We start from the raw sequence: 57,671 nt of genomic DNA, 5'->3' as shown, positions 1-57,671 counted from the left end.
CAGGGCAGCGTGGCGTCGTAGGAAGCCAGTCCGGTCAGCGCGGTGGTCTTGTTGTCCTTCTGGGACGAACCCTGGAAGTCGGCTTCGACGCCGTACACGATGTTGCCGGCCTGCCAGTTGTAGCCGATCTGACCGCCGCCGATGATGCCGTCGGGCGACAGGTTGAACTGCTCGTTGACTCCCGCAACTGAGGTCAGTGAGCTGCGATCGCGGCCGGTGCCCGAACCGACGTTGCCGCCGAGGTAGAGGCCGGTCCAGTTCGCCGCAACGACCGGAGCGTACGCCGGGTTGCCGTTGATGCGGTAGTTCAGGCCGACGCGGAAGATGTTTTCGCGGATCTCGGTGCTGAAGGTCTGCGGCACGACGGCGGTGAAGGCGTCGGTCTTGTTGCCGAGGTTCAAGTAGAGATATTCGATCTTGCCGGTCCAGTTGCCGCCCAGCGCTGCTTCAACACCGGAGCCGACGGTCCAGCCGCCCTGCATGCGATCGTTCGAGAATGCGGCCACGCCGCCTTCGGTGATCGAGGTCTTGACGTTGCCGTAAGCGTAACCGCCGGTGAAGTAGCTGAGAACCGGGCCCTGCGAGAGACCGATGCGGCCGCGAACGGTGCCGAACCAGTCAACCTTGGAGCTGTAGGCGGTGCGCAGGCCGCCTGCGCCGGTGACGTTGGTGCGGCCGTCGCTCATGTCGGCGCCCTGGATGTCGGCTTCGATGCCGTACACGATCGGGCCGAGCAGCGAGTCGCCCTGCCAGTTGTAGCCGATCTGGCCGCCGCCGAGGACGCCCTGCGGGGCGAGGAACAGCGAATCGCCGGTGAAGCTGTGGCCGGTGCGGTCGCGGCCGATGCCGACGCCGGCGTTGACGCCCATGTAAAAGCCGGTCCAGTTGTACACGGCCAGCACGGGTGCCTTCAGGTAGCGGGCCTTGGCGGCCATGTCAGCGGCTTGTGCGCTCACAGCGGTCGCAACAAGCATCGCTCCAGTGGCAATCATACGTTTCATGGTCGACCTCAGTTCAAATTGAACCGTTAACTTACGGGAGTCGGAGGCTGCTGGCTGTATCTAGGGGGACACAGTGACGGACATTGCGCGCCCGGGAAAGCGACGAAATTATACCTTTTTCCGCATTCAAACGCCCGCCGGCATGTTCGGAACCGTGCGCCCTTCCATGCGGCCAGAACGATGAGGCTTCGCCCCCGGACCATTGCCAAGATCCCCTGGTCCGCACAGGATGCCGGCCGGCCAGACCGCGATCAACGCGGCGGCTTTGAAGCGGCCCGCCCCGGCGGGTCAGCCCCAGGGAGAAACCTCGATGCTTTCGCGTCACCCGTCCGTCCTGTGCAGCGCGGCCGTTGCCGCTGCCCTCGTTTTCGCATCCACCGCCTTCGCCGCCGACAAGAAATATGATCCCGGCGCCTCCGACACGGAGATCAAGCTCGGCCAGACCATTCCCCACAGCGGCCCGGGTTCCCTGTACGGCGTGATCGGGCGGACCCAGGCGGCCTATTTCCAGATGCTGAACGAACAAGGCGGCATCAACGGCCGCAAGATCACGTTCCTGTCGCAGGACGACGCCTACAGCGCGCCGAAGACGGTGGAGGCGACCCGCCGCCTCGTCGAGCAGGACGAGGTGCTGGCGCTGTTCGGATCATTGGGCACCGCGCCGCAATCGGCCGTGCAGAAATATCTCAACAGCAAGAAGGTCCCGCAACTGCTGCTGAACACCGGCGCGTCGCGTTGGAACAACCCGAAAGAGTTCAAGTGGACCATGCCGGGGCTGCCGATCTATTCGACCGAGGGTCGCATTATCGCGCGCTACCTGCTGCAGAAGAACCCGAACGCCAAGGTGGCGGTGCTGTTCCAGAACGACGAATTCGGCCGCGATTACATGAATGCGTTCAAGGAGGTGCTGGTCGAGGCCGGCGGCACGGCGAAGATCGTGGCAGAAGCTTCCTACGACCTCACCGATCCGACCATCGATTCGCAGCTGATCAACCTGGCCAAGTCCGGCGCCGACACGTTCTTCAACATCTCGACCGGCAAGGCGACGTCGCAGACCATCCGCAAGGTGGCGGAACTCGGCTGGAAGCCGCTGCATCTCCTGGTTTCGACCTCGAGCGGCCGCTCGATCATCAATTCCGCCGGCGCCGAGAATGCCAAGGGGATCGTCGCGATGAGCTACACCAAGGAAGTCGGGAGCGAGAAATGGAAGAACGATGCCGACGTGCAGGCCTTCCAGGAACTGCGCAAGAAGTATCTGCCGAACGTCGATCCCGACAACACCATCGCGTTCCAGGGCTATTCGCAGGGCGTGACGATGGCCGAGATCCTGCGCCGTTGCGGCGATGAACTGACCCGCGAGAACGTGCTCAAGCACGCCACCAGCCTCAGCGGCTACCGCGCACCGGTGTTCCTGCCCGGCATCACCTACGGCTTCACGCCGACCGACTACACCACCGTCAGCGCGCTCTATGTAGGCACCTTCAACGGCAGCGACTGGGATCTGTCGGACAAACCGGTCAGCCAGTAGACCGCGCCAGCGCCGTCATTGCGACGTCTCTCGCAATGACGGCGCGCGATGACTAACTGTTTCCGGTGGCCACGAAAAAGAAAAATCCCCCGTCCGATTTGCCCGAGATCTTCACGCGCTGGTTCGCCGCGCGGGGCTGGTCGCCGCGCGACCATCAATTGGCGCTGCTGCAAAAGGCCCGTGAAAACCGTTCGGCATTGCTGATCGCACCGACCGGCGCCGGCAAGACGCTGGCGGGATTTCTGCCGACGTTGGTGGAGCTGAGCGGGGCTGACGTTTCTGCACCAATCGCTGCGCTCAGTGCCCCCTACCCCCTTGCGGGGGAGGGCCGGGGAGGGGGGGCCACAAGCGCCGTCGCCCGCGGCACCCCAACCGCCGACCCCTCGCCGCCGAGCGAAGCTTCGCTTCGCACGGGGGGAGGGGAGCAGATCGCCGTCGCTCTAACGAAGCAAAGCAAGTCCCTCGTCTCGACCGGGCGTGGCGTCACGTCGAGCCGCGGGCTGCACACGCTGTACATCTCGCCGCTGAAGGCACTGGCCGTCGATATTGCGCGCAATCTGGAGGCGCCGATCGCGCAAATGGGGTTGCCGATCCGGGTCGAGACCCGCACCGGCGACACCCCGGTGTCGCGCCGCGCCCGGCAGCGCAAATATCCGCCGGACATTCTGCTCACCACGCCGGAACAGCTCGCGCTGCTGCTATCGTCCGACGATGCGCCGTTCCTGTTCGGCTCGCTGAAGCGCGTCGTGCTCGACGAGTTGCACGCGCTGGTGACCTCGAAACGCGGCGACCTCTTGTCGCTCGGGCTGTCGCGGCTGTGGAAGCTGGCGCCCGACATGCGTATCATCGGCCTGTCGGCCACCGTCGCCGAACCGGAATCGCTGGCGCGCTTCCTGGTGCCGCAAACGGACGGCGAAGTGCTGTCCGCGGACATCGTCACGGCCGGCGGTGCCGCGGCGCCGGTGGTCGAGATGCTCGACACCAAGGAGCGGCTGCCCTGGGCCGGCCATTCCGCGCGCCATGCGCTCGGCGAGATTTACGACCTCGTGAAGGCCAACAGGACCACGCTCGTCTTCGTCAACACGCGCAGCCAGGCCGAGATGCTGTTCCAGGACCTGTGGCGGATGAACGACGACAACCTTGCGATCGCGCTGCATCACGGCTCGCTCGATGTCGGCCAGCGCCGCCGCGTCGAGGACGCGATGGCCGCGGGAAAACTGCAGGGCGTGGTCTGCACCTCCTCGCTCGATCTCGGCGTCGACTGGGGCGATGTCGACCTGGTCATCAATGTCGGGGCGCCCAAGGGCGCCTCGCGGCTGATGCAGCGCATCGGCCGTGCCAATCATCGCCTCAACGAAGCCTCGCGGGCGGTGCTGGTGCCGGCCAATCGTTTCGAAGTGCTGGAATGCGCCGTGGCCATCGATGCCGTAGCCGAGAATGCGCAGGACACACCGCCGTTGCGGACCGGCGCGCTCGACGTTCTGGCGCAGCACATTCTGGGCTGTGCCTGCGGCGCGCCGTTTCTCGCCGATGACCTGTTCGACGAAGTCCGAACCGCTGCGCCTTACACAGAGATGACCCGCGCCAATTTCGATGACACGCTCGATTTCGTCGCCTCGGGTGGCTATGCGCTGAAGAGCTATGAGCGCTTCGCGCGCATCAAACAGGACAAGCAGGGAAGGTGGCGCGTCACCAATCCCAAGGTGCGGCAGATGTACCGCATGAATGTCGGCACCATCGTCGAGGATACCATGCTGCGGGTGCGGCTGGTGCGCGGCGGCAACGGCAAAGGCAAGCGGGCCACCGGCGCGCTGGCGCGCGGCGGGCGCATGCTCGGCCAGATCGAGGAGTACTTCGTCGAGAATCTCGTGGTCGGCGACACCTTCGTGTTCGGCGGCGAGGTGGTGCGCTACGAATCGCTGGTCGAGGACCAAGTCTACGTCTCGCGGGCCAATGACAAGGATGCCCGCGTGCCGTCCTATATGGGCGGCAAGTTTCCGCTCTCTACCTATCTCGCCGAGCGCGTCCGCAAATTGCTCGACAGCGAGCAGGCATGGAAGGGGCTGCCCGACCAGGTCGCCGAATGGCTGTCGCTGCAGGCGCATGTGTCGCATGTGCCGGGCGTGCGCGAACTGGTCGTCGAGACCTTTCCGCGCGCCGACAAATTCTATCTTGTTTGCTATCCGTTCGAAGGCCGCCTCGCGCACCAGACGCTCGGCATGCTGCTGACGCGGCGGCTGGAGCGCGGGCGGGCGCGTCCGCTTGGATTTGTCGCCAATGAATATGCGCTGGCGGTGTGGGGCCTCGGCGACATGTCGCACATGATCTGCCACGGCCGCCTCGACCTCGACGCGTTGTTCGACCCCGACATGCTGGGCGACGATCTCGAAGCGTGGCTCGCCGAATCGGCGCTGATGAAGCGCACCTTCCGCACCTGTGCGGTGATCTCCGGCCTGATCCACACCCGCTTTACCGGCGCCGAAAAGACCAAGCGCCAGGTGCTGTTCTCCACCGACCTGATCTACGACGTGCTGCGCAAGCACCAGCCCGATCATGTGCTGCTGCGCGCCGCGCGTGCGGACGCCGCGACGGGATTGCTGGATATCCGCCGCCTCAGCGACATGCTGGTGCGGATCCAGGGCCGCATCGTCCACAAGGAACTCGATCGCGTCTCGCCTCTGGCGGTGCCGGTGATGCTGGAAATCGGCCGCGAACAGGTGTACGGCGAAGCCTCCGACGAGTTGCTGGCGGAAGCCGCCGAGGAACTCGTCAACGAGGCGATGCGATAATTGTAATTGATGCGCAGACCGTGCGCTCCCTCCCCCCCTTGCGGGGGAGGGTCGGGGAGGGGGGTAGATGCGGAGCTCTGATGATATGACGGCGCTCCGTGCAACCCCCACCCCCGACCCCTCCCCGCAAGGGGGAGGGGAGTCGACCGTCAGCATCGCCGGCGTCACGCTGCATGCCGATCTCTCCGGTGCGTTGTATTGGGAAGAGCAGCGGCTGCTCGTGGTCTCCGACCTGCATCTCGAGAAAGGTTCGAGCTACGCGATGCGCGGCGTGCTGCTGCCGCCGTACGATACCATTGCCACACTCGGCCGGCTCGGCGCGGTGATCGCGCGGCACGATCCACGCACGGTGATCGCGCTCGGTGACAGTTTTCATGACCGCCATGCCCACGACCGGCTGACGCTGGCGAATCGCGAGGTCGTCGCCGCATTGCAGAAGGGGCGCGACTGGGTCTGGATCGCCGGCAACCACGATCCCGCATTGTCGTCGGACATCGGCGGCATCGTCACCGACGAAGTCGCAATCGGGCCGATCACCTTTCGCCACGAGCCGACCGGCGCACAGGGCGAGATCGCCGGCCATCTGCATCCCAAGGCGCGCGTCACGACGCGCGGCCGCTCGATGGAGCGGCGCTGCTTTGCCAGCGACGGCCTGCGCGCCGTCATGCCGGCGTTCGGCGCCTACACCGGTGGGCTCAATATTCGCGACGCCGCCTTTGCAAAAATCTTCCAGACGCTCGGCTTCGTCGCCCATGTGCTCGGTGACAGACGTCTGTATGCGATTGCGGCATCGCGCTGCTGCTGAAATAGCGGTTGCCTGTTCGTATCGCAGAACGCTACCCTTGACGATGCGTTGCCGCATTTGGCGGAGAGGGGCTGGAAATGCCGGACGAAGCAGACACGATCAAAGCGAACCTCGACGCGCAGCGTCCGGAAACATTTCGCTTCAAGGGTTTCGTCAAGTCGCTCGGTCCCGGCCTGATCACCGGCGCCTCCGACGACGATCCCTCCGGCATCGGCACCTACAGCCAGGCCGGCGCGCAGCTCGGCTACGGCATCGGCTGGACCATGCTGCTGACCTTCCCGCTGATGGCCGCGATCCAGGAAATCTCCGGCCGGGTCGGCCGCGTCACCGGGCGCGGCATTGCCGGAAATGTCTGCCGGCATTATTCGTCGCTGCTGCTGAATTTCATCGTCCTGCTGCTGTTCGTCGCCAATGTCATCAATATCGCCGCCGATCTCGGCGCGATGGCCGATGCGACCAAGCTCCTGATCGGCGGCCCGGGTATCGTCTACGTCGTGGCGTTCGGCGTGCTGTCTGTCGCCGCACAGATCTTCTTCGACTACAGGCGCTACGTTTCGGTTCTGAAGTGGCTGACGCTGTGTCTGTTCGCCTATGTCGGCGCGCTCGCCGTATCCAAGGTGCACTGGGGCGAAGCCCTGTCCGGCATACTCGTGCCGCGCATCACCTGGAGCGAGGATTATCTGACCACGGTGGTCGCGATTCTCGGCACCACGATCTCGCCCTACCTGTTCTTCTGGCAGGCCTCGCAGGAGACCGAGGACGAGCGCATCGACCCCGACAAGAAGCCGCTGATCAAGGCGCCGCTCCAGGCAGCCATGGAATTTTCGCGCATTCGCGCCGACACTATCATCGGCATGGCGTTTTCCAACCTGATCGCGCTGTCGATCATCATCACCGCCGCCGCAACCCTGCATGCCACCGGCAAGACCGACATCCAGTCTTCCGCGCAGGCCGCCGAAGCGCTGCGTCCCGTCGCCGGCGCGTTCGCTGAAATCATCTTCGCGCTCGGCATCGTCGGCACCGGCCTCCTGGCAATACCGGTTCTCGCCGGCTCGACCGCCTACGCGGTGGGCGAAGGCCGCCGCTGGCGTGTCGGCCTCGACCGCAAGCCGCGCGAGGCGGTGGCGTTCTATTCGGTGCTGGCACTGGCCGCTGCGATCGGCATCGGGCTGAACTTCACCCCAATCAACCCCATCTCGGCACTGTACTGGAGCGCTGTGATCAATGGCGTGCTCGCGGTACCCGTGATGATCCTGCTGATGGTCATGTCGCGCCGCAGGGCGGTGATGGGCCAGTTCACCATCAAGGGGCCGCTGTACTGGCTCGGCTGGCTCTCCACCGCCGCCATGACGCTGAGCGTGATCGCGATGGGCGTCGGGTTCTTCCTGTAGCGACCCTCGCTAATCTCTTCGGAACACGACGGACGCCATCCAGCCGGTCATCAGCGCCATCAGCGCCGTCACCAGGCCGTAGAACAGACCGTGGTTGCGCGCGGCATTGGCAACGAACTGCTCGAAGCCGACCTTGACGATGTCGAAGGCGGTGTCGGCCTTCGAGATCAGCGCGCCATTGGCAAACAGCTTGATCTCGATGTCATAGGTGCCGATCGGCACTTCCGCGGGCAGCGGGATGCCGGTGCGAAACAAGGTCGGCGTCAGGAATGTGACCGCAGAGGTCGCTTCGCGATACAGGCCGTGCTCGCTGCGCAACCGAACGAAAGCACTGCGGAAAGCGTCGGTCGCCACCACATCGGCATAGTCGGTGCCGACCCGCTGCGTCAGCAGCACGTTGGACAGGCCAAGCTGCTGGCGGCGTTGCACGTCAGGCGGCGCGATCGCGTCGATCGGTCGGTTGGCGAACACCGAGAGATAGGATGGCACCTTCAGGAACTGGCGGGAGTCGGTGTTGATCCAGATCCCGAAGCGGCGTTCCTTGCGCCGCGTGACGAGGTCGGCGCGCGGGCCCGAGACGGTGACGACGAGATCGTAATTGCCGGTGACCGCCGGCGTCTTGTCGTCCTTCTCGACCGAGCCGAACAGCACCAGCTCCTCGCCGGCATAATTCGGCGTCACGGTGACGCGGTGGTTCGACACCGAGACGATCAGCCGCTCGGCCTGCGCGGGCGCGGCGAAGGCCATCGTCAGCAGGATCGCGGCGAGCGCCCTCATCCCGCACCTCCGGTCTCGCGGATGGTGAACAGGTCGGCCGGCTGGATCACCAGCTCGATGGCAAAGCGGATGCCGACCGCCAGGATCAGCAGGCCGAGCAGCAGCCGCAATTGTTCGCCGCGGATCTTCTGCCCGGCGCGGGCGCCGAACTGCGCGCCGGTGACGCCGCCGACCATCAGGATCAGCGCCAGCACGGCATCGACCAGATGGTTGGTCACAGCGTGCAGCAGTGTCGCGAACACCATGGTCACCAGCGTCAGCACCATCGAGGTGCCGATCACCGTGGAGGTCGGAATTCGCAGCCAGTAGATCATGATCGGGATCAGGATGAAGCTGCCGCCGATGCCCATCACCGCGCCGATGAAGCCGATCACCAGGCCGGTTGCGACGATCGGGATCACCGACAGATAGATCTTGGAGCGCTTGAAGCGCATCTTCAGCGGCAGGCCGTGGATCCAGCCATGGCTGCCCGAACGGCGCAGCTGGATGGTCTCGCCGCGGCGTACCCGTACGATGGCGCGCAGCCCTTCCCAGAACATCAGCCCGCCGACGGTACTGAGCAGCACGACATAGGACAGGGCGATCAGCAGGTCGAGCTGGCCAAGGTTGCGCAGCAGCGTGAACACGAAGACGCCAAGCGCGGTGCCGATGATGCCGCCGGATAACAACACGGCGGCCAGCGCGGGGTCGATCGCGCGCCTCCGCCAGTAGGACAGCGCGCCGGAGAATGACGAGGCGGCGATGTGGCTGGCGACCGAGGCGACCGCGACGGCGGGCGCGATGCCGACGAAGATCAACAGCGGGGTCATCAGGAAGCCGCCGCCGATCCCGAACATGCCGGACACGAATCCCACCGCGGCGCCCATCGCGAGGATCAGGAACACGTTGACGGGAATGTCGGCGATCGGGAGATACAGCTGCACGCGCGTTCGCTTCGGAATAGGGCCTCGAGACGGGCCGAAACCGCTCACGGCATGTTTGGCGGACGCGCGGATCGCGCCGCGCTCCCTGCATAACCGATTAGCCGCCGGAGCGGATTAAGGAAATCCTCATGGACGAGGTTTTTCGGCGGGCGCGATGACGCACTTCGCAAGGTGGTGAACGGTTTTGGTGAATGCAGGTGGCCTGCGACCCCCTTGTCATTCCGGGCTCGCTCGCCGCTAACGCGCTCGCGCCCCGGAATGACAGTGCTTTCTACTTCGCCGCGCGCTTGCCGGTTGCTTTCGCGGCGTCCGGGCCGTCCCAGCCGCCGGCGGGGGCGTGGACGTTGATGGCGTCGTCGGGCTGGCCTACCGGCGTGAAGGACTGGATCGCGAGCTTCGCTGCCGCCAGCGACGACGGATCGAGGCGCTTGGCGACGTCGTCGCGCTTGCGGCCGGCATCGGCGTCGCCCTGGGCGGCGGCGAGGCTGAACCATTTGAAGGATTCGGCAAGGTTCTGTTCGACGCCGATACCGCGGGCGTAGAGAATACCGAGGTTGAACTGGCTGTCGGCGACGCCGCGTTCGGCCGCCTTGCGGAACCAGAGCGACGCGCTCTTGTAGTTGGCGCCGCGGCCCGCGCCATCGGCGTCGAGCACCGCGAGATTGTGCATCGCCTTGGCGTTGCCACGCTCGGCGGCCTGCAGGTAATAGCGGCGCGCGGCGTCGAGGTCCTTTTTGCCGCTCATGCCTTTCTCAAACAGCGTGCCGAGCCGGAACATCGCCGGCACCACGCCGGCGTCCGCCGCGCGGCCGTACCATTTGGTGGCCTCGTCGAAATTGACGGCAACGCCCCTGCCTTCGGCATAGCGTGCGCCGATCTCGAAGGCCGCGGTGGCGTCGCCCTTCAACGCCGCGCTACGCAGCGCGCCGCCGATCGCGTCGGGCAGCTTCTCGCTGGCGGGGATCGGGACCGTCGCAAGCTTCTGGCCGCTCGGCGGCAATACCGGGACGGCACCGGCCACCGGCGGCTGCGGGGGCGTAATGCTGCCGGTCACGTCCGGCGAGATGTAGGGCACGGCGGGCGCCTGTGGCACCGCTTGCGGTGCCGGCGCGGGCTGCGTGGCGGGCGCCTGGGCGTTGAGCGACTGCCGGCCCATCGGGGTCGGCGAGGTCAAGGAGGGCATGGCCGGGGCGGGCGCTGCCGGCGCGCTCTGGGGCTCCGCCGGCTCGGCTTCTTCGAGCGGCTCGGCGTCCTGGGCCTGTTGCATGAACGGCGCCGTCGAGGGGCTGTCGAGCAGCGTCATCGCCACCTTGAACGAGCCGAGCACGATTACGACCACGCTGACGCCGACCAGCAGCGAGCGGATCTTGGAACTGATGGTCGAGCCCCCGGCCTCGGTGCCGGCAGGCTTCGCGGCGGGGCGCGATCGATCGGGGGCGGACGCGGCAGCGGCCTTGGCCGCGCGGCGCGCGGCGGCGATGAAGCTGGAGGCGTTGGCCTGCTCCTTGGCGTCAACGATTTCGCTGATCGCCTCCTCGGAGGCGGCAATGCGTTCCGACGGCGTGCCGACGCGGGCCTGCGGCCGGGTTCCCGGCTCCAGCGGGAAATCCGGCGGCAATTGGGCATCGACCGCCGGTCGCGAGGCCGCCGCACGGTCGGAGGAAGGCGGTATCCGGGCGGCCGACGGCGGATCGAGAATGTCGCTGATCGCCTTCGGAATCTCGGTTTTGGGCGTTTCGGTTTTGGGGATCTCGATTTTGAGCAGCTCGTTTTTCGGCGCCGAGAAGGCGGGCGCCGGCTCGTGCGAGATGGCGGTCGCCGCGAATTCGCGCGGCGCGGCATCGAACTGCGCCACCGGACCGGACCGGGCTTGCGGCGGCACCGGGGTCGGTTCGACCGGCAGCGCTTTGGGCGGGGTGGGCTGTACGGGATTGGCCAATTGCGGGCGCGGCGGCGGCGCCATGGTGGTCGGGCTGACCGTGGCGCGCGCCACCGGCGCGTGCGGGATCGGCGGCGCGGTCTTCACGCTGCGCAGGTCGCCTTCGATCATCGCCAGGCGATCGACCACATGGCCGAGCGTGGCGTGCACGACTTCCAGCGAATCCTGGGTGTGGCGGTCGGTCTCCGACTGGCTGAAGCGCATGTCGGACAGTTCGCGCTTGATGGTATCGACCAGCGCCGGGTCCATCGTCGGCAGGCTGCGGGCCTCGGTCAGTGCTGCGAAGCTCGCCTGCTGGCGCTCCAGATGGCGCAGAATGTCCTGCAGCCCGTCCTCGACGCGGCCGAGATTGCCCGCGCGCGGATCGCTGGTGGTTTCGATCCGCTCCAGCAGATAGGAGACGCGCTGCTCGAGATGCGCAAACGCCGCCGAACTGTCATTGCCCACCGGCAGATGGTCGAGCCGGTCCGACAGCGCCTTTAATGCGCCTTCGAGATGTTCGGAATTCGGCGCGGGCTGCGGCTTGTCGCGGTTTTCCAGCGCGGTGGTCAGCGTCATGATGCGCGCTTCGAGCGCGGCAAAGGAATCGCTGTGCTGGTCGGTGCGCGCCAGCTGGTCGACCTTCATCGACAGCGACTGCACGTCGCCGGCGAGACGTCCGAGTGCCTCGTTGGAGGCGACGTTGGAGACGATCGCGCGAAGCGCGGCGATGGCGCCTTCGAGCTGCTGCATGGTGCCGGGATCGTCGCTGGAGCGCACGATCAGGTCGATCTTGCCGCCGAGGTTGCGGATCGCGTCGTCGAATCCGGCGAGCTGTTCGGCCGGCGTCAGCCTCTGCAGCGTGGCGCGGATTTCGCCGAGCGCGCGTTCGACGCCGGCCAACGCCGTATTGTCGATGCCGCTCTGCTTGCTGTCGTCGATGCGCCGGGCGAGCGAGCGGATCTCGCTCTCGAGCGACTCGATGGCGCGGCGCGGCAGCGCCTCGGTGACGACGCTGCGGATTTCGGCGAGCTCAGAGCGGAAGGCGGCGATCGACTGCTCGATGCCGGTGTCGGGGCGCTGCAGCGCGTCGATCTGGCTGGTGATATGCGATAGCTGTCGCTCGATCGCAGATGTGTTCACGACAGGCGCGGCAGCGGCAGCGCGAGCCGGTGCGATCGGCGGCGCATTCTTCCGTGGCACGCCGTCGAGCTCGCTCTGCCGCGCGGTGATTTCGGAGATCGCAAAATCCAGCGAGAACGGATCGATCGGTGGCGTCGGGTTGTAGACCTTTGCGGCCGCGCGCTCGACGGTGTCGTGGCTGTGCGGCGCAGGCGCGGCTTCGTTGATCTGCGAGAGCCGGGCGTCGAGCCGCGAGATCGCGTCGTTGAGCTGGCGGGCGACGCCGGGTTCCTGGCCGACGGGTTTTGCAAATTGTTCGATCTGCCGGGTGATGGCGTCGAGCCGGTGGTGGATCTCGGCGACGTCGGCGGCTTCGCGATGCGGCAAGGCCGGGCGCGGCATCAGCGGGGGCTGGTCGGTGCGCGCGCGTTGGTTCGGTGAGGTAAAGGACGGCGGCGCCGTATCGCCGATGGTCGAGTTCAGCCAGTCGCCGAGCGACATCCCGGCGCGGCGCGCAGCCGCTTCGGCCCGCTCGCGAACCGACGGCTCGATGCCTTCTACATTCCAGGATACGCGCGAATTCATTCCGGTTCCGAGCCTTGTTCAGCCTGTTCCCGGCCCCGCACGTCCCGATGACGGAACAATTGCGAACGGCGCGGGCGGTCTGCCTCTGTCCCGGACTTTTTCCTGTTACGGTAAATAACCGGTTAAGGATCGTGGCGGATCGGCCGTAAAAGTTAACTTCCGCATCATAATTGCCGATTCAGCCGGTCAGATCAGGCGCTTAGGGCAAGGCTGCCGAGCCGGCGGGCGCGGTCGTCGACATTGCCGGACTACCGCGTGAACAAGGCGCCGAGGTCGTCGACGTCAGCTTCGGTGATGGCGGTTTGCGACTGATGCATCACGGCGGACTGGCCGATATAGGCCCAGTAGATGAACTCGGCGCGGGGCAGCGCCTTGCGGCTCTCGACCCCGGATTCGGTCAGCAGCTTGGCGATATAGGCCACCCGCTGCAGATCAACCGACGCCACCACGGCCGCGGCCGACGGGTCGGTGGTCGCCCATGACCGGATGGCGCGGTCGAGCCTGCGATCTTCCTCAAAACCGAGCCGCATCAAGGCGGTCAATCGCGCCGGCCCGGTGAGCGTGGTGTCGATATCGCGGATCACGCGGTCGCCGACACGCTCCCGCCATTCCCGCAGCAAGGCCTGGCGATAATCCTCGATGTCCTTAAAATGCCAGTAGAAACTGCCGCGCGACACGTCCAGCCCGGCGGCCAGTGCGCCGACCTTCAGGGCCTGTTCGCCCTGGCCAGCCAGCGTCCGCAGGCCATGCTTGATCCAGTCGGTGATGGTGAGGCGATCTTTCACACCCTCACCATACACATATGTATTGACGACCGCCACCCAGTCCGGGTAGTTTTCCATGCAGGGATGTATGGAAACGACAAGAGTGTTGGCGATGACCGGTCTCGACACCAAGTACGACTACATGCGCGGGCACGACCCGGCCGTGCTGTGGGATCTGCTGCATCCTGACGCGGTGTTCGAAAGCCCCGTCGTGCATACGCCGCAACGTGGCCGTGATATCGTCTTCAAATATCTCGTCAGTGCCGAAAAGGTGCTCGGCGGCGCCGGCTTCGCCTATCGCGGCGAATGGCGCAACGATCGCAGTGTAATTCTGGAATTCGATACAACGCTCGAGGGCATCGTCATCAACGGCGTCGATATGATCACGTTCGATAGCAACGACCGCATCGTTCATTTCAAAGTCATGGTGCGCCCGCTCAAGGCCATCAATGTCCTGCACCGCCTGATGGGCGAGCGTCTCGCCTAACCGTCGACCTCCATCTAAGGAACGCTCATGCCCAGCTATAAAGCCCCCCTCGAAGACGTCGGCTTCCTGCTCAACGACGTGTTCCAGTTCGACAACTACAACAATCTGCCCGGCTTCGCCGATGCCTCGCCCGACGTCCGCGAGGCGATCCTGCAAGAGGCGGCCAAGCTGTCCGAGCAGGTGCTGCAGCCGTTGAACCGCTCCGGCGACCTCGAAGGCTGCGTCCGCCACGCCGACGGCAGCGTCACCACGCCAAAGGGGTTCAAGGAAGCCTACAAGCAGGTCACCGAGGGTGGCTGGCTCGGCCTGTCGTCGCCGGCGGAGTTTGGCGGCCAGGGCCTGCCGGTGGCGCTCTCCCAGACTGTCAATGAATTCCAGTGCTCCGCCAACATGGCGTTCTCGATGTATGGCGGCCTGACCATGGGCGCCACCGCGGCGCTGGTCGTGCACGGCAAGCCTGAGCAGAAGGCAATCTTTCTGCCGAAGATGGTGAGCGGCGAATGGACCGGCACCATGAACCTGACCGAGCCGCATTGCGGCACCGACCTCGGCTTGCTGCGCACCAAGGCCGCGCCGCAGGGCGACGGCAGCTACAAGATTTCCGGCACCAAGATTTTCATCTCCGCCGGCGAGCACGATCTGGCCGATAACATTATCCATTTGGTGCTGGCGCGCATCGAAGGCGCACCTGCCGGTATCAAGGGCGTGTCGCTGTTCGTGGTGCCGAAGGTGCTGGTTAATGAAGACGGCTCGCTCGGCGCGCGCAACGGCGTCAGTTGCGGCTCGATCGAGCACAAGATGGGCATCCACGGCAATTCCACCTGCGTGATGAACTACGACAACGCCCAGGGTTGGCTGATCGGCGAAGAGAACAAGGGCATGCAGGGCATGTTCGTGATGATGAACGAGGCACGGCTCGGCGTCGCGGTGCAAGGTCTCGCGCAGTCCGAAGTCGCCTATCAGAACGCGGTCGCCTATGCGAAGGACCGCCTTCAGGGTCGCTCGCTGACCGGGCCGAAGGCGCCTGACAAGCCGGCTGACCCGATCATCGTGCATCCCGACGTGCGGCGCACGCTGCTCACCATCCGCGCCTTCAATGAGGCGGCGCGCGCGATGGTGGTATGGACCGCGCTGAAGAGCGACGTCGCGCATCGCAGCGAAGACCCGAAGGAGCGTCAGGCCGCCGATGATCACATGGGCCTGATGACCCCGGTGCTGAAGGGCGTGCTGACCGATGGCGGCTTTGCCAATGCGGTGTCGGCGCAGCAGATGTTCGGCGGCCACGGCTACATCGCCGAATGGGGCATGGAGCAGTTCGTGCGCGATGCCCGTATCGCCATGATCTATGAGGGCACCAACGGCATCCAGGCGCTCGATCTGGTCGGCCGCAAGCTGCCGCGCGATGGCGGCCGTGCGGCGATGGCGTTCTTCGGCGAGGTCGCGGCGTTTGCCAAGGAGCACGGCGCCGACGAGGCGATGAAGCCCTATGTCGATCCGCTGTCGGGCGCGCTCGGCCATCTGCAGCAGGCGACGATGTGGCTGATGAACAACGCCATGATGAAGCCCGACAATGCCGGCGCCGGCGCCACCGATTACATGCAACTGTTCGGCCTGACCTCCTTCGCCTATATGTGGGCGAAGATGGCCAAGGTGGCGCAGGACAAGATTGCCGCTTCGGGGGCGACGCCGTATCTCACCACCAAGCTGGTGACCGGCCGCTTCTTCATGGAGCGGATGTTGCCGGAAACCTCGGTCCATCTAGCGCGCATCCAGACCGGTGCTGCAACGACGATGGAGCTTCCGGCGGAAGCGTTCTGAAGACAATACATACTCCGTCATTGCGAGGCCAAGGAAAGTTGGCTAGCCAACTTCCCTCTTAGCGAAGCGACGCGGCAATCCAGAGAGCCACAAGCGAAAGACTGGATTGCTTCGTCGCAACGGCTCCTCGCAATGACGGCTGATAGATCTGCATAAAAATTCGTCCGGCTCGCTCGCAGCCGGGACTCAAACGGGAGAAACCGAATGCCCGAGGCCTATATCTACGATCACGTGCGTACCCCGCGCGGCCGCGGCAAGGCCGACGGGTCGCTGCATGAGGTGACCGCGCTGGCGCTCGCCACCGCGCCGCTGAAGGCGCTGAAGGAACGCAACAACATCCAGCCCGGCACCATCGACGACGTCATTCTCGGCTGCGTCGATCCGGTCGGCGAGGCCGGCGGCGACATCGCCCGCATGGCGGCGCTGTCGGCGGGCTACGGCAATGACGTGCCGGGCATCCAGATCAACCGTTTCTGTGCCTCCGGCCTCGACGCGGTGAATTTCGCCGCGGCGCAGGTGATGTCCGGCCAGCATGAGATGACGATCGGCGGCGGCGCGGAATCGATGAGCCGGATCGGCATCGGTGCCTCCGGCGGCGCCTGGCCGGTCGATCCCTCGATCGCGGTGCCGGCCTACTTCATGCCGCAGGGCGTCTCGGCCGATCTGATCGCGACCAAATACGGCTTCTCGCGCGACGACGTCGATGGCTACGCCGTGCAGAGCCAGCAGCGTTCCGCAAAATCCTGGGAAGAAGGCCGCTTCGCCAAGTCGGTCATTCCGGTCAAGGACATCAATGGCCTGACGATTCTGGCCCGCGACGAGCACATGCGCCCGACCACGACCATGCAGTCGCTCGCGGCCTTGCAGCCGTCCTTCGTGACGATGGGCCAGATGGGCGGGTTTGACGCGGTAGCGATCCAGTCGCATCCGGAAATCGAGCGCGTCAATTATGTGCACCACGCCGGCAACTCGTCGGGCATCGTCGATGGCGCCGCCGCCGTGCTGCTGGGCTCCGAGGCTGCCGGCAAGAAGGCCGGCCTCAAGCCGCGCGCGAAAATCCGCGCCTTCGCCAATATCGGCTCCGAGCCGGCGATGATGCTGACCGGCCCGGTCGACGTGACCAAGAAGGTGCTGGAGCGTTCCGGCATGAAGCTGTCGGACATCGATCTGTTCGAGCTCAACGAGGCCTTCGCCTCCGTCGTGCTGCGCTTCATGCAGGCGTTCGAGATCGACAATGACAAGATCAATGTCTGCGGCGGCGCGATCGCGATGGGTCATCCGCTCGGCGCCACCGGCGCGATGATCCTCGGCACCGTGCTGGACGAGCTGGAGCGCACCGGCAAGTCGACCGCACTGGTGACGCTGTGCATCGGCGGCGGCATGGGCACCGCCACGATCATCGAGCGGGTATAGTTCGGTCTTCCCCTCCCCCCTTGTGGGTGAGGGTGGCTCGAAGCCCGCGAAGCGGGTTCGAGACGGGAGAGGGGGCGCCACACGCGACGGCGTTTGTGGCTCCCCCTCTCCCGCCTTCGCTTAGCTCAGGCACCCTCCCCCACATGGGGGGAGGGGAAGCAAGTTCAACCCGTCGCGCGGACGGTGATCGGCGCATTCAGCAACGGTACTTCGGGTAGTGCCATCAGAGCAGGCTTGGCGAAATGATAGCCCTGGAACAGCGAGATGCCGGCGGCGCGCAGCAAGGCGAGTTCTTCGGCGCTCTCGACGCCTTCGCCGAGCACGGTGATTTCGAGTTCGCGCGCGATGCCGACGATGCCGGCGACGATCGCCTGCTTGGCGCGGCTGAGATGAATGTCACGCAACAGTTCCATATCGATCTTGATCAGGTCCGGCTGCAACCGCGCCAGCAGGCCGAGGCCGGCGAAGCCGGAGCCGAAATCGTCCAGCGCGGTCATAAAGCCGAATTCCTTGTACGCCTCGACGACCTTCTGCACATGCGCGACGTCCGTCATCCGTTCGTTTTCGGTGAACTCGAACATCAGGTTCCGGTACGGAAAGTTGACGCGCGTCGCGGCAGCCAGGGATTTCTGGATGCAGGCGGCGGGCTCGTAGACCGCGTTCGGCATGAAATTGATCGACAGCCGCAGATGCGGCTGCTTGAACAGCGCGCCGGCGGTCTCGATCGCCAGCACGCGTGCCGCCTGGTCGAAGCGGTAGCGGGTGGCGGCGGTGACCTTGCTCAGCACCGACCAGGCCGACTCGCCATTTGGGCCGCGGACCAGCGCCTCATAGCCCCAGACGCGTCCGACATTGAGGTCGACGATCGGCTGGAACGCCATCTTGAATTCGAACGGGAGCGGAACATCGTCCCGGCATCCCTCACACTTGCCACCCATGAAACCCTAACCTTCGCCTGACCCGTCTACTATTCAGATAACGACGACAACTGAATATCGGGTAAATGGCTTGTACGAACCGAACACAGGAGCGTCCGATGAGCTACGCAAACTTCAAGATCGAGACCGATGCCGATGGGATCGCCCTTGTCACGTGGGATATTCCCGGCCGTTCCATGAACGTGCTCGATGTCACCACCATCACGGAACTCGGTGCGATCGTCGATGCAACGACCGCGGACGCGGGTGTAAAGGGCGTCGTCATCACCTCCGGCAAGGAGGCATTTTCCGCCGGCGCCGACCTGTCGATGCTGGAGGGCATGGGCCGGTTGTTCGCCGAAACCAAGCAGACGAAAGGCGAGGAAGCCGCCCAGCAGATGCTGTTCGACGAGAGTCGCAAGCTGTCGCTGACGCTGCGCAAGATCGAGACTTCCGGCAAGCCGTGGGTCGCGGCGATCAACGGTCTGGCACTCGGCGGCGCGTTCGAAGTGACTTTGGCCTGCCACTACCGCGTCGCGGCTGAAAATCCGAAGACCCGGCTCGGCCTGCCGGAGATCAAGGTCGGCCTGTTTCCGGGCGGCGGCGGCACCCAGCGCATCGCGCGGCTGCTGCAGCCGCAGGATACCATGCAGATGCTGCTGAAGGGCGAGGCGCTGAACCTCGCCAAGGCCAAGGCGATGAAGCTGGTCGATGCGGTGGTGCCCGCCGGCGAGATGATTTCGGTCGCCAAGGAATGGATCAAGGCCGGCGGCAAGGCCGTGGCACCGTGGGACGAGAAGGGCTTCAAGCTGCCCGGCGGTCCGGTCTACTCCAAGCAGGGCATGCAGATGTTCCCGGCCGGCAACGCGATCTATCGCCGCGAGACCTTCGACAACTATCCGGCCGCGCGGGCCGTGATGCAGTGCGTCTATGAAGGCCTGCAACTGCCGATGGACGCCGCCCTTCGCGTCGAGTCGCGCTACTTCGCCAAGATTCTGCAGAGCAAGGAAGCCGCGGCAATGATCCGCAGCCTGTTCGTCTCGATGCAGGAACTGACCAAGGGCGCCCGCCGCCCGCAGAACATTCCGCCTACCAAGGTGAAGAAGCTCGCGGTGATCGGCGCCGGCTTCATGGGCGCCAGCGTCGGCTTCGTCTCGGCGCGCGGCGGCATGGACGTGGTGCTGATCGACCGCGACCAGGCCTCGGCCGACAAGGGCCTCGGCCATTGCGAGGCGGCGATCGACGCGCTGATCTCGAAGGGCCGTGCCAAGGAGGCCGACAAGGCGGCTTTGATGGCAAAGATCACGGCGACCGCTGATTTCGACGTTATTCGGGAGTGCGACCTCGTCATCGAAGCGGTGTTCGAGGATCGCGCGGTCAAGGCCGAGATCTACAAGAAGGTTCAGCCGCTATTGAAGGAAGGCGCGATCATCGCGTCCAACACCTCGACGCTGCCGATCAATTCGCTGGCCGAGGAATTCACCGACCAGTCGAAGTTCATCGGCATCCATTTCTTCTCGCCGGTGGAGAAGATGATGCTGGTGGAAATCATCGTCGGCAAGAACACCGGCGACGTCGCGCTCGCCACCGCACTCGATTATGTTCGCGTGATCGGCAAGACGCCGATCGTGGTGAACGATTCCCGCGGCTTCTTCGCCAATCGCTGCGTGCTGCGCTTCACTGCCGAAGGCCTGGAAATGCTGATGGAAGGCGTACCGCCGGCGATGATCGAGAACACCGCCAAGATGGCCGGCATGCCGGTCGGGCCGCTGTCGCTGTCCGACGAGATCGCGCTCGATCTGGTCTTGAAGATCATGAAGGCCACCGAGGCGGATCTCGGTTCGCAGGCGGTCGACCAGGCGCAGAAGAAGCTGATCGTCGAGATGGTCGAGAAGCAGGAGCGCTTCGGCCGCAAGAACGGCAAGGGCTTCTACGAGTATCCGCCGAAGGGCAAGGGGTCCAAGAGTCTGTGGCAGGGGCTTGGTGAGTTGATCCCGGCCTCGGTCGATCCCGACACGCTCGACATCGAGGAGTTGAAGCAGCGCTTCCTGGTGGTGCAGGCGGTAGAAGCCGCACGCACGGTGGAGGACCATGTCATCACCGATCCGCGGGAGGCCGATGTCGGCTCGATCCTCGGCTTCGGCTTCGCGCCGTTCACCGGCGGCACGCTGAGCTATATCGACTTCATGGGAACGAAGGAGTTCGTGGCATTGTGCCAAAAGCTCGAAGCCAAATACGGCTCGCGCTTCACGCCGCCGAAGCTGCTGGTCGAGATGGCGGCGAAAGGCGAGACGTTCTACGGTCGATTCCCGCCGAAGAAGCTCGCGGCTTGATCGTTCTTGCTTCCCCTCCCCCCTTGTGGGGGAGGGTGGATCGAACGCACGAAGTGCGTTCGAGACGGGATAGGGGGCGCCACAAGCTGTGGCGTTCGTGGCTCCCCCTCTCCCGCCTTCGCTTCGCTCAGGCACCCTCCCCCACAAGGGGGGAGGGGAAGATCAGAGTCTCACGCCGCCTTCATCAGGCCTTCCTTCGTCATCGCTTCCATGACCTTCGGGCGCGCGCCGACGCGGTCCTTGTAGGCGGCGAGGTTCTTGAATTCGGTGAGGTCGAGGCCCATCCGGTCGGCCCATTTCAGCATCACGAACAGATAACCGTCGGCGACGCTGAAATCCTTGCCAAGCAGGTAGTCTTTGCCCGCCAGCGCGCCGTCGATATATTTGAACTTGGCGGTCAGGCGGGTCTTGAAGAAAACCTTCACCTCGTCGTCGAACACCGGCTGGAACAGCGGTGAAAAGTTCTTGTGCAACTCGCCATTGATGAAGCCGAGCCATTCCTGCAAATGGCGGCGGGCGTCGCTGGCGATGGCCGGCGCGAGATTCTTGGCAGTGGCCTGATCCGCGATATATTGCACGATCACCGGACCCTCGGTGACCAGCTCGCCGCTGTCGAGGCCGAGTGCCGGGACCTGGCCCTTGGGGTTGATCGCCAGGTAATCGTCGCCATTTTCGAGCTTCTTGGCCTTGAGGTCGACCTTGATCAGATCGTAGGGCAGGCCGGCTTCCAGCAGCGCGATATGCGGCGACAGCGAACAGGCACCGGGCGAATAATACAGCTTCATCGAAATTCCTCCCTTGGGATCATTGGTTTGACCAACCAAGTGACTAAATGCAGCTGCATGGAATAGTCAATATTGATGCAGCTGCATTCAGTGGCTAGGGTGCCGCTCGATTTGGACGACGTGACGCCATGAAACGCAAACCTTCGCTCGAGGCGACCGCCGCCTGGATCCGCCTGATGCGAATCCAGAGCCGGGTGCTGGACGCCGTCGAGCAGGACCTCAAGCGCGCCGGCTATCCGGCGCTGGCGTGGTTCGACGCCCTGCAGGAGTTGGCGCGGTCGCCTGCCGGAGAGATGCGCCCGGTCGAGCTCGAAAAACAGATGCTGATCCCGCAATATTCGACCTCGCGGCTGATCGACCGGCTGGTCGATGAAGGTCTGGCGGTGCGGCGCGAATGCAAGATGGACAAGCGCGGCCTGTTCGTGGAGATCACCGAGGTTGGCCGCGAACTGCACAAGAAGATGGCCTGCGCCTATTCCACGGCGATCGAGAAACATGTCGGCTCCAAGCTGACCGATGCGGACGCCGCGAAATTATGCGGCCTGCTCGACCGGCTCGGTTGCGCGTGCCATGAGAGTCCGGCTATCCCGGTCGCGACCGCCAAAGACGCCGCGACCAGATGAACCTGATTTTACCTCCTGCGCCGTCGACCGTTCTGGTCCGCCGGCGTCCCCGACACTGCGCGCGATGGATCGCAGCGCCCTTCAATCGGATTTTTCATGGCGCGTGACCAGATCGATATGACGCCGCTACATTCGCGCGACGAACTCGTGGCGTGGCTGGAGGAGGGCGTGAAGCCGCCATCCGCATTCCGCATCGGCACCGAGCACGAGAAGACGCCGTTCACGCTTGAGGGCCTCAACCCGGTACCTTACGAAGGCGCCCGCGGCATCGAGGCCCTGCTGCTCGGCATGAAGTCGCTGCTCGGCTGGGAGCCGATCATGGAAGGCGACCACATCATCGGCCTGTATGACGTGACCGGCGGCGGCGCGATCTCGCTGGAGCCGGGCGGCCAGTTCGAACTGTCCGGCGCGCCGGTCGAGACCATCCACCAGACGCAGTCGGAGCTGATGGCGCATCTGGCGCAGGTGCGCGAAGTGGCCACCCCGCTCGGCATCGGCTTTCTCGGCCTCGGCATGACGCCGTCATGGTCGCGCGCGCAGATCCCGGTGATGCCCAAGGGCCGCTACAAGATCATGACCAACTACATGCCGAAGGTCGGCCAGTACGGTCTCGACATGATGTACCGGACCTGCACGGTGCAGACCAATCTCGACTTCTCCTCGGAAGCCGACATGGTCAAGAAGCTGCGGGTCTCGGTCGCGCTGCAGCCGATCGCCACGGCGCTGTTCGCCAATTCGCCGTTCACCGAAGGCAAGCCCAATGGCTATCAGTCGTTTCGCTCCGAGATCTGGCGCGACACCGACAATGCCCGTTCCGGCATGATCCCGTGGGCGTTCGAGGACGGCATGGGCTTCGAGCGCTGGGTCGATTATGCGCTCGACGTGCCGATGTATTTCGTCAAGCGCGGCGATGACTACATCGACGTTTCCGGCTCCTCGTTCCGCGACTTCTTCGACGGCAAGAACGCCAAGATGCCGGGCCAGCGGCCGACCATTTCGGACTGGGCCAATCATCTCTCGACGATCTTCCCGGAAGTGCGGCTGAAGCGTTATCTGGAAATGCGCGGCGCCGATGGCGTGCCGTGGAACCGGCTGCCGGCGCTGTCGGCGTTCTGGGTCGGGCTGCTGTATGATGACGCCGCGCTGGATGCCGCCTGGGATATCGTCAAGAACTGGACTGCCGCGGAGCGTCAGGCGCTGCGCGACGACGTGCCGAAGCTCGGCTTCAAGTCGCGGATCAAGGACCGCTATCTGTTCGAGATCGCCAAGGAATGCGTCGCGCTGGCGCATGGCGGGTTGAAGCGCCGCGCAAGGCTTGACCAGGGCGGTCGCGACGAGACGCGGCATCTGGAGCCGCTCGAACGCATCCTGGCGCTTGGCAAGAACCCCGCCGAGGAGATGCTCGACAAGTACAACGGCTCCTGGCAGGGCTCGGTGGATCCGGCCTACAAGGAATATTGCTTCTAGATCAGCGGCTTGATCGGATCGGTGATTTCTGAAGGCTTGTTCATCGGGCGTACAGGTGACGCGCGGTCAAATGTCCGTCGCGCTGCATCTTTGCAGACCCCGCAGCTAGAACCCGCTGAAAGTCATTCCGGATGTCGAGGAGCCGCCTGTTTAGAGCGTGTCTGGCCGCCCTTGCCCTCTGCGCGGTGCTGGCCGGGGCCCGACCGGCTGCCGCCCAGGCCAATTTCGATCGCCCCGGGGCGGATTATTCGCGCTCGCTGTCGCAATCCGGCGATCCCGCCGAATGCGCGCTGCTGTGCGAACGCGACAAACGTTGCCGGGCCTGGAGCTTCAACTATCCCGGCGACGCTTCAGAAATTGCCGTGTGCTGGCTGAAGGACAAGGTGACGCCGCGGGTCGAGAGCTATTGCTGCGTCTCCGGGGTTCGCGGCGCCGGCGTCATCGAGCCGCGTTCCGGCCCGGTGGAGACCGCGATCGACCGTTTCGGCGGCGACTATCGCAGCTTCGAGATCAAGAACGACGACAAGGCCGAACGCGGCGACGCCTGTCGCGACGCCTGCCAAGGCGACCATAAATGCCGTGCCTGGACCTTTGCCCGCCCCGGCTACGCCGGCAAGGGCGCACGCTGTTTCCTGAAAAACGACATCAAGCCGCCGCGGCGCCGGCCGGGATATCTGTCGGGCGTGGTGAGGTAGAGTTCTTCTTCCCTCTCCCCTTGTGGGAGAGGGTGGATCGACCGCGAAGCGGTCGAGACGGGTGAGGGGTGCCACGCACTCCTCTGCCCAGTAACCCCTCATCCGTCGCGGACTTCGTCCGCGCCACCTTCTCCCACAAGGGGAGAAGGGACGATGGAGCCGCGTGGCCGGGGATAAGTGGCCTGCTACTTCCCCACCTCCGCCTGCACTGGGCGCACCGGATCGCCTTCGCGCAGCAGCGCGCCGGCGCGGGCGACGACGACGTCGCCCTCGTTCAAGCCCTCGCGAATTTCGACGCGGCCGCCCGACATCAGCCCGACCTCGACACGGCGGGCCTCGACGCGCTGGCGGCGGACGATCTGCACCACGGTGGCGCCGGTGCCGTACAGGATCGCGGTGAGCGGCACCGCAATGCCGCAGCTCTCGCCGGTCTTGATCATCGCGCGGGCATAGGCGTTGCTCATCAGTCGCCGCGGCGACGTGATCGAGATCGTTACCTGGCCGAGCTGGCTGTTCGGCTCCACGGTGGAGGCGACTCGGCGGACCCGGCCGTCCATCTCGCCGGCGCCGATCACCCGGATCCGCACCATCTGGTCGATCTTCAGCTTCGGCAGGCTGGCAGTCGGTACCTGGCCGATGAAATCGAATTCGCTGCGCGCGATAATGCTGAACAGCGCCTCGCCCTTGCCGGAGGCGACGGCGCCGATCACCGCGGTCGAGGCGCTGACCAATCCTGCGGTGGTCGACTGGATCTGCAGCGTGCCGCCGTCCGGCGTCGTCAGCCGCGCCAGGATCTGGCCCGCGGTAACGGTTTCGCCGGCATCGACCAGCACGTCGGCGACCTTCAGCCCCGGGCGATCCGGGCGGATGGCGATCTCCTCCTTCGGCACCAGGATGCCGGAGACGTCGACGATATCCGAGAAGCAGGATTTCGCCGCCGTCAACACCGTGACCGCGGCGCCGTTCGGCGCTTCCGTCCCCTCGGCGGCCAGCGCTGGCTGCGCCAGCAGCCATCCGAGCGCCACGGCGGCGTGCGCGAGTCTGTTCATGGTTTCACCTTCGGGCCGGTCAGCGGCAGTTCGGGGTGATCGTCCTCGCCGGTCGAGGTCAGCAGTTTCTTGCCGTAGCGCCACGACAGGGCGCCGACATCGTCCATCATCATGAACATCGCCGGCACGAAGATCAGCGACAGCAGCGTCGAGAAGATCAGCCCGCCGATCACCGCCAGCGCCATCGGCGAGCGGAATTCGCCGCCGGCGCCCCATGCCAGCGCCGACGGCATCATGCCAGCGGCCATCGCGATGGTGGTCATCACGATCGGTCGCGCCCGCTTCATGCCGGCGTCGATGATCGCAACCTCGCGCGGCTTGCCGTCGCGGATCGCCTCGACCGCGAATTCCACCAGCATGATGGCGTTCTTGGTCACGATTCCCATCAGCATCAGGATGCCGATCCATACCGGCGTCGTCAGTTGCTTGCCCGTTACCAGCAGCGCCATGATCGCGCCGCCGATCGACAGCGGCAGCGAGAACAGGATGGTGATCGGCTGCAGGAAGGTGCCGAACAGCAGCACCAATACCGCATAGACCATCATGAGCCCGGCCGAGATCGCGGTGGCAAAGCCGGCGGACAATTCGTTGAGGCTCTCGGCGTCGCCTGATTGCTTGACGCTGACATTCTTCGGCAGGCTCTTCATCACCGGCAGGTCGTAGATCTTCTTCATCGCGTCGCCGAGTGCGGCGGTGCCGACCAGATCGGCCGCGACGGTGGCCTGTCGCTCGCGATCGTAGCGGTTGATGCTGGTCGGGCCCTGGTCGAGCTTGATATCGGCCACTACCGACAGCGGCACGCCGCCGCGGCCGCCGCCGAGCGGCACCCGCAACTGCTCCAGCACGGAGAGATCGCCCCGCGCGGAATCCTCCAGCTGCACGCGAATAGGTACCAGCCGGTCGCCGGCGTCGAATTTGGCGAGCGCGGGGCCGACATCGCCGATGGTGGCGACGCGGATGGTTTCCGACAGGCTTTCGGTGGAAACGCCGAGTCGGGCGGCGAGATCGGCGCGGGGCTGCACGCGCAGTTCCGGCCGGTCGAGCGAGGTCTCCGAGATCACATTGGCGATGATCGGAACCCGCTTCATCTGCGTCGCCAGCTCGTTGGCGACGTTGCTGACGATGTTGATGTCGGTGCCGGTCACCACCAGCGAGATCGCGCGCAGCCCGTTCTCGTCGAGGAACCAGTAGCGGATATCGGGCACGCTCTCGAGCTCGCGGCCGATGTCGAGTTCGAGTTCGCGCTGGGTGGTCTTGCGATCGCCCTTCGGCGTGTAGTTGATGATCAGCGAGGCGCGGCGCACTTCCTGCAGGCCCGGCGGCACGCGACCGCCGTCGACGAACACGCTGCGGATTTCCGGCCGATTGCGCAGCCGCTGCACGATTTCTTCGGTGGTCTTTTCGGTGAAGGCGAGCGGCGAGCCCGGCGGCAGTTCCATCGCCAGCAAGGACCGCGCCGAATCCTGCGCCGGCAGGAAGCCCTGCGGAAGCAACTGGATGCTCCAGATCGACAGCGCGAAAATGCCGATACCGATCAGCACCGTGAGATAATAGTGCTTTACCGACAGCGTCACGAGGCGCGTGTAGCTGCGCAGGATGCGGCCCGGCGGCGGATCGTCGTGCGGATGGTCTTTCAGGAAGTAGGCCGCCAGCACTGGCGTGACGAAGCGCGCCGCCAGCAGTGAGAAAAAAACCTGCACCGAAACGGTGATGCCGAACTGCTTGAAGAACTGCCCGGCGATGCCGTCCATGAACGAGGCCGGGGCGAAGATCGCGATGATGGTAAGCGAGATCGCGATCACCGCAAGGCCGATCTCGTCGGCGGCTTCGAGCGCTGCGCGGTACGGTGATTTGCCCATCCGGATGTGGCGGACGATGTTTTCGATCTCGACGATGGCGTCATCGACCAGGATGCCGGTCGACAGCGTGATGGCGAGGAAGCTGACGAGATTGAGCGAGAAGCCGAGCAGGTCCATCACCCAGAACGCCGGAAAGATCGACAGCGGCAGCGAGATCGCGGCGATCACGGTTGCGCGGAAGTCGCGCAGGAACAGGAACACGACGATGACCGCGAGGATGGCGCCCTCGAACAGCGTGTGCATCGCGGCGTCGTAATTGCCCTTGGTGAAATCCACCGAGGTGTCGATCAGCTTGAGATCGACGTCGGGGTACGAATCCTTCAGCGCGTCGATGCGCTTCTGCACGGCGGCGGCGACGACGACGTCGGAGGCGCCCTTGGAGCGCTTGATGCCGAGCGCCACCACCGGCTCGCCGTTGAAGCGCGCAAAGGTGCGACGGTCGGCGATGGTATCGGTGACGGTGCCGAGATCTTCCAGCCGGACTTCGCCGCCGGACGGCAGGCTGATCATGGTGCCGGCGAGTTCGTTCAGCGTCTTGGCGCCGGCCAGCGTGCGGATCGCCTGGTCGTTCTTGCCGATTTCGGCGCGGCCGCCGGCGAGATCGACATTGGTGCCGCGCAGCCGCCGGGACACATCCACCGCGGTGAGGCCGGCGGCCTGCAGGCGATCGGGATCAAGCGACACCAGGATCTCGCGCTCGACGCCGCCGATGCGCTCGACTTGCGCCACGTTGCGCACGCCCTGCAGCGCGCGTTTGACCACGTCATCGACAAAATAAGACAGCTGCTCCGGCGTCTTGCCGGGCGAGATCGCGGCATAGGTGACGATCGGCAGGCCGATCACGTCGACGCGCTGGATCAAAGGCTCGTTGACGTTCTGCGGCAGGTTGCTGCGGACGCGCGTGATGGCGTCCTTGACGTCGTTGAGCGCGCGGTCGGTGTTGGTCTCCAGCGCGAACTGCACGGTGGTCACCGACAATCCGTCGGTGATCGAGGAGGCGATATGGCGCACGCCTTCGACGCCGGAGACGCCGTCCTCGATGGTCTTGGTGACCTGCGCTTCCAGCTCGGCGGGTGCTGCGCCGAATTGCGAGACCGCGACCGAGATCACCGGAATGTCGGCCGAGGGCAGCCGGGTGATCGCCAGTTTGGTGAAACTGATCCAGCCCAGCGCCAGCAGGATGATGGAGAAGACGATCGACGGCAGCGGGTGGCGGATCGACCAGGCGGAGATATTCAGGGACATCAGCGCACCCGCGATCGGTCGAGTTCATCGACAAGCATGCTTCTCACCTGGTCGCCATCGTGCAGCGAGGTGCCGGCATCGGCGACGACGAGGTCGCCGACCTCGACGCCTTCGAGGATTTCGGTGGCCGTATCCGAGGTCAATCCGACCCGGACCTTGCGGGTTTCGATGGCGCTGCCTTTCACCACCTGCACCGTGAGGTGGTCGATGGCCGAGCGCGGCACCGACACGCCGCAACTGCGCCTGGCGTCGATCGCGGCACGGGCGAAGGTGCCGACCCGCAGGCCGGGATTGGACGCAAACGACAGCCGGACGTGGCCGAGCTGGGTGGTGCGATCGATCTGCGGCGATACCAGGCGCACCTTGCCGGGAACGTCGGAACGGTCGTCGCGGCTGATCCGCGCGCCGGCGCCGGCGCTCAGCTTCATGACGTGGATGCTCGGGACTTCGGCATCGAGTTCGATGTCGCCGCCGACGGCAATCTTGAACATCGGCCCCGCGACCGGCGAGGCCGGCGCGCCGGCGATCGTATTGACGGATATGACGAGGCCGGCGGCCGGCGCGCGCAGGCTGGAGGCCCGTCCGGCGCCGGCCACCAGCGGAACCAGCCTCGCCAGTTCCTGGTTCTCGGTGACGCTGTCGCCCTCGCGCACCAATAGTTCGGATACTTTCGAACCCTCGCCATCGACGCCGGCAACGGCTTCCCGGCGTGGCACGATGAAGCCGGTCACGCGGACCGTGTCGGAGAAGCAGGCATTGGTTGCCTTGACGACCTGCACCATCGCGCCACCGGGTGTCACCGATCCACTCGGCGAGGAACTGTCGGCGGCGCTGGCCGCGCTGCTGGCGGGAACTAGGCTGGCTGCCAGGGCCAGGGCGGCAAAAGGAGCGAAGCAGGCAAAAGGCTTCATGCGGGATCGATCCACCGGAAAAGGCGCGCCCCGCGGGGCCGCAAGCGGGAGGTCATCTCAATCTCAAGCCGTTCTATACAGGAACGGCCGTCATCGCCAAACAAACAGGGTCGGTGCCGGGCCGGACATCGGGGTGCGGCCATCGCCATATCCGGCGGCAGGTCAGGCGCTCACTTGGAGGCCGTCGTCTTGTTCGCCATGTTGACGACCTGGACCCGGCGGTTGGCGGGGTCCATCGGGTTGGCGGCCTGCTTCGGCTTGCTCTTGCCATAGCCGACGGTGACGAGGTCGGCGGCGGCGAGGCCGTATTTTTCCGTCAGGTAACGCTTGATGGCCTCCGCGCGCCGTTCCGACAGGTCCTGATTGTAGCCGTCGCTGCCGACGCCGTCGGTGTGGCCGGCGACCACGAAGGTCGATCCCTTGAGGTCGTCGTTCGACAGCGCCTTGCCGAGCGCCTCGACGGCAGGTTTGGCCTTCTTGCTGATGTCAGCCGAATTGTAGTCGAAGGTGATTTCGAGATCGATGTTCGGCTTGGTCGAGGCGAGGCTGGCGATCTGCTCGCGCTCGACAATCGACAGCGATCTCGAGTTGCGATTGCGAAGGCTGTCGACGAACTTGCCCTCGGCGGCATTGACCGCAGGTTCGGCGGGCGGCGTCATCGACAGGCCGCGGGTGACCGGCTTGTTCGGCGCCAGCGCCCGCACGATCTGGTCCGAGGTCACCGCCTCGGCGGCGGCAGCCATTCCGGCCGAAACGGTGAGCGCGACACCGATCAGGGCCATGGCACGAAGGGTCGTGAGATTGCGGTGTCCGGCGATGATCGACATGGCTGCATCCTTCCATGAACTGGTTGCAAATTCGCTTCAATCCCGGCCGGCGGAGCCCCGCTCTGCGGCCTGTCCTCAATAGTGTCCTGCCGCGCGCCCCGGGTTCATGCGCCCTGCGATTAATTGCAGGCTTGCGGCGCAGGATCTATCGCACGCCGTGCTAACGCACGCGGTGCTATCGCACGCCGTAACCGGCGAATTCCTTGACGATGTCGGGGTCCATCGCCTTGGCATTGTTGATATCGAGGTCGCCTTCGGCGACCGCCCCGGAGCGCTGCTTGGCGAGACCGCGGCCATATAATGAGGAAGTCAGGCGTGGATTGATCTTCAGCGCGTCGTCGAAATCGGTGATCGCGTTCTTGCTCTGGCCGTTCTTGAGGTTGACCAGCCCGCGGCTATCGAGCGCATCGACGAAATTCGGCCGCAGCCGCAGCGCCTCGTTGCAATCCTTCAGCGCAGCGGCGAGCTCGTTGAGCACGGCGCGGACCCAGCAGCGGTTATTGAGCGCCTCGACATCCTTCGGATTGAGCCGCAGGGTCTCGTCGAAATCCTTCGCGGCCAATTGATAGGCGCCCTTGCTGGCATAGACTTGGCCGCGGCGATACAGCGCACTGAGGTCCTCGGGATTCTCGACCAGCTTGGCGTTCAACGACTTCACGGTCGGATCCTCGGCCAGCGCCAGCGCGATCTTGGCTTCGTCGCGCGGCGCTTCGGCGGCGGGCGCGACCGGCGTCGATGGGGGCGTCGCTGCAGCCGGAGCGGCGGGGGCCGCCGTCCCTGGGGCCGGCGGGGTCACGGCGACCGGCGGTGATGGCGCCGCGACAATGGCGGACGCCGGCGCCGGCCGAGCGCCGGGGACGAAGGCAAAATCCTCCGCCAGCGACGACGAGATCCACGGCACCTGCTCGCTGCGCGACGCCTTGGTGACGTTGACGCGGGTGCGGTTCAGCGCGTCCTCGGCGGTGAGATCCGGTGATTTGATCTCCTTCAGGAGTTCGCTGACGAACAGGCTGTGTGCGGTGCCGGCGTCGCTGACCACCGAACTCAGCGCCGCCGAATACATCACCAGCGTGCCGCCTGGCGCGATCACCGGCGCGAGGCCGGCGGAGAAGCTGCGGAACCGGCGCTCATAGGGGTTGCGCCGGGAGGCATCCAGCAGCGCGATCTTGACGCCGGCGCCGCGGCCATTGATGTCGTTGAGGATGGTCTCGAGGCTGAAACCGTCGCGGCGCACGTCGGGCTCGGTCCAGATCTGCGCATCGACCGGCAGCAAATAGCTCTGCCGCGCCGACTGCACGCCAAAACCGCTGAAGAACACCAGCGCGACCGATCCAGGCTTGAGCTTGCCATACAGCCTGTCGAGCGCGCGGCGCATCGCCTCGCCGCCCAGATTCTCGCCGATATCGACCTCGAAGCCGCTACGCTTTAGCTCGGCAGCGACGTCGCGGGCGTCGTTGACCGGTTCCTTCAGCGGCGCCTCGGCGTCGGGATATCTGGCATTGCCGATCACCAGGGCGAACCTGCCGGCATTGTCGGCGGCCAGAGCCGGCGTCGCAGCGAGCACGAGCATGGCGAGCAGGCCGGCGATGGGAAAACGCATTCTCATGTCTGGCCGCCCATCCCCAACGCGCAAATGGCCGGCGCCAACCGGGCCGTCTCGCGCATTATCAAACCGGCCGCGCGGTCGCTGTCAACCGCACGACACCTGGTGCGTTCTGCGACATGTCGCGGCGCAGTCGGCCTGAGTTGACGCCTGGTCACGCGAGGCGTTTAGTTGCGCCAAATCAAGGGCGCGGAATAGCGCCGGGCGTCAGGGAGAGACCGCCGCATGGGGCAGATCGCCACACAATTCGGCTATCGTCGCCACCCCGATCAGGACCGGGCTGAAGCGGCGCGTCACCCGGTGGTCGTGGTCGGTGCGGGTCCCGTCGGACTGTCGCTGGCGATCGATCTGGCGCAGCGCGGGCAGGCCGTGGTGCTGCTCGACGATGCCGACCGGATCGGCGACGGCTCGCGCGCGATCTGCTTCTCGAAGCGCTCGCTCGAACTATGGGACCGGCTCGGCGTCGCCGACCGCATGCTCGACAAGGGCGTGGTCTGGAAGGTCGGCAAGATCTTTTGCGGCGAAGGCCTGCTGTACCAGTTCGACCTGCTGCCCGAAGCCGGCCACAAGATGCCGGCCTTCATCAATCTGCAGCAATATTACGCCGAAGCCTTCCTGGTCGATCGGGTGCAGCAATTGCCGGAGATCGACCTGCGCTGGCGCAACAAGGTGATCGCGCTGCGGCAGCATAATGACCACGCCGAACTTACGATCCAGACGCCCGACGGCGACTATAGTTTGCGTGCTGACTACGTCGTCGCCTGCGACGGCGCGCGCTCCGGCTTGCGCGGCATGGTCGGCGCGGATTTTTCCGGCGAACAGTTCGAGGACCAGTTCCTGATCGCCGACGTGAAGATGAAGGCGAAGGACATGCCGACCGAGCGTTGGTTCTGGTTCGATCCGCCGTTCCACAGCGGGCAATCGGCGCTGCTGCACCGCCAGCCCGACGACGTCTGGCGCATCGACTTGCAGCTCGGCCCTGACGCCGATCCTGCTGTCGAGCGATTGCCGGAAAACGTCCGGCCGCGGATCGCGCGGATGCTCGGGCACTCCAATTTCGCGTTCGAGTGGATCTCGATCTACAAGTTCCAGTGCCGCCGCATGCAGCGCTTCTGGCACGAGCGGGTGATCTTCGCCGGCGATGCCGCGCACCAGGTCTCACCGTTCGGCGCGCGGGGTGCGAACTCCGGACTGGAAGACGCTGAGAACCTTGCCTGGAAACTGGCGATGATCCTGCGCGGCGAAGCGCCGGCCGCATTGCTGGCGAGCTATGATGCGGAACGCGGCCAGGCCGCCGACGACAATATCCGCGCCTCGACGCGCGCCACCGATTTCATCGCGCCGCATTCGAAGCAGGAGCAGCGGTTGCGACAGGCGGTGCTGGCGCTGGCCAAAGAGGCGGATTTTGCGCGGCGTATGGTCAATGGCGGACGGCTGTCGGTGCCGTCGGTCTATGCGTCGCCGCTGTCGACACCGGACGATGCCGCGTGGCCCGCCGGTCCGCCGCCCGGCGCGCATATGCCGGACGCGCCGCTGGTGAGTGACGACGGCGCACACGTCTTTCTCTCGGAATGTTTCACCGAGGCCGGCCGTGGCTTCACGCTGCTGCAGTCGGATGGCGCTTCGATCGAATTGCCCGCAGGCGTGGCGCGTCTCGTCGTCGGCGATGATGCGAAGCTGCGCGACCCGACCGGGTTGTTCAAGGCACGCTACGGCGCCGATCCCGGCGCAGCCTGGCTGCTGCGGCCGGATGGCTACGTCGCGGCGCGGTTCCGGTATCCGGCGCCCGGCGCGGTGGCCGGCGCCGTGGCGCGCGCCAGAGGGAGGGCGTGAGGCGATGGCGTTATCGACGCAATCCAATTTTGCCGATCCGGATACGGCCTATCGGCTGATCGTCGAGGCGCATCGCGGGTTGAGCGACGCGCAGAGCGCCGTGCTCGATGCCGCGCTGGTGCTGGTGCTGGCCAATCATATCGGCGACGCCGACGTGCTGCGGGACGCCATCGCGCTGGCCAAGCGGCGATTGCCTGCCCCAAGTTGTCATTCCGGGGCGCGAGAGCGAAGCTCGAGCGAACCCGGAACCTCGACATGAGACCGTCATTTCGAGGAGCCCTTGCGACGAAGCAATCCAGTACTTGCCGAGCTTGTGGCTCTGGATTGCCGCGTCGCTTCGCTAAGGGGAAAGCTGAACGGCTTTCCCTGACCTCGCAATGACGGCTTTGAAGTCTGAGACAAACAAGGGACTGACTGAATGACCAAAGGCTTCGCATCGACCACCGACATGGCGGAGAAGAAGATCACCTTCTCCGAGATCGGCCCCGACCTCTACGCCTTCACCGCCGAAGGCGATCCGAACTCGGCGGTGATCGTCGGCGACGACGGCTGCATCGTATTCGACGCGCAGGCGACGCCGGCGCTGGCGAACAAGGTGATCGAGCGCGTCCGCACCGTCACCGACAAGCCGATCAAATATGTCGTGCTGTCGCATTATCACGCCGTGCGCGTGCTCGGCGCGTCGGCGTTCCAGGCGGAAGCGGTGGTGGCGTCCACCGAGACGCGCCGGCTGGTGGCGGAGCGCGGGCAGCAGGACTGGGTTTCCGAATTCGGCCGCTTCCCGCGTCTGTTTCAGGGCTCCGAGAGCATCCCCGGCCTGACCTGGCCGACGCTCACCTTCGAGGGCGAGATGTCGCTCTTCCTCGGCAAGCGCGAGGTCCGGCTGATGCAACTCGGCGCCGGCCATACGTCGGGCGATATCGTCGCCTGGGTGCCGGATGCCGAGGTGATGTTCTCCGGCGACCTGATCGAGTATCATTCGGCGTGCTATTGCGGCGATGCGTATTTGCGCGAATGGCCGGCGACGCTCAACGAGATCCTCGAATTCAACCCCAAAGCCATTGCGCCGGGCCGCGGCGACGCGCTGAAGGGCACGGCCACCACCCGCGAGGCGATCGCCATGACGCGCGATTTCGTCAGCACGCTGTACGGCGCGGCGGAACTCTCGGTGGCCAAAGGCCGTTCGCTGAAGGAGACCATGGCGGCGTGCCGCGAGGTGATGGATCCAAAATTCTCCAGCTTTGCAATCTATGAGCATTGCCTGCCGTTCAACGTCTCGCGCGCGTTCGACGAGGCCTCGGGCATTGACGATCCGGTGATCTGGACCGACAAACGCGACCGCGAGATGTGGGCCGCGCTACAAGGATGAAACAATTCTAACGGTTTTCGCCGTCATTGCGAGGAGCGAAGCGACGGCAATCCAGAGGGCCACAAGCAAAGACTGGATTGCTTCGTCGCAAGGGCTCCTCGCAATGACGGTTGCCAAGGAGGATGACATGAACATCAAGACCTCAGCCGATCTGATCGGTCGCAGCGTGACCGGCGTGACACCGGGCTACATGTCCGGCTTCGGAAATGCGTTCGAAACCGAGGCGCTGCCCGGCGCGCTGCCGGTGGGACGCAACTCGCCGCAGCGCCCGGCCTACGGCCTCTACGCCGAGCAATTGTCCGGCTCGCCCTTCACCGCGCCGCGCGGCAGCAACGAGCGCTCCTGGTTGTACCGCATTCGCCCGTCGGTGAAACACTCTGGGCGCTTTGCCAAAATCGACGCCGGGTTGTGGCGCACGGCGCCGTGTCATGAGCAGGAAATCAGCATCGAACAGTTGCGCTGGGACCCCGCGCCGATCCCGAAGGAGGACATGACCTTCCTGCAGGGCGTGCAGACCATGACCACCGCGGGCGATGCCGGGACGCAGGCCGGCATGGCAGCGCATGTCTATCTGATCACGCAATCGATGGTCGATCAGCACTTCTATAATGCCGACGGCGAGATGATGTTCGTGCCGCAGCAGGGGGCGTTGCGCTTCGTCACCGAATTCGGCGTGATCGACGCGGAGCCGGCCGAGATCGTGGTGATCCCGCGCGGCGTCAAGTTTCGCGTCGAACTGACCAATGGCCCGGCGCGTGGCTATCTCTGCGAGAACTACGGCGGCGCCTTCACGCTGCCGGAGCGCGGCCCGATCGGCGCCAACTGCCTGGCGAATGCGCGCGACTTTCTGACGCCGGTGGCGGCCTATGAGGACAGGGATACGCCGACCGAGCTTTATGTGAAATGGGGCGGCGCGCTATTCAAGACGACGCTGCCGCATTCGCCGATTGACGTTGTGGCATGGCACGGCAATTACGCGCCGTACAAATACGATCTGCGCACCTTCTCTCCGGTCGGCGCGATCGGCTTCGACCATCCAGATCCGTCGATCTTCACGGTGCTGACCTCGCCGTCGGAAACCCCCGGCACGGCGAATATCGATTTCGTGATCTTTCCCGAGCGCTGGGCGGTGGCGGAGAATACGTTTCGGCCGCCGTGGTATCACATGAACATCATGTCGGAATTCATGGGGCTGGTCTACGGCGTCTACGACGCCAAGCCGCAGGGCTTCACGCCGGGTGGCATCAGCCTGCACAACATGATGCTGCCGCATGGCCCCGACCGCGAGGCGTTCGATCATGCCAGCAACGGCGAGCTGAAACCGGTCAAGCTGACCGGCACGATGGCCTTCATGTTCGAGACCCGATATCCGCAGCGCGTCACGGCGCATGCGGCAAACTCAGCAACGCTGCAGAGCGACTACGCGGATTGCTGGAAGGGGCTGGAGAAGCGGTTCGATCCGAACAAGCGGTGAGGTGTCATTCCGGGGCGCGAGCGCGTTGCGCGAGCGAACCCGGAACCTCGAAATATTCATCCATCTGGGGATTCCGGGTTCGCTCGCAGCTGTCGCTGCGCGCGCCCTCCGGAATGACCGCGAGTAATGCTACCGTGCCGCCTTCAGCGGCAGCCTGGTCGTCTCCTTCAGTCGGTCGAGCACGATCGACGACCGTACATGCGCCACACTCGGATGCGGCATCAACACTTGGTTGACGAGCTCCGACAGGCCCTTGAGATCGCGCAGCACCGCTTTCAGCACGTAGTCGGCGTCGCCGGTCAGCGAATAGGCCTCCTGGATCTCGTCGACCCGCGCGACCAGCGCGCGAAACTTGCGGGCATTGTCCGGCGAATGCGCCGCCAGCGTAACCTGGATAAAGGCGATCACGCCGAAGCCGAGCGCCTCGGCGGACAGATCGGCGTGGTAGCCGGAGATCACCGTCTCCTCAAGCCGCATCCGCCGCCGCGAACATTGCGAGGCGGAGAGGCCGGCGGCGTCGGCGAGCTGCTGGTTGGTCAGACGGCCGTCGTCCTGCAGCGCGGCGAGGATACTGAGGTCGAAAGCGTCTACCGGGATCATGCGCCGAAACCCTCATTCATGCATAAAGCGTGCACAAATATTGCATAATCCGGCGGGCTTTGCATGCACCTTGCGCCCGCAATGACCGACACTCCCTGCAACAGAACCTTCATGGGAGAGCAGCATGGGTCCGTTTCCGCACGACGCGCCGCCGGCGAAAATCACCGCCGACAACCCGATGGGCACCGACGGTTTCGAGTTCGTCGAATACGCCCACCCGAATCCGGCGGAATTGCATGCGCTGTTCAAGTTGATGGGCTACACGCCGGTCGCGCGCCACAAGACGAAGAACATCACGCTGTATCGCCAGGGCGACATCAACTATCTCGTCAACGAGGCGCCCGGCACCCATGGCTTCGATTTCGTGGCGGCGCATGGCCCGTGCGCGCCGTCGATGGTCTTCCGCGTCGTCGATGCGAAGCTTGCTTACGCGCGCGCGCTCTCGCTCGGCGCCGAACCTGCCGATGTGACGTCGGCGCAAAAAACGCTCGACGTGCCGACGATCAAGGGGATCGGCGGCAGCCTGCTGTATTTCGTCGATCGCTACGGCGCCAAGGGCTCGGCGTTCGATGCCGAATTCGAGTGGCTGGGCGAGAAAAACCCGCGGCCCGAGGGCGCCGGGCTGTTCTATCTAGATCACCTCACCCACAATGTTCATCGCGGCCGGATGGATGTCTGGACCGGCTTCTATGAAAGACTGTTCAACTTCCGCCAGATCCGTTTCTTCGACATCGAGGGCCGCGCCTCCGGCCTGTTCTCGCGCGCGCTGACCAGCCCGGATGGCAAGATCCGGATTCCGATCAACGAGGACGCCGGCGACGCCGGGCAGATCGAGGAATATCTCACCATCTATCGCGGCGAAGGCATCCAGCACATCGCCTGCGGCGTGAAGGACATCTATCGCACCATCGAAAAACTGCGCGCCGACGGCCTGCCGTTCATGCCGCCGCCCCCGGAAACCTATTTCGCGAAAATCGACGCGCGGCTTCCGAAGCATGGCGAGGACGTGGCGCGGCTGCAGAAGAATGGCATCCTGATCGACGGAGAGGGCGTCGTCGAAGGCGGCGAGACCAAGGTGTTGTTGCAGTTGTTCTCGGCCAATGCGATCGGGCCGATCTTCTTCGAGTTCATCCAGCGCAAGGGGGATGACGGTTTTGGCGAAGGCAACTTCAAGGCGCTGTTCGAGTCGATCGAGGAGGACCAGATTCGCCGCGGCGTGCTGCACATGAAGGGCGCGGCGTAATATCGCAAAGTGCGGCGGACGCTGTAGCTCCCCTCCCCCCTTGCGGGGAGGGGTCGGGGGTAGGGGTGCCACAAGCGACGGCGCCTGCGGCTACCCCCACCCTAACCCTCCCCGCAAGGGGGAGGGGACTATAGCGTGCGGGGTATCTACGGGGCGCCCCACCCCTTCACCACGTCCGTCAACTCCTTCGCTTCCGGCGGCCTTACGCTCGACGGCGTGCGCGAAAAACGCGGGGCGGGCGCGGGCTGGGTGTGGCCGTCATGCTGGATGAACACGTCGCGCGCGACCATATGCGGATGTTTTGTCGCCTCGGACATCGTCAGCACCGGCGCGAAGCAGACGTCGGTGCCTTCCATGATTGCAGACCATTCGTCGCGACTCTTCGTCTTGAACACCGCGACGAGTTTTTCCTTCATCGCGGCCCAGTTCGCGGCATCCATGTGATTGTCGAAGCAGGCCTCGTCGAGGCCGGCCAATGCGCGGAGTTGGGCGTAGAATTGCGGTTCGATCGAGCCGATCGAGATGAAGTTGCCGCAGGTGCATTCGTAGACGCCATAGAAATGCGCGCCGCCGTCCAGCATGTTGGCTTCCCGGCCTTCCTTCCAGCGCCCGGCCGCGCTCATGTCGAAGAACATCGTCATCAGCGACGCCGCGCCGTCGCACATCGCGGCATCGACCACCTGGCCTTGGCCGGAGCGGCCGGCCTCCAGCAGGGCGGCGAGCAGGCCGACTACCAGATACAGTGCGCCGCCGCCGAAATCGCCGACGAGGTTCAGCGGCGGCACGGGCTTGTCCTTGCCGCCGATCGCGGCCAGCGCGCCGGTGATCGATATGTAGTTGATGTCGTGGCCGGCCGCCTGCGCCAGCGGCCCATCCTGGCCCCAGCCGGTCATGCGGCCATAGACCAGCTTCCGGTTGCGGGCCTGCACGATGTCCGGGCCGAGCCCGAGCCGCTCCATCACGCCGGGCCGGAACCCCTCGACTAGCGCGTCGGCGCCGTCGAGCAGCGCCAACACCTGCGCGACGGTGTCCTTGTCCTTGAGGTCTACGGCGACAAGGGTGCGGCCGCGTGACGAGGCGCCCCTGGGCTTCTGGCCGGGCCGCACCAGCGTGATGATTTCGGCTCCCATGTCGGCGAGCAGCATGGCCGCGAAGGGGCCGGGGCCGATGCCGGCGAATTCGACGATCCGCATTCCGCTGAGCGGACCGCTTCGGCGCGGCTGGCTGGCGGATGTCGGCTGGGCGGTGGCGGTGTCCTGCACGTGCGTTTCCCATCATGGCGCGTCGCTTGGGCGACGATTGTTCTTGGGGAAACTCTCTATGTTGACGTCCGTCCGTGCAAGGCTGCCTTCGCGCATGCGGCTATGCGAGATGCTCTGTCGTCGTCACAAATTCCGTGTCGTCCCCGCTTTCGCGGGGACGACTGTGGAGAGGGGCGTGCCCTGCCGCTGCTATCTCACTTGCAGAGCCGTCAACCCGCTTCGGTCACGGCGCGCTGCGCCATCACCTTGATTAGATTGGCTCGGTAGTCCGAGGAGCCGTGGATATCCGCCATCAGCCCGTCGGCGGAGACGGTGACATTGTCGAGGGCGGCTGCCGACCAGTTCGACTTCAGCGCGGCCTCGATGGCCGGCACCCGCGTCACGCCGCTCTGTGACGCGCCGGTGGCAGCGACGCGGACCTCGCCGGCCTTCGTCTGCGCCACGAACACGCCGGTCAGCGCGAAGCGCGAGGCGGGGTGGCGCATCTTGGCATAGGCGGCTTTGGCGGGAATCGGGAACGACACCGCGGTGATGATCTCGTCCTCGGCGAGCGCCGTCGAGAACAGGCCCTGGAAGAATTCATCGGCCGGGATCAGCCGCTTGTTGGTCATCACCGTGGCGCCCAGCGCCAGCACCGCGGCGGGATAGTCCGCGGCGGGATCGTTGTTGGCGATCGAGCCGCCGATCGTGCCGCGATAGCGCACCTGGGGATCGCCGAGCACCGACGTCAGATGAACGATCGCGGGGATCGCTTTCTTGGCCGCGCTGCTCTGCGTGATGTCGAAATAGGTCGTAGCTGCCTTGATGATCAGCGCGTCGGCGGTCGCTTCGATGCCGACCAGATCCTTGATTCGGCCGAGGTCGATGACGTCGGAGGGTGCCGCCAGCCGCTGCTTCATCACCGGGATCAGCGTGTGGCCGCCGGCGAGATATTTGGCGTCACCGCCTTTGGCAAACAGCGCCGCTGCTTCATCGATGCTGGACGGGCGATGGTATGTCGTTTCGTACATGACTATGCTCCCTATTCCGCCGCCTGCTGCAGCTGCATCGCGTGCCAGACGCGGTCCGGCGTGGCGGGCATCTCGATGACATTATGTCCGATCGCGTCCGTGATGGCGTTGATGACCGCGGGCGAGGAGCCGATCGCGCCGGCCTCACCGCAGCCCTTCACGCCGAGCGGATTGCCCGGACACAAAGTCGTGGTGTGCGACAACCGGAACGACGGCACGTCGTCGGCGCGAGGCATGGTGTAGTCCATGAACGATGCCGTCACGAGCTGTCCCTGGTCGTCATAGACCGCGCCTTCCAGCAGCGCCTGGCCGATGCCCTGCACCAGCCCGCCATGGACCTGGCCCTCGACGATCATCGGATTGATCAGCCGGCCAAAATCGTCGGCGGCGACGAAATCGACGATCTCCGTCTTGCCGGTGCCGCGATCGATCTCGACCTCGCAGATGTAGCAGCCGGCCGGGAAGGTGAAGTTGGTCGGATCGTAGAACGCGCCTTCCTTGAGGCCGGGCTCCATGCCGTCCGGCAGATTATGCGCGGTGTAGGCGGCGAGCGCGACCATCGGGAGTGCGATCGACTTGTCGGTGCCGGTCACCTTGAACTCGCCATTCTCGATGACGATGTCCTCCTCCGAGGCCTCGAGTTGATGCGCGGCGATCTTCTTGGCCTTGGCCTCGATCTTCTCCATCGCCTTGAAGATCGCGGACATGCCGACCGCCGCCGAGCGCGAGCCGTAGGTGCCCATGCCGAACTGTACCTTGTCGGTGTCGCCGTGCACGATCTGGACCTGATCGACCGAGATGCCGAGCCGGCCGGCGACGAGCTGCGCGAAGGTCGTCTCGTGGCCCTGGCCGTGGCTGTGCGAGCCGGTCAGCACCTCGATGGTGCCGACTGGATTGACGCGGACTTCTGCGGATTCCCACAGGCCGACGCCGGCGCCGAGCGAGCCCACGGCCTTCGACGGTGCGATGCCGCAGGCCTCGATATAGCAGGAGAAGCCGATGCCGCGCAGTCTGCCTTCGGCTTTCGCCTTGGCCTTGCGCGCCGGGAAGCCGGCATAGTCGATCGCTTTAAGTGCTGCATCGAGCGAGGCGCCGAAATCGCCGACATCATAGGTCATGATGACCGGCGTCTGGTGCGGAAACTGGGTGATGAAATTCTGACGCCGCAGTTCGGCCGGATCGACCTTGAGCTGCCGCGCCGCGGTCTCCATCAGCCGCTCCAGCAGATAGCTGGCCTCCGGCCGCCCTGCGCCGCGATAGGCATCGACCGGCGTGGTGTTGGTGTACACGCCGATCACTTCGGCATGGATAGCCGGGATATTGTACTGGCCGCTTAACAGCGTGGCGTAGAGATAGGTCGGCACCGACGACGAGAACAGCGACATGTAGGCGCCGAAATTGGCGTGGGTTTTGACCCGCAGAGCCAGGATCCTGTTGCCGGCATCGAACGCCATCTCGGCATGCGAGATGTGGTCGCGGCCATGGGCGTCGGTGAGGAAGGCCTCGGAGCGGTCGCCGGTCCATTTCACCGGGCGACGTACTTTCTTGGACGCCCACAGCGCTACCATCTCCTCGGGATAGATGAAGATCTTGGAGCCGAAGCCGCCGCCGACATCGGGCGCCACCACCCGCAGCTTGTGCTCCTGCGCGATATTATAGAATGCCGACAGCACGAGGCGCGCGACATGCGGGTTCTGCGAGGTCGTGTGGAGCGTAAAGTGCTCCTCGGCCTCGTTGTACTCAGCGATCGCCGCGCGCGGCTCCATCGCATTCGGCACCAGCCGGTTGTTGGTGAGGTCGAGCGACACCACATTGGCCGCTTTGGCAAAAGCGTCGTTCACCGCTTTGGCGTCGCCGATCTCCCAGTCATAGACCTGGTTGCCCGGTGCCTCCGGGTGCAATTGCGGCGCGCCGGGCGCGATCGCTGCCTTGATGCCGGCCGCGACCGGCAATTCCTCATAGGTGACGACTACCGCCTCGGCGGCGTCGCGGGCCTGGTTCTTGGTCTCGGCGATCACCACCGCGACGGCCTGTCCGGCAAAGCGCACGATGTCCGGCGCCATCGCGGGCCAGGCGCCCATCTTCATCGGCGTGCCGTCCTTGGACGACACCGCCCAGCCGCAGATCAGGTTGCCGATCTTGTCGTCGACCAGTTGCTGCGCGGTGAGGATATCGACTACGCCCGGCATGTCCTTCGCGGCGGCCATGTCGATGTGTTTCACCCTGGCATGGGCATGCGGGCTGCGGATGAAATGCGCGTGGGTCAGGCCCAGCACCTTGATATCATCGACATAGCGGCCGCGGCCGGTAATGAATCGCTTGTCTTCCTTGCGTACGACGCTCGCGCCGATGCCTTCCACGCCCATGATCGTCTCCCTGCCGGGCCGCATGGTCGGCGCGAAGCGCCGCTGCGGCCGCTTGTTGTTTCAGCAAACCAGATCAGCGTCGCAGGTCACTCCGCTGCGACGGACACTTTCATCCGCGTGGCCGCGTCGAGCACCGATTTGACGATGTTATGATAGCCGGTGCAGCGGCAGATATTGCCTTCGAGCTCTTGCCGCACGGTGTGCTCGTCGAGCTCGCCGCCATGCCGGTTCACGATGTCGATCGAGGCCATGATCATGCCCGGGGTGCAGAAGCCGCATTGCAGGCCGTGATTGTCGCGGAACGCGGCCTGCATCGGGTGCAACTCGTCGCCCCGCGAAATGCCTTCGATGGTGGTGACATTGGCGCCATTCGCCTGGCCCACCAGAACGGTGCATGATTTCACCGGGCGACCATCGATATGTACGATGCAGGCGCCGCACTGGCTGGTATCACAGCCGACATGGGTGCCGGTGAGGTTCAGGTTTTCGCGCAGCAGGTGGACTAAAAGAGTTCTGTCTTCGACATCGACAGATACAGACTTGCCGTTGACCGTCAATTTGATGATGGACACGCAGACCTCCCGAACTTTTTAATTAGTCCGATTAGAAACGCGCTCTGGAAACTTTGCAATGGGGATTTTAGGTGGGCTGTTCGAATGCCGCTGCGAAATGCCGCCGAGGTGCAGGCGACCGCCCGCCCCGACCTGGTTAGCTGCAGTGCACGGGGTGGTGCAGGCGCCGCGGATTCTTGACCTCGGCGGGTGCCGCCCGTCGCCGGCCGGAATCGGCGGAGCGGCCGGCAGGATGCCCCGGTCATTGCTCCGTCACACTTTGAGGTCACGCAAACGGCGCCTCGACCAATTGTGGCATCAATTTGGCTGCGCGGGGGGGGGGGGGGCCGCAAGACATGCTGACGGCTAGAGTGCTAGGTAGTGCCACCGGGCCTGACGGATCGAGCCTCCGGAACACGACTGCTCTTTTCTTTGGAAATAACGAACATGAATGGCATCAAGTCACATCTGCCGTGGGTCGCCCTCGGCACTATCGGGGGCGTTTGTCTCGCCTTCATCTCAATCGAACGCGGCGAGCCGGTGAACGCGCTGTGGATCGTCATCGGGGCGATCTGCACCTACCTGGTCTCCTACCGCTATTATAGCCTGTTCATCGCCACGAAGGTGATGCGGCTCGATCCTAACCGGGCGACGCCCGCGGTGCGCCTGAACAACGGCCTCGACTACGTGCCGACCGACAAATTCGTCCTGTTCGGTCACCATTTTGCGGCCATCGCCGGCGCCGGACCTCTGGTCGGCCCGGTGCTTGCCGCCCAGATGGGCTATTTGCCCGGAACGCTGTGGATTCTGGCTGGCGTCGTGCTGGCGGGCGCGGTGCAGGACTTCATGGTGCTGTTCATCTCGATGCGCCGCGACGGCCGCTCGCTCGGCGAGTTGATCCGCGGTGAAATGGGTGTGATCCCGGGCGTGATTGCGCTGTTCGGCACCTTCATGATCATGGTGATCATTCTCGCCGTTCTGGCGCTGATCGTCGTCAAGGCGCTCACCGGCAGCCCGTGGGGTACCTTCACCGTCGCCGCGACCATCCCGATTGCCCTCTTCATGGGCGTCTATACGCGCTACATCCGTCCCGGCCACATCGGCGAAGTCTCGATCATCGGCTTCATCGCTCTAATGCTCGCCATCGTCTACGGCCAGTCCATTGCCGAAAGCCCGGCCATCGCTCCGTTCTTCACCTTCACCGGTACCGAATTGTGCTGGATTCTCATCGGATACGGCTTCGTCGCCTCGATCCTTCCGATCTGGCTGCTGCTCGCCCCGCGTGACTATCTGTCGACCTTCCTGAAGATCGGAACGATTGTCTGCCTGGCTCTCGGCATCTTCATCATCGCACCGCAGATGCAGCTTCCCGCCATCACCAAATTCGTCGATGGAAGCGGTCCGGTGTGGGCGGGCAGCCTGTTCCCGTTCCTCTTCATCACCATCGCTTGCGGCGCGGTTTCGGGTTTCCATGCTTTAATCTCGTCCGGCACCACGCCGAAGATGATCGACAATGAAACCAATACCCGCTTCATCGGCTATGGCGGCATGTTGATGGAATCCTTCGTCGCCATCATGGCGCTGGTTGCAGCCGGCGTCATCGAACCGGGTGTGTACTTCACCATGAACAGCCCGGCCGCCATCATTGGTACGACCGCGGAGAGTGCATCGGCAGCCGTGACCGCCATGGGCTTCCCGGTCTCGGCGGAAACGATCACGCAGACCGCCATCGATGTCGGTGAAAGCTCGATCGTTTCGCGTGCGGGCGGCGCTCCGACGCTGGCCGTTGGCATGGCGCATATCCTTTCCAACACGATCGGTGGAAAGGCGATGATGGCGTTCTGGTATCACTTCGCCATCCTGTTCGAGGCGCTGTTCATCCTGACGGCGGTCGACGCCGGAACCAGAGCCGGTCGCTTCATGCTGCAGGATCTGCTCGGTGTGTTCGTGCCCAGCTTCCGCAATACCTCGTCCTGGGCCCCGAATATCGTGGCCACGGCGCTGTGCGTCGCGGCATGGGGCTTCATTCTCTATCAGGGCGTGACCGATCCGCTCGGCGGCGTGAATACGCTGTGGCCGCTGTTCGGCATCGCGAACCAGATGCTGGCCGCCGTGGCTCTCGTCCTCGGCACGGTCGTCATCTTCAAGATGAAGCGTGAGCGCTATGCTTTCGTGACGATCATCCCGGCAGTCTGGCTGGTCGCCTGCACCATGACGGCAGGCTTCGAAAAGGTCCTGTCGAGCGATCCGAAGGTGAGCTTCATGGCCCACGCGAACAGCTTCTCGAAGGCCATCGCAGAGGACAGGGTTCTGGCTCCGGCCAAGAGCATGGCGCAGATGAAGCAGGTTCTCATGAACGACTACATTGATGCCGGGCTCTGCGTGCTCTTCATCTTCGTGGTGATCAGCATCATCCTGTTCGGCATTAATGCCTGCATCAAGGCCTATCGCGAGAATGGCTGGACGGCCCGGGAGATCCCCTCCATTGCCGCCGTTCCGGCAGAATAGCATGGGTGACGTCAAGCCATCCTCCGACACCACCCTGAGGGGGCGCTTCCGCTCCCTCAGCCGCTGCTTCTGCGACAGCGCGCTGCTGATGGTCGGCATGCCCAACTACGACAACTACGTGGCGCATGTCCGCGCCACGCATCCGGATGGGCCGGTCATGACCTATGAAGAGTTCTTCCGGGACCGGCAGGACGCCCGGTATGGGGGCGGCGGACGCGGCGGTTTCCGCTGCTGCTGAAGCCGGGGCCCCGCCCTTGCCGACAAGCCGGCCAGTTCACCAAATGAGCTGGCCGGCTTTCTTTTGCCGATCGCGCTGCAAATAAATCATCCTGGCTAGTACGGGCGTACAACTGCACGCAGTACATTTTCCTGCAAATTTACTCGATCTTATCCAATCAGCCCTACAGTGGTACCGGGGTCATCTGCACAAGCGGATGATCGACTGCACTTGGAAGCTAATGGGGGCCGCGGTGGGATTCATGAGTCTAGTTCGGCTGCGGCCGATGTCGCTGCGGTTTCGCGCCAAGGTCACCCTCGGTTTTGCGGCAGTGCTGGTTATTTCTGCGCTCAGCATGGCGATGGCCTACATCGGGTACGAACGCATTTCGGAAGGGGTCGTCTCGTACCGGACCAGCGTTGCCGAATCGGGGCTTGCCCGCAACATCGACCGGCAGCTGACCGCCTACCAGGCGCTGACGCGCTATTACGTGATCACCGGCAAGGAAATCGACGCCAAGGCTGCAAAGGCAGCCGAGTCCAGCCTCAAATTCGCGATCGACGATTCGGTGAAGGCGACGACGGACGCCGCCCGTCTCGACAAGGTCACCCGGTTGGTCCGGGAGTTTTCCGACTTTACCAAAGTGTTCGCCGACATTCTGGCGGTGAACGGCGAAAACGACGTCATCGGCGCCACCCAGCTGACGCGGTTGAGCATCCTGCTGCGCAGCAAGATCGACGACCTCGGCGACTCCGCCACGATGGCCGCTATGCCGGCGACTGAAGAACAGGTCAAGGATATCACCACCCAGTTCGTGACGGCGACCTCCGTGGTCAACACCTATATGGCGATGGCCGACGACAAGACCGCCAGCGCCGCGGCGTCCCGCATCAAGTTCCTGGACAACGCGATCGCGGGCATCTTCGCGAATAATGAAGGCATTCTGAAGAAGGCGAAGGCGATCGGCGCCGACGTGAAAATCTATCAGGGCGCCTTCGCAAAATACGTCGAGAACTCCAAGAAGGTGGAGGGGCTGTCGCAGAAGATGACCGCGATTGCGGAAACGATCGTCGCCCTGTCGACGGCGCTGAAGGCGGACATGCTGACCGAGCAGCAGCGGCTGGAGTCCGAGTCCGATACCACGATCAACCAGACCAAACGCCTTATCGTCATGCTCGGCGTCGGCGGGCTGATCGTCGGCGCCGTGCTGGCCATGTTGCTGGGCCGCAGTATCGCCCGGCCAATGCTTGCGATGTGCGCCGCCATGCGCAGGCTCGCCGCCGGTGATTTCGACGTGGTGCTGCCGGGGCTCGGCCGCCGCGACGAATTGGGCGACATGGCCTCCGCCGTGGAAGAGTTCAAGGTGCAGGCGATCGCCAAGGCCGAGCGGGACGCCGAAAGCCAGGATGCGCAGAATCGCAGGGCCGGCGAGGCCCGTCGCGCCGAATTGATCCGCTTCGCCGATGATTTCGAAGGCGCGGTCGGCGGCATCGTCTCCAACGTCGCGGCTTCGGCCGAGCAGCTCGAAACCGCGGCCGACACGCTGACCCGGACGGCGGAAACCACCGAGAGCCTGTCCGGCCAGGTGGCCGGTGCCTCGGAGGAGGCGTCGTCGAACATGCAGTCGGTGGCAACGGCCACGGAGGAGCTGTCGCTGTCGGTCAGCGAGATCGGCCGCCAGGTCGAGGCGTCCTCGCGGATCGCCGACAGCGCGGTCCTGCAGGCCGAGCAGACCGACGTCCGCATCACCGAACTGTCCCGCGTCGCCCAGCGCATCGGCGACGTCGTCAATCTGATCACGGCGATTGCCGAGCAGACCAATCTGCTGGCGCTCAACGCCACCATCGAGGCGGCGCGCGCCGGCGATGCAGGGCGTGGCTTCGCCGTGGTGGCGTCGGAGGTCAAGTCGCTGGCCAGTCAGACCGCAAGGGCGACCGACGAAATCTCGACGCAGATCGCCGGCATGCAGAACGCGACGCAGGAATCGGTGACCGCGATCAAACAGATCGGGGCCACCATCGGGCAGATTTCCAGCATCGCCTCGGAGATCGCCAGCGCGGTGACTCAGCAAAGCGCGGCGACCCGCGAGATCGCGCAGAACGTTCAGCGCGTGGCTCACGGCACCCAGCAGGTCGCCGGCAACATCACCGCGGTCAACCGCGGCGCCACCGAAACAGGCGTGGCGTCGGAGCAGGTGCTGAATTCCGCACAGACGCTGTCCTCCGAAAGCACGCGCCTGCGCGCCGAGCTCGACCGCTTCATGCAGAATATCCGCGCGGCGTAACCCGCGCGGCGCCGGCTCAGTCCCAGCCGTCGCCTGGGATGCCGGGATTGGCGTAGACGATGCCACCATCGACGGCGATGGTGGCGCCCACCACATAGTCACCGGCGCGCGAGGCGAGATAGATCGCAGCCCCCGCCATGTCCTCATCGGTGCCGATGCGCCCCGCCGGAACCCGCGTCGAGACCTCGTCGGCATTGTCGCGCGCGGCCTTGTTCATGTCGGACTTGAACGGCCCCGGCGCGATCGCCGCGACCACGACATGGTCCTTGATCAGCCGCACCGCCATCCGCCGTGTCAGGTGGATCAGGCCGGATTTGCTGGCGGCGTAGGAATAGGTCTCCAGCGGATTGACGAAGATGCCGTCGATCGAGGCGATGTTGATGACCTTGGCCGGCTTCTCGACGCTCGCTGCCGCGCGCAGCATCGGCGCCAGCGCCTTGGTGAGGAAGAATGGCGTCTTGAGATTGAGCGTCATCACCTTGTCCCAGCCGCTCTCCGGGAATTCGTCGAAATCCGCCTCCCACGCCGCGCCGGCATTGTTGACGAGGATGTCGAGCTTCGGCTCGCGCTTGCCGATCTCGGCTGCCAGCATGTCGATTCCCGCCATGGTCGAGATATCGATCGGCAGCGCGATGCATTCGCCGGCATATTCGCCGGTCAGTTCCTGCGCGGTCGCCTCGCAGGCCGCGGCCTTCCGCGCAGTGATGTAGACCTTTGCCGCGCCCTGGCTGAGAAACCCCGCCGCGATCATCCGCCCGATGCCGCGCGAGCCCCCCGTCACCAGCGCGACGCGCCCGGCCAGCGAAAACAGATCCTTGAACATGCCGTCTCCCTTTGTTTTGCCGATTGTGTGCTGGCGGGAGATACAGGGTCAAGCAGGGAGGTGACCAGCCAGCTATCGTCATTGCGAAGAGCGATGCGACGAGGCGATCCAGAATCTCAAGTTCGGCAACGAACCGATTCCGTCTTGCAACGGATCCCCGCATTGGCGGAGAGCTGTTCTAATTACACATCCACATTGGCACTCAGCGAATTCTCCTGGATGAAGTCGCGGCGCGGCTCGACCACGTCGCCCATCAGCTTGGTGAAGATGTCGTCGGCCTCGTCGACTTCCTTGATCTTCACCTGCAGCAGCGAGCGCTCGTTGGTGTCGAGCGTGGTTTCCCAGAGCTGGCCGGGGTTCATCTCGCCGAGGCCTTTGTAGCGCTGCAGGGCGACGCCCTTGCGGCCGGCGTCGGTGACGGCTTCGAACAGGCTGACCGGTCCGTGGATCGGGAATTCGATGTCCTTGCGGCGCAATACACCCGGCTTCGGATAGGCCTCCTGCAGGCCGGCGGCGTATTCGTCGAGCTTTCGCGCGTCGGCCGAGCCGAGCAACGCGTCGTCGATCACGCCGACATCCTTGACGCCGCGGATGGTGCGCTCGAAGAAATAGCCCTGGCCCTCGCGGAATTCGCCGACCCAGCCGCGTTCGACCTCGTCGGCCAGCGCGTCCATGCGGCGCGCGATATAGGCGGCAGCCTCGTTGGCGGCGGGCAGGTCGCCCGTCACCTTCGGGCTCAGCACGCCGGCGATCGCGGCCTGCTCGACGATCGAGCGGTTATAGCGGCTGTGCAGATTGTGCAGCGTCCCGCGGATGTTGCGGGCGACTTCGACCAGCGCCAGGAGGTCGCGGCCGCCGCGCTCTTCGCCGGAGGCGAGCTTGTAGACACAGTCGTCGAGGCCGGTCGCGATCAGATAATCTTCCAGCGCGCGCTCGTCCTTGAGGTACTGCTCGGACTTGCCGCGCGTCACCTTGTAGAGCGGTGGCTGCGCGATATAGAGGTAGCCGCCCTCGATCAGCGTCGGCATCTGCCGGAAGAAGAACGTCAGGAGCAGTGTGCGGATATGCGCGCCGTCGACGTCGGCGTCGGTCATCAGGATGATCTTGTGATAGCGAAGCTTCGCGATGTCGAAATCGTCGCGGCCGATACCGGTGCCGAGCGCGGTGATCAGCGTGCCGATCTGTTCGGAGCCCAGCATCTTGTCGAAGCGCGCGCGCTCGACGTTGAGGATCTTGCCGCGCAACGGCAGCACGGCCTGGAATTCGCGGTTGCGGCCCTGCTTGGCGGAGCCACCTGCGGAGTCACCCTCGACGATGAACAGTTCGGACTTGGCGGGATCGCGCTCCTGGCAGTCGGCGAGCTTGCCGGGCAAGGAGGCGATATCCAGCGCGCCCTTGCGCCGCGTCAACTCGCGCGCCTTGCGGGCGGCTTCGCGGGCGGCGCCGGCCTCGATCACCTTGCCGACGATCACCTTGGCTTCCGCCGGATGTTCCTCGAACCAGGTCGCCAGCGCCTCGTTTAGCACGTTCTCCACGACGGGACGGACTTCCGAGGACACCAGCTTGTCCTTGGTCTGCGACGAGAATTTCGGGTCCGGTACTTTCACCGAGAGAACGGCGGTGAGGCCTTCGCGGCAGTCGTCGCCGGTCAGGACGATCTTTTCCTTCTTGGCGATGACGTCGGCATAGCCGTTGACCTGGCGCGTCAGCGCGCCGCGGAAGCCGGCCAGATGCGTGCCGCCGTCGCGTTGCGGAATGTTGTTGGTGAAGCACAGCACGTTCTCATGATAGCTGTCGTTCCACCACAGCGCCGCCTCGACATTGATGCCGTTGAGGTCGGCGGAGACGAAGATCGGCGAGGGCACCACGGCCTTCTTGTTGCGGTCGAGATATTTGACGAACTCGATGACGCCGCCCTCGTACATCATCTTCTCATGCCGCTCGACCGGGTGGCGCAGGTCGGACAGCAGGATGTTGACGCCGGAATTGAGGAAGGCGAGTTCGCGCAGCCGGTGCTCCAGCGTGGCGAAGTCATAGTCGAGCGTCGTGAAGGTTTCGGCGGAGGCATAGAACGTCACTTCGGTGCCGCGCTTGCCGTTGGCGTCGCCGACCTCGATCAGCGGGGCCACTGCGTCGCCATGCGCGAACTCGATGAAGTGTTCCTTGCCGCCCCGCCAGACGCGCAGCACCAGCTTGCTGGACAGCGCGTTGACGACGGAAACGCCGACGCCGTGCAGGCCGCCGGAGACCTTGTAGGAGTTCTGGTCGAATTTTCCGCCGGCGTGCAGCTGGGTCATGATGACCTCGGCCGCGGAGATGCCTTCGCCCTTGTGGATGTCGACCGGGATGCCGCGCCCGTCGTCGCGCACCGTCACCGAGCCGTCGGCATTGAGCGCGACTTCCACCGCGGTGGCATGGCCGGCCAGCGCCTCGTCGATCGCGTTGTCGACGACCTCGTAGACCATGTGGTGCAGGCCGGAGCCGTCGTCGGTGTCGCCGATATACATGCCCGGCCGCTTGCGCACGGCGTCGAGGCCTTTCAGTACCCGGATCGATTCCGCACCGTATTCGATGGGCACGGCAAGTTCGGTTTCGGCGATCGGCAGCCGGGCGGGTTCAGTCATGCAGGGGCCTTCGAGGTGTGTCGAATCAGCGCGAAAAACGCGAGGCTGAATCCAGCTATTTGTGCCATGAAAACGGCAACGCGCCTAGCGCAAAGTCTCAGCGTTCAAGTTGTTGTTTAAATGGGATTTTTCGGCCGTTTTTCAAGCTGCCGCGGGATCATTTTCCGGGCTGGGTCAAGCGCCGGTTGCGAGCCTGCCGGAATGCCCTTTTGCAGCCGGCCGGAAGCGCGCTGCGACGCTACTTTTTCACTAACTCAGTGATCGACGGCGGCGCTTCCCTGGGGTGGCGGCGGCGCCAGATCGCATGCGCGACCAGCACCACCGGTTCCAGCAGCACCATGCCGAACAGAATGCCGAACAACCGGTCAAGGCCGGGCGCCAGCGCCGCTTGGGCGTAGTCGTCGGGCACCAGCACCACCAGGAAGGCCAAAGTGAACTGCAGGCCGCCATAGCTCATCAAAGCCGGGCCGTTTTCGATATGGCGGCCGAGGATCACGCCGATGCACAGGCCGATGGTCATCAGCGCCGGCGAATGGTGGCTGAGCCAAAGCACGGCGCTGGCCAGCAGGCCGCCGGCGACGCAGCCGACCAGCCGCTGCATCACGCGCGACGACACCGGACTGAGCAGGCCCTCCGCCAGCGACGCGGCCGGTACCAGCATGACGACGAAGATGGTGATGCTGGACTGGCTGAGCGACTCGATGCCAAGCCATAGCCATGCCCAAGGGATCAGGGCCAGCGCGATGCCGCCGGTCAAAGCGTGGACGGCCACCCGCTTCTGCCAGCGCGCGGCCGGTCCCGCGGGCTCGGCGCGCATCGCGTTGTCCGGGCTCGGCAGCTTGCGGCGCACGGTCCAGGTCGACAGCGCGCTGACCAGGACCGCGGACATGGTGCCGGCCAGCACTTCGAGAACGCGGGTCGAGGCGAAGCGCTGGATCGGCTCCTGCGCATGGGCCAGCGCTTCGATCAGGATCATCATGAAGGTCAGGCCGGTAAACAGCCAGGCATAGGCGCGGCGGCCGACGATCGCGAAATACATGGTGACGCTGCCGACCACCAGCAGCGCCAGGCTGGTCGGAAGCGGCAGCGGCAACACCAGCGGTGCCAGCAGCAGGGCTAGTAATGCGCCGGCCCCGGTGCCGACGATTCGCAGCACGCCGCGGGTGAAACTCTCGGCGACGTGGGAGCGCATCACCATGTAGCCGCTGAACGCCGCCCAGCCTACATTCTCGGCGCCGATCGCATGGGAAAACACGATCGCCAGCAGCACCGACAGCACGCACGCGACCTCGTCGATCATGCGCGCGCCGGGAAAAGGCAGGGTGCGCAGTTCGGCCCAGAACGCGCGGCCGAAGCGGGCCAGATGAAGGGATACGAACAGCAGCATTGGTGGATGTTTGGAGTTATTGCGCGCGACCATCAAGAGACGATTGCTCATGGCGAGCTGCGCGGGCCCACTGTCGTTCCGGGATGCATCAGACGGCGGAGCCGTCTGATGCAGACCTCAGCCAAGCCAATTGGCGTGGCGGGGAACGTTGAGATGTTCATCGTCCCATATCGAGGTTCCCGCCGCTCCGAGTGGAGCGGCTGAGGTTCGCTCGAGCTGCGCTCTTTCGCCCCGTAATGACAGCCTTATCCCCGCTTGCTGACGCGCCCGTCGGCGACGTCGAACAACTCGCCGGTCGGGCCGATTTCGGCGAAGGCCGCGGGATCGGCGCCGGTCATCCAGACCTGCGCGCCGAGCTTCGACAACTCGCCAAACAGCGCGCGGCGGCGGTCGGGATCGAGATGCGCCACGACTTCATCGAGCAACAATAGCGGCGTGATGCCGGTCATGTCGGCGACCAGCGTGGCATGCGCCAGGATCAGCCCGATCAGCAGCGCCTTCTGCTCGCCGGTGGAGGCATCGCGCGCCGGCATGTTCTTCGGCGCGTAGATCACCTGCAGGTCGGTGAGGTGCGGGCCGTCAAGCGTGCGGCCGGCGGCGGCGTCACGCGGACGGCCGTCGCGCAAAATCTGGCGGTAACGGTCTTCCACGGCGGTGGCGGGCTCATTCACCAGCGCGTTCTCCATCCAGCCGTCCAGCATGATTCGCGCCGAGGGAAACACCGAGGCTTCTTCGCGCGCGCGCAGCATCGCGGCCAGCCGCGTCACGGTCTGGCCGCGCATCGCGGCGACGGCGACGGCGAGTTCGGCGGTCTCGCGCTCGATCGCGTCGAGCCAGTGGCCGTCATAGTTGCGTTCCTCGAGCAGGCGGTTGCGCGAGCGCAGGCTCCGATCCAGCGCCGAGACGCGGCTGGAATGGTCCTTGTCGATCGCCAGTACCAGGCGATCGAAGAACCGCCGCCGCTCGGAGGCCGCGCCCATGAACAGCTGGTCCATCGCCGGCGTCAGCCAGACCATGCGCAAATGATCGCCGAACGCGGTCGCCGAACTGACCGGCTCGCGGTCGATGCGGCAGCGCCGGCTCGACGCGGCGGCCTCATTGGCGGGCGGATCGATGCCGGTGCCCAGCGTGGCCAAGCCGACTTCGCCCTCGACTTCCGCAGAAACCGCCCAGGAGCCGTCGCCCTGCAAATCGGCGACGTCGTCGAGCGTGGCGCGGCGCAGCCCGCGGCCCGGCGACAGAAAGGAGATCGCCTCCAGGCAATTGGTCTTGCCGGCGCCGTTCGGCCCGACCAGCACCACCATGTCGCCGCGCGTGTTGAGCGACGCCGCGCGATAGTTGCGGAAGTGGGTGAGCGTCAGGCGATGGATGCGGGAGGCGGTCATGAATCGATCATTGGTCCGCAGCGGCGGCCGCGCTCCTGCTTCCCTCTACCCTTGTGGCAGAGGGTGGATCGAACCGCGAAGCAGTTCGAGACGGGTGAGGGGTGCAGCGGAGCTCCGTCATACCCCTCATCCGGCACGGACTTCGTCCGCGCCACCTTCTCCCACAAGGGGAGAAGGAAGGAAGAAAAAGCCTACACTCGCATCGGCATCAGCACGTAAAGCGCGCCTTTGGAGTCCTTGTCCTGCACCAGAGTCGGCGAACCGGGGTCGGCCAACCGCAGCACGGCGACCTCGCCTTCGATCTGCGCCGCGATGTCGAGCAGATAGCGCGAGTTGAAGCCGATATCGAGCGCATCTGAGGCGTATTCGACTTCGAGTTCTTCTGTGGCGCTGCCGGAATCCGGATTGGTCACCGACAGGATCAGCTTGCCCGGCGACAGCGCCAGCTTGACGGCGCGGCCGCGCTCGCTGGATATGGTCGAGACGCGGTCCACGGCGTCTTCGAACTGCTTCTTGTCGACGATCAGTTCCTTGTCGTTGTTCTGCGGGATCACGCGGCCATAGTCCGGGAAGGTGCCGTCAATCAGCTTCGACGTCAGCACGACATTGCCGAGCGTGAAGCGGATCTTGCCCTGCGACAGCTCGATGCCGACCTCGGCTTCGGCGTCTTCAATCAGCCGCTGCACTTCGCCGACGGTCTTGCGCGGTACGATCACGCCGGCCATGCCCTCGGCGCCCTTCGGCATCGCGAGGTCTACCTGCGCGAGGCGATGGCCGTCGGTGGCGACGGCGCGCAATGTCGCGGCGGCGGCGGTGCCGGCGGCGTGCAGGTAGATGCCGTTGAGGTAGTAGCGGGTCTCTTCGGTGGAAATGGCGAACTGGGTGCGGTCGATCAGGCGTTTGACGTCGGACGCCGGCAGCACGAAGGAGTGCGTCATCTCGCCGGCGGCGAGATCCGGGAAGTCGTTCTCCGGCAGGGTCTGCAGCGTGAAGCGCGAGCGGCCGGCGCGGATCGCCAGCACCGAGCGGTCGCCGTCGGCCTCCAGCACGATCTGCGATCCATCCGGCAGCTTGCGCACGATGTCGTAGAACATGTGCGCCGGCACGGTGGTGGAACCGGCGGTGCCGATTTCGGCGGGCAGGGTTTCGGTGACTTCGAGGTCGAGGTCGGTCGCCTTCAGCGACAGCTTGGAATTTTCAGCGCGGATCAGCACGTTGCCGAGGATCGGAATGGTATTGCGGCGCTCGACCACGCGGTGGACGTGGCTCAGCGATTTCAGCAATTGCGCGCGTTCGACGGTGACCTTCATTGCAAACTCGCCCGATCCGATTCGACATCGTGTGTGGAGTGCCTAGCCACCCGGTCGGGCGCCACGGCGATAGACGCCCGCCCTGCGCGCAGGGTTTGCGCGCGCGAGCGGGGGTCCGCAAGGTGGCGTGAATGGGGCGTGAGTGCAAGGGGAGAGCAGCTGAGGTCCCCACGTTTTGGCGGCCTACAAGATGCGCGCCGCCGCTAGTGGCTCCCCTCCCACCAGGCGAAGCGAAGCTTCGCTAGGTGGGGGAGGGTGGCGCGTAGCGCCGGGAGAGGGGCCACAGGCGACGTCGCCCTAGCCACCCCTCTCCCTGACCCTCCCCCACAAGGGGGGAGGGGACACTATTGCCGGTGCTTCAGTTACTCCTGCAGCTGGCGCTTCAGGCTTTCCACTTCGTCCTGCAAAGCGACGTCCTTGCCGACCAGCGCCTCGATCTTTCGCACCGCGTGCAGCACCGTGGTGTGGTCGCGTCCGCCGAAGCGGCGGCCGATTTCCGGCAGCGAGCGCAGCGTCAGCGTCTTGGCGAGATACATCGCGACTTGGCGCGGACGCACGACATTCGCGGTGCGGCGCGACGACAGGAGGTCCGAGCGGCTGACATTGTACTGCCGGGCCACTACGCGCTGGATGTCCTCGATCTTGATGCGCTTGGGCTCCATCGGGCGGATCAGGTCGCGCACTTCGCGCTCGGCCATTTCCAGCGTCACCGGCGTGGCATTCAGCTTGCTGTGCGCCAAGAGGCGATTGATGGCGCCTTCGAGGTCGCGGCCGTTGTGGGTGATGGTGCGGGCGAGATAGTCCAGCACCGGCAGCGGCACTTCAAACGTCGCGTGGTGCGAACGAGCTGCGGCGACGCGCGACTTCAGGATGCCGAGGCGCAGCTCCTCGCCGAGCGTTCCGATCTCGACGACGAGGCCGCCGGCGAGCCGCGAGCGGACCCGCTCGTCCAGGCTTTCCAGGTCCGACGGCGGACGGTCGGCGGCGATCACCACCTGGCGGCCGGCATCGATCAGCGCGTTCAGCGTGTGGCAGAATTCGGCCTGCGTGGTCTTGCCCTGCAGGAACTGCAGATCGTCGATCACCAGCACGTCGATGCCGCGCAGCGCTTCCTTGAAGGCCAAAGCGGTCTGCGTCTTCAGCGCGGCGACGAAGCCGTACATGAATTTTTCGGCGGTTAGATACAGCACCTTGCGCTCGGTGCCGGAATTGCCGGCCCAGGTCACCGCCTGCAGCAGATGGGTTTTGCCGAGGCCCACGCCGGCATGGATATAGAGCGGGTTGAACATCACGCTGTCGCCGCGGCGGCCTTCGGCGACCTGGCGGGCGGCGGCGTGCGCCAGCGTGTTGGAACGGCCGGTGACGAAGCTGCCGAAGGTGAGGCGCGGATCGAGCGGCGAGCCGCCGAGCGCTTCATGGGTGGCGGAGACCGGCGCGATCGCGGTGGCGCGCAGCTCGGACGAGGCGCGACCGTCGCGGCCCTCGGGGCGCGGCGCGATCGCGGTCGGCGTTTCCTTGGCGGGCGCCGCCACGCGCATCGCGGTGCGGACGGTGACATCGACGCGATGCACTTCCGGCATCTCGGCCTGCCAGCAGGTCAAGACGCGCTCGGCATAATGCGCCTGGATCCAGCTCTTCAGGAACCGCGTCGGAACCGACAGATGGACGCTCTCGTCCTGCACGCTCTCCAGGTCCATCCGAGCGAACCAGCTGGAATAGACGTCCTCGCCGACGCTCGACCGCAGACGGCCCTTCACGCGAGACCAGCGATCCTGTTCCATGTTTGACAT

The 57,671-nt window shown here is 65.1% G+C and carries 42 protein-coding genes (1 of these 42 running past the window's edge); 19 read left to right on the top strand and 23 right to left on the bottom strand.

Going from position 1 to position 57,671, the window contains the following annotated elements; all coding sequences use genetic code 11:
* Positions 1 to 1,001, bottom strand: partial view of an outer membrane protein gene (locus tag FNL56_RS00210; protein ID WP_143577302.1) — the 5' portion only. It extends 358 nt beyond the left edge of the window; only the first 1,001 of its 1,359 coding nucleotides appear in the window; it begins with the start codon at positions 999 to 1,001; its stop codon lies off the left edge, out of view.
* A 310-nt stretch (positions 1,002 to 1,311) separates the two neighbouring features.
* On the opposite strand from FNL56_RS00210, the gene FNL56_RS00205 reads away from it, so the two are divergent.
* The 4 genes from FNL56_RS00205 to FNL56_RS00190 all read left to right on the top strand — a co-directional run bounded on the left by FNL56_RS00205 (position 1,312) and on the right by FNL56_RS00190 (position 7,514).
* Positions 1,312 to 2,529 (top strand): ABC transporter substrate-binding protein, encoded by a 1,218-nt coding sequence (locus FNL56_RS00205; protein ID WP_143571110.1) that lies wholly within the window; start codon positions 1,312 to 1,314, stop codon positions 2,527 to 2,529.
* Between the two features lie 65 nt (positions 2,530 to 2,594).
* Complete coding sequence (locus FNL56_RS00200; RefSeq protein ID WP_168202820.1) at positions 2,595 to 5,318, top strand: ligase-associated DNA damage response DEXH box helicase; 2,724 nt, start codon at positions 2,595 to 2,597, stop codon at positions 5,316 to 5,318.
* A gap of 85 nt (positions 5,319 to 5,403) precedes the next feature.
* The gene (gene pdeM, locus FNL56_RS00195) at positions 5,404 to 6,123 is read left to right on the top strand and encodes a ligase-associated DNA damage response endonuclease PdeM (RefSeq protein WP_143571108.1); all 720 of its coding nucleotides are present in this window, start codon (positions 5,404 to 5,406) and stop codon (positions 6,121 to 6,123) included.
* 77 nt (positions 6,124 to 6,200) lie between these two features.
* Positions 6,201 to 7,514 (top strand): NRAMP family divalent metal transporter, encoded by a 1,314-nt coding sequence (locus FNL56_RS00190; protein WP_143581701.1) that lies wholly within the window; start codon positions 6,201 to 6,203, stop codon positions 7,512 to 7,514.
* Positions 7,515 to 7,523: 9 nt separating this feature from the next.
* Here the strand turns inward: FNL56_RS00190 and FNL56_RS00185 are convergent, their stop codons facing one another.
* The 4 genes from FNL56_RS00185 to FNL56_RS00170 all read right to left on the bottom strand — a co-directional run bounded on the left by FNL56_RS00185 (position 7,524) and on the right by FNL56_RS00170 (position 13,681).
* Positions 7,524 to 8,291: a TIGR02186 family protein gene (locus tag FNL56_RS00185; RefSeq protein WP_143571106.1), complete on the bottom strand. Its 768-nt coding sequence runs from the start codon at positions 8,289 to 8,291 to the stop codon at positions 7,524 to 7,526.
* Positions 8,288 to 9,214 (bottom strand): sulfite exporter TauE/SafE family protein, encoded by a 927-nt coding sequence (locus tag FNL56_RS00180; protein ID WP_168202819.1) that lies wholly within the window; start codon positions 9,212 to 9,214, stop codon positions 8,288 to 8,290. Before FNL56_RS00180 ends, FNL56_RS00185 begins: the two co-directional genes overlap by 4 nt.
* A gap of 271 nt (positions 9,215 to 9,485) precedes the next feature.
* Positions 9,486 to 12,839, bottom strand: coding sequence for an SEL1-like repeat protein (locus FNL56_RS00175; RefSeq protein WP_143581700.1), 3,354 nt, complete (start codon positions 12,837 to 12,839; stop codon positions 9,486 to 9,488).
* A 248-nt stretch (positions 12,840 to 13,087) separates the two neighbouring features.
* On the bottom strand, positions 13,088 to 13,681 hold the full coding sequence (locus FNL56_RS00170; RefSeq protein ID WP_143581699.1) for a TetR/AcrR family transcriptional regulator: 594 nt from the start codon (positions 13,679 to 13,681) through the stop codon (positions 13,088 to 13,090).
* A gap of 34 nt (positions 13,682 to 13,715) precedes the next feature.
* On the opposite strand from FNL56_RS00170, the gene FNL56_RS00165 reads away from it, so the two are divergent.
* From FNL56_RS00165 to FNL56_RS00155, 3 genes are all read left to right on the top strand, one after another.
* Complete coding sequence (locus FNL56_RS00165; RefSeq protein ID WP_143581698.1) at positions 13,716 to 14,090, top strand: nuclear transport factor 2 family protein; 375 nt, start codon at positions 13,716 to 13,718, stop codon at positions 14,088 to 14,090.
* 27 nt (positions 14,091 to 14,117) lie between these two features.
* Positions 14,118 to 15,908: an acyl-CoA dehydrogenase C-terminal domain-containing protein gene (locus FNL56_RS00160; RefSeq protein WP_143581697.1), complete on the top strand. Its 1,791-nt coding sequence runs from the start codon at positions 14,118 to 14,120 to the stop codon at positions 15,906 to 15,908.
* 204 nt (positions 15,909 to 16,112) lie between these two features.
* Positions 16,113 to 17,321 (top strand): acetyl-CoA C-acetyltransferase, encoded by a 1,209-nt coding sequence (locus FNL56_RS00155; protein WP_143571100.1) that lies wholly within the window; start codon positions 16,113 to 16,115, stop codon positions 17,319 to 17,321.
* 164 nt (positions 17,322 to 17,485) lie between these two features.
* Here the strand turns inward: FNL56_RS00155 and FNL56_RS00150 are convergent, their stop codons facing one another.
* Positions 17,486 to 18,259 carry an EAL domain-containing protein gene (locus tag FNL56_RS00150; RefSeq protein WP_143581696.1) on the bottom strand — a complete coding sequence of 258 codons (774 nt, stop codon included), beginning with the start codon at positions 18,257 to 18,259 and terminating at the stop codon, positions 17,486 to 17,488.
* 98 nt (positions 18,260 to 18,357) lie between these two features.
* Here FNL56_RS00150 and FNL56_RS00145 point away from each other — a divergent pair, with 98 nt between their 5' ends.
* Complete coding sequence (locus FNL56_RS00145) at positions 18,358 to 20,571, top strand: 3-hydroxyacyl-CoA dehydrogenase NAD-binding domain-containing protein (RefSeq protein ID WP_143571098.1); 2,214 nt, start codon at positions 18,358 to 18,360, stop codon at positions 20,569 to 20,571.
* 170 nt (positions 20,572 to 20,741) lie between these two features.
* On the opposite strand, the gene gstA is transcribed toward FNL56_RS00145, so the two are convergent.
* Positions 20,742 to 21,356: a glutathione transferase GstA gene (gene gstA, locus FNL56_RS00140; RefSeq protein WP_143571097.1), complete on the bottom strand. Its 615-nt coding sequence runs from the start codon at positions 21,354 to 21,356 to the stop codon at positions 20,742 to 20,744.
* A 128-nt stretch (positions 21,357 to 21,484) separates the two neighbouring features.
* On the opposite strand from gstA, the gene FNL56_RS00135 reads away from it, so the two are divergent.
* From FNL56_RS00135 to FNL56_RS00125, 3 genes are all read left to right on the top strand, one after another.
* Positions 21,485 to 21,979: a MarR family winged helix-turn-helix transcriptional regulator gene (locus FNL56_RS00135; RefSeq protein ID WP_143571096.1), complete on the top strand. Its 495-nt coding sequence runs from the start codon at positions 21,485 to 21,487 to the stop codon at positions 21,977 to 21,979.
* Between the two features lie 96 nt (positions 21,980 to 22,075).
* Positions 22,076 to 23,446 (top strand): glutamate--cysteine ligase, encoded by a 1,371-nt coding sequence (locus tag FNL56_RS00130; RefSeq protein WP_143571095.1) that lies wholly within the window; start codon positions 22,076 to 22,078, stop codon positions 23,444 to 23,446.
* A gap of 131 nt (positions 23,447 to 23,577) precedes the next feature.
* Positions 23,578 to 24,141, top strand: a complete 564-nt coding sequence (locus FNL56_RS00125; protein WP_143571094.1) for a PAN domain-containing protein — start codon at positions 23,578 to 23,580, stop codon at positions 24,139 to 24,141.
* A 185-nt stretch (positions 24,142 to 24,326) separates the two neighbouring features.
* Here the strand turns inward: FNL56_RS00125 and FNL56_RS00120 are convergent, their stop codons facing one another.
* From FNL56_RS00120 to FNL56_RS00100, 5 genes are all read right to left on the bottom strand, one after another.
* Entirely contained in the window at positions 24,327 to 25,190 is an 864-nt protein-coding gene (locus FNL56_RS00120) for an efflux RND transporter periplasmic adaptor subunit (RefSeq protein WP_143571093.1), read from the bottom strand.
* Positions 25,187 to 28,294, bottom strand: a complete 3,108-nt coding sequence (locus tag FNL56_RS00115; RefSeq protein ID WP_143578721.1) for an efflux RND transporter permease subunit — start codon at positions 28,292 to 28,294, stop codon at positions 25,187 to 25,189. Before FNL56_RS00115 ends, FNL56_RS00120 begins: the two co-directional genes overlap by 4 nt.
* Positions 28,294 to 29,205, bottom strand: coding sequence for an efflux RND transporter periplasmic adaptor subunit (locus tag FNL56_RS00110; RefSeq protein ID WP_143571091.1), 912 nt, complete (start codon positions 29,203 to 29,205; stop codon positions 28,294 to 28,296). The genes FNL56_RS00115 and FNL56_RS00110 overlap by 1 nt, the downstream gene beginning before the upstream one ends.
* Before the next feature lie 170 nt (positions 29,206 to 29,375).
* Entirely contained in the window at positions 29,376 to 30,032 is a 657-nt protein-coding gene (locus FNL56_RS00105) for an OmpA family protein (protein ID WP_143571090.1), read from the bottom strand.
* Positions 30,033 to 30,207: 175 nt separating this feature from the next.
* On the bottom strand, positions 30,208 to 31,638 hold the full coding sequence (locus tag FNL56_RS00100; protein ID WP_143571089.1) for a caspase family protein: 1,431 nt from the start codon (positions 31,636 to 31,638) through the stop codon (positions 30,208 to 30,210).
* Between the two features lie 222 nt (positions 31,639 to 31,860).
* On the opposite strand from FNL56_RS00100, the gene FNL56_RS00095 reads away from it, so the two are divergent.
* From FNL56_RS00095 to hmgA, 4 genes are all read left to right on the top strand, one after another.
* A complete protein-coding gene (locus tag FNL56_RS00095) occupies positions 31,861 to 33,468 on the top strand; it encodes an FAD-dependent oxidoreductase (protein WP_143571088.1) in 1,608 nt (535 codons plus the stop codon).
* A gap of 4 nt (positions 33,469 to 33,472) precedes the next feature.
* Positions 33,473 to 33,727 (top strand): DUF2783 domain-containing protein, encoded by a 255-nt coding sequence (locus tag FNL56_RS00090; RefSeq protein ID WP_143577299.1) that lies wholly within the window; start codon positions 33,473 to 33,475, stop codon positions 33,725 to 33,727.
* A 159-nt stretch (positions 33,728 to 33,886) separates the two neighbouring features.
* Positions 33,887 to 34,837 (top strand): MBL fold metallo-hydrolase, encoded by a 951-nt coding sequence (locus FNL56_RS00085; protein ID WP_143581695.1) that lies wholly within the window; start codon positions 33,887 to 33,889, stop codon positions 34,835 to 34,837.
* A 127-nt stretch (positions 34,838 to 34,964) separates the two neighbouring features.
* Positions 34,965 to 36,311: a homogentisate 1,2-dioxygenase gene (hmgA, locus tag FNL56_RS00080; RefSeq protein ID WP_143571085.1), complete on the top strand. Its 1,347-nt coding sequence runs from the start codon at positions 34,965 to 34,967 to the stop codon at positions 36,309 to 36,311.
* Between the two features lie 129 nt (positions 36,312 to 36,440).
* On the opposite strand, the gene FNL56_RS00075 is transcribed toward hmgA, so the two are convergent.
* Positions 36,441 to 36,911, bottom strand: a complete 471-nt coding sequence (locus FNL56_RS00075) for an Lrp/AsnC family transcriptional regulator (protein ID WP_143571084.1) — start codon at positions 36,909 to 36,911, stop codon at positions 36,441 to 36,443.
* Between the two features lie 124 nt (positions 36,912 to 37,035).
* Here FNL56_RS00075 and hppD point away from each other — a divergent pair, with 124 nt between their 5' ends.
* Positions 37,036 to 38,154, top strand: coding sequence for a 4-hydroxyphenylpyruvate dioxygenase (hppD, locus tag FNL56_RS00070; protein ID WP_143571083.1), 1,119 nt, complete (start codon positions 37,036 to 37,038; stop codon positions 38,152 to 38,154).
* A gap of 146 nt (positions 38,155 to 38,300) precedes the next feature.
* On the opposite strand, the gene FNL56_RS00065 is transcribed toward hppD, so the two are convergent.
* The 4 genes from FNL56_RS00065 to FNL56_RS00050 form a co-directional block, all read right to left on the bottom strand.
* On the bottom strand, positions 38,301 to 39,416 hold the full coding sequence (locus FNL56_RS00065) for a CaiB/BaiF CoA transferase family protein (protein ID WP_294935236.1): 1,116 nt from the start codon (positions 39,414 to 39,416) through the stop codon (positions 38,301 to 38,303).
* 209 nt (positions 39,417 to 39,625) lie between these two features.
* Positions 39,626 to 40,426, bottom strand: coding sequence for an FAD binding domain-containing protein (locus FNL56_RS00060; protein ID WP_143571082.1), 801 nt, complete (start codon positions 40,424 to 40,426; stop codon positions 39,626 to 39,628).
* Positions 40,427 to 40,437: 11 nt separating this feature from the next.
* A complete protein-coding gene (locus tag FNL56_RS00055; protein WP_143571081.1) occupies positions 40,438 to 42,792 on the bottom strand; it encodes a xanthine dehydrogenase family protein molybdopterin-binding subunit in 2,355 nt (784 codons plus the stop codon).
* 86 nt (positions 42,793 to 42,878) lie between these two features.
* Positions 42,879 to 43,364 carry a (2Fe-2S)-binding protein gene (locus tag FNL56_RS00050; RefSeq protein WP_143571080.1) on the bottom strand — a complete coding sequence of 162 codons (486 nt, stop codon included), beginning with the start codon at positions 43,362 to 43,364 and terminating at the stop codon, positions 42,879 to 42,881.
* Positions 43,365 to 43,790: 426 nt separating this feature from the next.
* Between FNL56_RS00050 and FNL56_RS00045 the strand changes: the two genes are divergently transcribed.
* The 3 genes from FNL56_RS00045 (at position 43,791) to FNL56_RS00035 (ending at position 48,352) form a co-directional block, all read left to right on the top strand.
* Complete coding sequence (locus tag FNL56_RS00045) at positions 43,791 to 45,851, top strand: carbon starvation CstA family protein (protein WP_143571079.1); 2,061 nt, start codon at positions 43,791 to 43,793, stop codon at positions 45,849 to 45,851.
* A 1-nt stretch (position 45,852) separates the two neighbouring features.
* Positions 45,853 to 46,089, top strand: coding sequence for a YbdD/YjiX family protein (locus FNL56_RS00040; RefSeq protein WP_143571078.1), 237 nt, complete (start codon positions 45,853 to 45,855; stop codon positions 46,087 to 46,089).
* Between the two features lie 220 nt (positions 46,090 to 46,309).
* Positions 46,310 to 48,352 carry a methyl-accepting chemotaxis protein gene (locus FNL56_RS00035; RefSeq protein ID WP_168204703.1) on the top strand — a complete coding sequence of 681 codons (2,043 nt, stop codon included), beginning with the start codon at positions 46,310 to 46,312 and terminating at the stop codon, positions 48,350 to 48,352.
* 16 nt (positions 48,353 to 48,368) lie between these two features.
* Here the strand turns inward: FNL56_RS00035 and FNL56_RS00030 are convergent, their stop codons facing one another.
* From FNL56_RS00030 to dnaA, 6 genes are all read right to left on the bottom strand, one after another.
* The gene (locus FNL56_RS00030) at positions 48,369 to 49,175 is read right to left on the bottom strand and encodes an SDR family oxidoreductase (RefSeq protein WP_143577297.1); all 807 of its coding nucleotides are present in this window, start codon (positions 49,173 to 49,175) and stop codon (positions 48,369 to 48,371) included.
* 182 nt (positions 49,176 to 49,357) lie between these two features.
* Positions 49,358 to 51,799, bottom strand: coding sequence for a DNA topoisomerase (ATP-hydrolyzing) subunit B (gene gyrB / locus FNL56_RS00025; protein ID WP_143571076.1), 2,442 nt, complete (start codon positions 51,797 to 51,799; stop codon positions 49,358 to 49,360).
* Positions 51,800 to 52,037: 238 nt separating this feature from the next.
* Positions 52,038 to 53,237 carry an FUSC family protein gene (locus tag FNL56_RS00020; RefSeq protein WP_143571075.1) on the bottom strand — a complete coding sequence of 400 codons (1,200 nt, stop codon included), beginning with the start codon at positions 53,235 to 53,237 and terminating at the stop codon, positions 52,038 to 52,040.
* Positions 53,238 to 53,431: 194 nt separating this feature from the next.
* On the bottom strand, positions 53,432 to 54,571 hold the full coding sequence (gene recF / locus FNL56_RS00015) for a DNA replication/repair protein RecF (RefSeq protein ID WP_143571074.1): 1,140 nt from the start codon (positions 54,569 to 54,571) through the stop codon (positions 53,432 to 53,434).
* Between the two features lie 191 nt (positions 54,572 to 54,762).
* Entirely contained in the window at positions 54,763 to 55,881 is a 1,119-nt protein-coding gene (gene dnaN, locus FNL56_RS00010) for a DNA polymerase III subunit beta (RefSeq protein WP_143571073.1), read from the bottom strand.
* A 362-nt stretch (positions 55,882 to 56,243) separates the two neighbouring features.
* Positions 56,244 to 57,671 carry a chromosomal replication initiator protein DnaA gene (dnaA, locus tag FNL56_RS00005; RefSeq protein ID WP_143571072.1) on the bottom strand — a complete coding sequence of 476 codons (1,428 nt, stop codon included), beginning with the start codon at positions 57,669 to 57,671 and terminating at the stop codon, positions 56,244 to 56,246.

It is taken from the genome of Tardiphaga sp. vice304 (assembly GCF_007018905.1).
Classification (GTDB): domain Bacteria; phylum Pseudomonadota; class Alphaproteobacteria; order Rhizobiales; family Xanthobacteraceae; genus Tardiphaga.
The sequence above is the reverse complement of the archived record's forward strand: the minus strand, read 5'-3'. Positions and strand labels throughout refer to the sequence as shown.

What these genes read in the sequence shown, in the direction of transcription:
- FNL56_RS00205 (WP_143571110.1), top strand. Translation starts at nt 1,312, where the DNA reads ATGCTTTCGCGTCACCCGTCCGTCCTGTGCAGCGCGGCCGTTGCCGCT.
- pdeM (WP_143571108.1), top strand. Translation starts at nt 5,404, where the DNA reads ATGACGGCGCTCCGTGCAACCCCCACCCCCGACCCCTCCCCGCAAGGG.
- FNL56_RS00190 (WP_143581701.1), top strand. Translation starts at nt 6,201, where the DNA reads ATGCCGGACGAAGCAGACACGATCAAAGCGAACCTCGACGCGCAGCGT.
- FNL56_RS00185 (WP_143571106.1), bottom strand. Translation starts at nt 8,291, where the DNA reads ATGAGGGCGCTCGCCGCGATCCTGCTGACGATGGCCTTCGCCGCGCCC.
- FNL56_RS00175 (WP_143581700.1), bottom strand. Translation starts at nt 12,839, where the DNA reads ATGAATTCGCGCGTATCCTGGAATGTAGAAGGCATCGAGCCGTCGGTT.
- FNL56_RS00170 (WP_143581699.1), bottom strand. Translation starts at nt 13,681, where the DNA reads ATGGAAAACTACCCGGACTGGGTGGCGGTCGTCAATACATATGTGTAT.
- FNL56_RS00165 (WP_143581698.1), top strand. Translation starts at nt 13,716, where the DNA reads ATGACCGGTCTCGACACCAAGTACGACTACATGCGCGGGCACGACCCG.
- FNL56_RS00160 (WP_143581697.1), top strand. Translation starts at nt 14,118, where the DNA reads ATGCCCAGCTATAAAGCCCCCCTCGAAGACGTCGGCTTCCTGCTCAAC.
- FNL56_RS00155 (WP_143571100.1), top strand. Translation starts at nt 16,113, where the DNA reads ATGCCCGAGGCCTATATCTACGATCACGTGCGTACCCCGCGCGGCCGC.
- FNL56_RS00150 (WP_143581696.1), bottom strand. Translation starts at nt 18,259, where the DNA reads ATGGGTGGCAAGTGTGAGGGATGCCGGGACGATGTTCCGCTCCCGTTC.
- FNL56_RS00145 (WP_143571098.1), top strand. Translation starts at nt 18,358, where the DNA reads ATGAGCTACGCAAACTTCAAGATCGAGACCGATGCCGATGGGATCGCC.
- gstA (WP_143571097.1), bottom strand. Translation starts at nt 21,356, where the DNA reads ATGAAGCTGTATTATTCGCCCGGTGCCTGTTCGCTGTCGCCGCATATC.
- FNL56_RS00135 (WP_143571096.1), top strand. Translation starts at nt 21,485, where the DNA reads ATGAAACGCAAACCTTCGCTCGAGGCGACCGCCGCCTGGATCCGCCTG.
- FNL56_RS00130 (WP_143571095.1), top strand. Translation starts at nt 22,076, where the DNA reads ATGGCGCGTGACCAGATCGATATGACGCCGCTACATTCGCGCGACGAA.
- FNL56_RS00125 (WP_143571094.1), top strand. Translation starts at nt 23,578, where the DNA reads ATGTCGAGGAGCCGCCTGTTTAGAGCGTGTCTGGCCGCCCTTGCCCTC.
- FNL56_RS00120 (WP_143571093.1), bottom strand. Translation starts at nt 25,190, where the DNA reads ATGAACAGACTCGCGCACGCCGCCGTGGCGCTCGGATGGCTGCTGGCG.
- FNL56_RS00115 (WP_143578721.1), bottom strand. Translation starts at nt 28,294, where the DNA reads ATGTCCCTGAATATCTCCGCCTGGTCGATCCGCCACCCGCTGCCGTCG.
- FNL56_RS00110 (WP_143571091.1), bottom strand. Translation starts at nt 29,205, where the DNA reads ATGAAGCCTTTTGCCTGCTTCGCTCCTTTTGCCGCCCTGGCCCTGGCA.
- FNL56_RS00105 (WP_143571090.1), bottom strand. Translation starts at nt 30,032, where the DNA reads ATGTCGATCATCGCCGGACACCGCAATCTCACGACCCTTCGTGCCATG.
- FNL56_RS00100 (WP_143571089.1), bottom strand. Translation starts at nt 31,638, where the DNA reads ATGAGAATGCGTTTTCCCATCGCCGGCCTGCTCGCCATGCTCGTGCTC.
- FNL56_RS00095 (WP_143571088.1), top strand. Translation starts at nt 31,861, where the DNA reads ATGGGGCAGATCGCCACACAATTCGGCTATCGTCGCCACCCCGATCAG.
- FNL56_RS00090 (WP_143577299.1), top strand. Translation starts at nt 33,473, where the DNA reads ATGGCGTTATCGACGCAATCCAATTTTGCCGATCCGGATACGGCCTAT.
- FNL56_RS00085 (WP_143581695.1), top strand. Translation starts at nt 33,887, where the DNA reads ATGACCAAAGGCTTCGCATCGACCACCGACATGGCGGAGAAGAAGATC.
- hmgA (WP_143571085.1), top strand. Translation starts at nt 34,965, where the DNA reads ATGAACATCAAGACCTCAGCCGATCTGATCGGTCGCAGCGTGACCGGC.
- FNL56_RS00075 (WP_143571084.1), bottom strand. Translation starts at nt 36,911, where the DNA reads ATGATCCCGGTAGACGCTTTCGACCTCAGTATCCTCGCCGCGCTGCAG.
- hppD (WP_143571083.1), top strand. Translation starts at nt 37,036, where the DNA reads ATGGGTCCGTTTCCGCACGACGCGCCGCCGGCGAAAATCACCGCCGAC.
- FNL56_RS00060 (WP_143571082.1), bottom strand. Translation starts at nt 40,426, where the DNA reads ATGTACGAAACGACATACCATCGCCCGTCCAGCATCGATGAAGCAGCG.
- FNL56_RS00055 (WP_143571081.1), bottom strand. Translation starts at nt 42,792, where the DNA reads ATGGGCGTGGAAGGCATCGGCGCGAGCGTCGTACGCAAGGAAGACAAG.
- FNL56_RS00045 (WP_143571079.1), top strand. Translation starts at nt 43,791, where the DNA reads ATGAATGGCATCAAGTCACATCTGCCGTGGGTCGCCCTCGGCACTATC.
- FNL56_RS00040 (WP_143571078.1), top strand. Translation starts at nt 45,853, where the DNA reads ATGGGTGACGTCAAGCCATCCTCCGACACCACCCTGAGGGGGCGCTTC.
- FNL56_RS00035 (WP_168204703.1), top strand. Translation starts at nt 46,310, where the DNA reads ATGGGGGCCGCGGTGGGATTCATGAGTCTAGTTCGGCTGCGGCCGATG.
- FNL56_RS00030 (WP_143577297.1), bottom strand. Translation starts at nt 49,175, where the DNA reads ATGTTCAAGGATCTGTTTTCGCTGGCCGGGCGCGTCGCGCTGGTGACG.
- gyrB (WP_143571076.1), bottom strand. Translation starts at nt 51,799, where the DNA reads ATGACTGAACCCGCCCGGCTGCCGATCGCCGAAACCGAACTTGCCGTG.
- FNL56_RS00020 (WP_143571075.1), bottom strand. Translation starts at nt 53,237, where the DNA reads ATGAGCAATCGTCTCTTGATGGTCGCGCGCAATAACTCCAAACATCCA.
- recF (WP_143571074.1), bottom strand. Translation starts at nt 54,571, where the DNA reads ATGACCGCCTCCCGCATCCATCGCCTGACGCTCACCCACTTCCGCAAC.
- dnaN (WP_143571073.1), bottom strand. Translation starts at nt 55,881, where the DNA reads ATGAAGGTCACCGTCGAACGCGCGCAATTGCTGAAATCGCTGAGCCAC.
- dnaA (WP_143571072.1), bottom strand. Translation starts at nt 57,671, where the DNA reads ATGTCAAACATGGAACAGGATCGCTGGTCTCGCGTGAAGGGCCGTCTG.